53 protein-coding genes (1 of these 53 running past the window's edge) are annotated in these 57,671 nt (G+C 32.3%); 27 read left to right on the top strand and 26 right to left on the bottom strand.

The window, feature by feature from the left end; all coding sequences use genetic code 11:
* A protein-coding gene (locus BOW57_RS16075; RefSeq protein ID WP_129055711.1) for a ThuA domain-containing protein crosses the window boundary here: on the bottom strand, positions 1-101 show its 5' end (the start). Its footprint begins 700 nt before the window's first position; only the first 101 of its 801 coding nucleotides appear in the window; the start codon lies at positions 99-101; its stop codon lies beyond the left edge, outside the window.
* A gap of 66 nt (positions 102-167) precedes the next feature.
* Positions 168-557 (bottom strand): DUF1398 domain-containing protein, encoded by a 390-nt coding sequence (locus BOW57_RS16070; RefSeq protein WP_129055709.1) that lies wholly within the window; start codon positions 555-557, stop codon positions 168-170.
* Positions 558-915: 358 nt separating this feature from the next.
* On the opposite strand from BOW57_RS16070, the gene BOW57_RS16065 reads away from it, so the two are divergent.
* On the top strand, positions 916-1,608 hold the full coding sequence (locus tag BOW57_RS16065) for a hypothetical protein (RefSeq protein ID WP_089058179.1): 693 nt from the start codon (positions 916-918) through the stop codon (positions 1,606-1,608).
* A gap of 81 nt (positions 1,609-1,689) precedes the next feature.
* Here the strand turns inward: BOW57_RS16065 and BOW57_RS16060 are convergent, their stop codons facing one another.
* Positions 1,690-2,127 carry a thioesterase family protein gene (locus tag BOW57_RS16060; RefSeq protein WP_089052291.1) on the bottom strand — a complete coding sequence of 146 codons (438 nt, stop codon included), beginning with the start codon at positions 2,125-2,127 and terminating at the stop codon, positions 1,690-1,692.
* Positions 2,128-2,512: 385 nt separating this feature from the next.
* Between BOW57_RS16060 and dnaK the strand changes: the two genes are divergently transcribed.
* From dnaK to BOW57_RS15995, 13 genes are all read left to right on the top strand, one after another.
* Positions 2,513-4,396, top strand: coding sequence for a molecular chaperone DnaK (dnaK, locus tag BOW57_RS16055; protein WP_089052288.1), 1,884 nt, complete (start codon positions 2,513-2,515; stop codon positions 4,394-4,396).
* Between the two features lie 229 nt (positions 4,397-4,625).
* The gene (gene corA / locus BOW57_RS16050; protein WP_129024601.1) at positions 4,626-5,696 is read left to right on the top strand and encodes a magnesium/cobalt transporter CorA; all 1,071 of its coding nucleotides are present in this window, start codon (positions 4,626-4,628) and stop codon (positions 5,694-5,696) included.
* Positions 5,697-5,753: 57 nt separating this feature from the next.
* Positions 5,754-7,847: a phosphate acetyltransferase gene (gene pta, locus BOW57_RS16045; RefSeq protein WP_089052286.1), complete on the top strand. Its 2,094-nt coding sequence runs from the start codon at positions 5,754-5,756 to the stop codon at positions 7,845-7,847.
* A gap of 59 nt (positions 7,848-7,906) precedes the next feature.
* Entirely contained in the window at positions 7,907-9,091 is a 1,185-nt protein-coding gene (locus tag BOW57_RS16040; protein ID WP_129055707.1) for an acetate/propionate family kinase, read from the top strand.
* A 105-nt stretch (positions 9,092-9,196) separates the two neighbouring features.
* Entirely contained in the window at positions 9,197-11,941 is a 2,745-nt protein-coding gene (locus tag BOW57_RS16035; RefSeq protein ID WP_129055705.1) for a histidine kinase, read from the top strand.
* Between the two features lie 244 nt (positions 11,942-12,185).
* Complete coding sequence (locus BOW57_RS16030; protein ID WP_129055703.1) at positions 12,186-15,194, top strand: SusC/RagA family TonB-linked outer membrane protein; 3,009 nt, start codon at positions 12,186-12,188, stop codon at positions 15,192-15,194.
* 4 nt (positions 15,195-15,198) lie between these two features.
* Positions 15,199-16,662 carry a RagB/SusD family nutrient uptake outer membrane protein gene (locus BOW57_RS16025; protein WP_129055701.1) on the top strand — a complete coding sequence of 488 codons (1,464 nt, stop codon included), beginning with the start codon at positions 15,199-15,201 and terminating at the stop codon, positions 16,660-16,662.
* A 73-nt stretch (positions 16,663-16,735) separates the two neighbouring features.
* Entirely contained in the window at positions 16,736-18,109 is a 1,374-nt protein-coding gene (locus tag BOW57_RS16020) for a glucoamylase family protein (RefSeq protein ID WP_129055699.1), read from the top strand.
* Positions 18,110-18,115: 6 nt separating this feature from the next.
* Entirely contained in the window at positions 18,116-18,829 is a 714-nt protein-coding gene (locus BOW57_RS16015) for a prolyl oligopeptidase family serine peptidase (RefSeq protein ID WP_129055696.1), read from the top strand.
* Positions 18,830-18,839: 10 nt separating this feature from the next.
* Entirely contained in the window at positions 18,840-21,140 is a 2,301-nt protein-coding gene (gene bglX, locus BOW57_RS16010; RefSeq protein WP_089052444.1) for a beta-glucosidase BglX, read from the top strand.
* 93 nt (positions 21,141-21,233) lie between these two features.
* Positions 21,234-22,019, top strand: coding sequence for a glycerophosphodiester phosphodiesterase family protein (locus tag BOW57_RS16005; protein WP_129055694.1), 786 nt, complete (start codon positions 21,234-21,236; stop codon positions 22,017-22,019).
* 66 nt (positions 22,020-22,085) lie between these two features.
* Positions 22,086-24,014 (top strand): family 43 glycosylhydrolase, encoded by a 1,929-nt coding sequence (locus BOW57_RS16000; protein ID WP_129055692.1) that lies wholly within the window; start codon positions 22,086-22,088, stop codon positions 24,012-24,014.
* Between the two features lie 173 nt (positions 24,015-24,187).
* Positions 24,188-25,579, top strand: a complete 1,392-nt coding sequence (locus BOW57_RS15995) for a M20/M25/M40 family metallo-hydrolase (protein ID WP_129055690.1) — start codon at positions 24,188-24,190, stop codon at positions 25,577-25,579.
* Between the two features lie 357 nt (positions 25,580-25,936).
* On the opposite strand, the gene BOW57_RS15990 is transcribed toward BOW57_RS15995, so the two are convergent.
* From BOW57_RS15990 to prmA, 10 genes are all read right to left on the bottom strand, one after another.
* A complete protein-coding gene (locus tag BOW57_RS15990; RefSeq protein ID WP_129055688.1) occupies positions 25,937-26,242 on the bottom strand; it encodes a hypothetical protein in 306 nt (101 codons plus the stop codon).
* A 3-nt stretch (positions 26,243-26,245) separates the two neighbouring features.
* Positions 26,246-26,698, bottom strand: a complete 453-nt coding sequence (locus BOW57_RS15985; RefSeq protein WP_129055686.1) for a hypothetical protein — start codon at positions 26,696-26,698, stop codon at positions 26,246-26,248.
* 89 nt (positions 26,699-26,787) lie between these two features.
* Entirely contained in the window at positions 26,788-27,465 is a 678-nt protein-coding gene (locus BOW57_RS15980) for a YiiX family permuted papain-like enzyme (protein WP_129055684.1), read from the bottom strand.
* Positions 27,466-27,631: 166 nt separating this feature from the next.
* Positions 27,632-28,528, bottom strand: coding sequence for a hypothetical protein (locus BOW57_RS15975; RefSeq protein ID WP_129055682.1), 897 nt, complete (start codon positions 28,526-28,528; stop codon positions 27,632-27,634).
* 19 nt (positions 28,529-28,547) lie between these two features.
* A complete protein-coding gene (gene kdsA / locus BOW57_RS15970) occupies positions 28,548-29,366 on the bottom strand; it encodes a 3-deoxy-8-phosphooctulonate synthase (RefSeq protein WP_129024589.1) in 819 nt (272 codons plus the stop codon).
* 628 nt (positions 29,367-29,994) lie between these two features.
* Positions 29,995-30,447, bottom strand: coding sequence for a 2-dehydro-3-deoxyphosphooctonate aldolase (locus BOW57_RS15960; RefSeq protein WP_129055678.1), 453 nt, complete (start codon positions 30,445-30,447; stop codon positions 29,995-29,997).
* An 89-nt stretch (positions 30,448-30,536) separates the two neighbouring features.
* Entirely contained in the window at positions 30,537-31,214 is a 678-nt protein-coding gene (locus BOW57_RS15955) for a lysoplasmalogenase (protein ID WP_129055676.1), read from the bottom strand.
* The gene (locus tag BOW57_RS15950; protein ID WP_129055674.1) at positions 31,211-32,494 is read right to left on the bottom strand and encodes a sterol desaturase family protein; all 1,284 of its coding nucleotides are present in this window, start codon (positions 32,492-32,494) and stop codon (positions 31,211-31,213) included. Before BOW57_RS15950 ends, BOW57_RS15955 begins: the two co-directional genes overlap by 4 nt.
* 64 nt (positions 32,495-32,558) lie before the next feature.
* A complete protein-coding gene (locus BOW57_RS15945; RefSeq protein ID WP_089052270.1) occupies positions 32,559-32,834 on the bottom strand; it encodes an ATP-dependent Clp protease adaptor ClpS in 276 nt (91 codons plus the stop codon).
* A 30-nt stretch (positions 32,835-32,864) separates the two neighbouring features.
* Positions 32,865-33,698, bottom strand: coding sequence for a 50S ribosomal protein L11 methyltransferase (gene prmA / locus BOW57_RS15940; RefSeq protein ID WP_129055672.1), 834 nt, complete (start codon positions 33,696-33,698; stop codon positions 32,865-32,867).
* 114 nt (positions 33,699-33,812) lie between these two features.
* Here prmA and BOW57_RS15935 point away from each other — a divergent pair, with 114 nt between their 5' ends.
* Positions 33,813-34,949 (top strand): hypothetical protein, encoded by a 1,137-nt coding sequence (locus BOW57_RS15935; protein WP_129055670.1) that lies wholly within the window; start codon positions 33,813-33,815, stop codon positions 34,947-34,949.
* The gene (locus BOW57_RS15930) at positions 34,909-37,245 is read left to right on the top strand and encodes a hypothetical protein (RefSeq protein WP_129055668.1); all 2,337 of its coding nucleotides are present in this window, start codon (positions 34,909-34,911) and stop codon (positions 37,243-37,245) included. The genes BOW57_RS15935 and BOW57_RS15930 overlap by 41 nt, the downstream gene beginning before the upstream one ends.
* Positions 37,246-37,342: 97 nt before the next feature.
* Here the strand turns inward: BOW57_RS15930 and tpiA are convergent, their stop codons facing one another.
* From tpiA to BOW57_RS15905, 5 genes are all read right to left on the bottom strand, one after another.
* Positions 37,343-38,095 (bottom strand): triose-phosphate isomerase, encoded by a 753-nt coding sequence (gene tpiA, locus BOW57_RS15925; protein ID WP_129055666.1) that lies wholly within the window; start codon positions 38,093-38,095, stop codon positions 37,343-37,345.
* A gap of 82 nt (positions 38,096-38,177) precedes the next feature.
* The gene (locus BOW57_RS15920; protein WP_089052265.1) at positions 38,178-38,672 is read right to left on the bottom strand and encodes a TlpA disulfide reductase family protein; all 495 of its coding nucleotides are present in this window, start codon (positions 38,670-38,672) and stop codon (positions 38,178-38,180) included.
* 369 nt (positions 38,673-39,041) lie between these two features.
* Complete coding sequence (locus BOW57_RS15915; protein ID WP_129055664.1) at positions 39,042-39,704, bottom strand: Mbeg1-like protein; 663 nt, start codon at positions 39,702-39,704, stop codon at positions 39,042-39,044.
* Positions 39,705-39,856: 152 nt separating this feature from the next.
* Positions 39,857-40,957, bottom strand: a complete 1,101-nt coding sequence (locus tag BOW57_RS15910) for a BT_3928 family protein (protein ID WP_129055662.1) — start codon at positions 40,955-40,957, stop codon at positions 39,857-39,859.
* Between the two features lie 99 nt (positions 40,958-41,056).
* Complete coding sequence (locus BOW57_RS15905; RefSeq protein WP_089052262.1) at positions 41,057-41,599, bottom strand: DUF1599 domain-containing protein; 543 nt, start codon at positions 41,597-41,599, stop codon at positions 41,057-41,059.
* A gap of 147 nt (positions 41,600-41,746) precedes the next feature.
* Here BOW57_RS15905 and folP point away from each other — a divergent pair, with 147 nt between their 5' ends.
* Complete coding sequence (gene folP, locus BOW57_RS15900; RefSeq protein WP_129055660.1) at positions 41,747-42,571, top strand: dihydropteroate synthase; 825 nt, start codon at positions 41,747-41,749, stop codon at positions 42,569-42,571.
* A 146-nt stretch (positions 42,572-42,717) separates the two neighbouring features.
* Entirely contained in the window at positions 42,718-43,365 is a 648-nt protein-coding gene (locus tag BOW57_RS15895) for a hypothetical protein (protein WP_129055658.1), read from the top strand.
* Positions 43,366-43,405: 40 nt separating this feature from the next.
* Here BOW57_RS15895 and rlmH read toward each other — a convergent pair whose 3' ends face one another.
* The 7 genes from rlmH to BOW57_RS15860 all read right to left on the bottom strand — a co-directional run bounded on the left by rlmH (position 43,406) and on the right by BOW57_RS15860 (position 48,930).
* Positions 43,406-43,879, bottom strand: coding sequence for a 23S rRNA (pseudouridine(1915)-N(3))-methyltransferase RlmH (gene rlmH, locus BOW57_RS15890; RefSeq protein WP_071637326.1), 474 nt, complete (start codon positions 43,877-43,879; stop codon positions 43,406-43,408).
* A gap of 135 nt (positions 43,880-44,014) precedes the next feature.
* Positions 44,015-44,317, bottom strand: a complete 303-nt coding sequence (locus tag BOW57_RS15885; protein WP_129055656.1) for an antibiotic biosynthesis monooxygenase — start codon at positions 44,315-44,317, stop codon at positions 44,015-44,017.
* A gap of 53 nt (positions 44,318-44,370) precedes the next feature.
* A complete protein-coding gene (locus BOW57_RS15880; protein WP_129055654.1) occupies positions 44,371-45,786 on the bottom strand; it encodes an adenosine deaminase in 1,416 nt (471 codons plus the stop codon).
* Between the two features lie 190 nt (positions 45,787-45,976).
* Positions 45,977-46,261: a GNAT family N-acetyltransferase gene (locus tag BOW57_RS15875; protein WP_129055652.1), complete on the bottom strand. Its 285-nt coding sequence runs from the start codon at positions 46,259-46,261 to the stop codon at positions 45,977-45,979.
* A gap of 5 nt (positions 46,262-46,266) precedes the next feature.
* Entirely contained in the window at positions 46,267-46,662 is a 396-nt protein-coding gene (locus BOW57_RS15870; RefSeq protein WP_089052257.1) for an OsmC family protein, read from the bottom strand.
* Between the two features lie 3 nt (positions 46,663-46,665).
* The gene (locus BOW57_RS15865; RefSeq protein WP_129055650.1) at positions 46,666-47,547 is read right to left on the bottom strand and encodes a pirin family protein; all 882 of its coding nucleotides are present in this window, start codon (positions 47,545-47,547) and stop codon (positions 46,666-46,668) included.
* A gap of 282 nt (positions 47,548-47,829) precedes the next feature.
* Positions 47,830-48,930, bottom strand: a complete 1,101-nt coding sequence (locus tag BOW57_RS15860; protein ID WP_129055648.1) for a DNA alkylation repair protein — start codon at positions 48,928-48,930, stop codon at positions 47,830-47,832.
* A 263-nt stretch (positions 48,931-49,193) separates the two neighbouring features.
* On the opposite strand from BOW57_RS15860, the gene nadC reads away from it, so the two are divergent.
* The 5 genes from nadC (at position 49,194) to priA (ending at position 54,711) form a co-directional block, all read left to right on the top strand.
* Positions 49,194-50,051: a carboxylating nicotinate-nucleotide diphosphorylase gene (gene nadC, locus BOW57_RS15855; protein ID WP_129055645.1), complete on the top strand. Its 858-nt coding sequence runs from the start codon at positions 49,194-49,196 to the stop codon at positions 50,049-50,051.
* 72 nt (positions 50,052-50,123) lie between these two features.
* Positions 50,124-51,140 (top strand): YihY/virulence factor BrkB family protein, encoded by a 1,017-nt coding sequence (locus BOW57_RS15850; protein ID WP_241687459.1) that lies wholly within the window; start codon positions 50,124-50,126, stop codon positions 51,138-51,140.
* Positions 51,049-51,480 (top strand): DUF2147 domain-containing protein, encoded by a 432-nt coding sequence (locus BOW57_RS15845; RefSeq protein WP_129055643.1) that lies wholly within the window; start codon positions 51,049-51,051, stop codon positions 51,478-51,480. Before BOW57_RS15850 ends, BOW57_RS15845 begins: the two co-directional genes overlap by 92 nt.
* A 10-nt stretch (positions 51,481-51,490) precedes the next feature.
* Complete coding sequence (gene bla-B1-FLAV, locus BOW57_RS15840) at positions 51,491-52,231, top strand: subclass B1 metallo-beta-lactamase (RefSeq protein WP_129055641.1); 741 nt, start codon at positions 51,491-51,493, stop codon at positions 52,229-52,231.
* Positions 52,232-52,260: 29 nt separating this feature from the next.
* A complete protein-coding gene (priA, locus tag BOW57_RS15835) occupies positions 52,261-54,711 on the top strand; it encodes a primosomal protein N' (RefSeq protein WP_129055639.1) in 2,451 nt (816 codons plus the stop codon).
* Positions 54,712-54,714: 3 nt separating this feature from the next.
* On the opposite strand, the gene BOW57_RS15830 is transcribed toward priA, so the two are convergent.
* The gene (locus BOW57_RS15830) at positions 54,715-55,410 is read right to left on the bottom strand and encodes a LytTR family DNA-binding domain-containing protein (RefSeq protein ID WP_071637338.1); all 696 of its coding nucleotides are present in this window, start codon (positions 55,408-55,410) and stop codon (positions 54,715-54,717) included.
* Positions 55,411-55,586: 176 nt separating this feature from the next.
* On the opposite strand from BOW57_RS15830, the gene rpsF reads away from it, so the two are divergent.
* From rpsF to BOW57_RS15810, 4 genes are all read left to right on the top strand, one after another.
* A complete protein-coding gene (rpsF, locus tag BOW57_RS15825; protein ID WP_007810575.1) occupies positions 55,587-55,928 on the top strand; it encodes a 30S ribosomal protein S6 in 342 nt (113 codons plus the stop codon).
* A gap of 5 nt (positions 55,929-55,933) precedes the next feature.
* Positions 55,934-56,230 (top strand): 30S ribosomal protein S18, encoded by a 297-nt coding sequence (gene rpsR, locus BOW57_RS15820; RefSeq protein WP_002987043.1) that lies wholly within the window; start codon positions 55,934-55,936, stop codon positions 56,228-56,230.
* Between the two features lie 68 nt (positions 56,231-56,298).
* Complete coding sequence (gene rplI, locus BOW57_RS15815) at positions 56,299-56,739, top strand: 50S ribosomal protein L9 (protein WP_089052249.1); 441 nt, start codon at positions 56,299-56,301, stop codon at positions 56,737-56,739.
* Positions 56,740-56,884: 145 nt separating this feature from the next.
* Positions 56,885-57,358, top strand: coding sequence for a DUF6495 family protein (locus BOW57_RS15810; RefSeq protein WP_089052248.1), 474 nt, complete (start codon positions 56,885-56,887; stop codon positions 57,356-57,358).
* The last annotated feature ends 313 nt before the right edge of the window (positions 57,359-57,671 follow it).

The raw sequence follows: 57,671 nt of genomic DNA, 5'->3' as shown, positions 1-57,671 counted from the left end.
TGAGCTTGATCATTTTTTGCCGTATAAAAAGCAATAACCTTAAATTTAGGTTTTTCTTTTTTTTGCTGTGAAAATCCTGTAAAGCAAACTAAAAAAAGCATCAAAAGGATACTTTTTTTAGTTGTAAAATATTTTGTGTTATTGAAAATAAGCATTTCTAAGGCAGCTTAACTTGGAATTTTCTCAATTAGAATTTCGTTTTCTGCGCTATCAAAATAAGTGCAGGTCATTTCTATAATATCAACTCTCCATTTTGCTATGCCGCATTGACCAGAATGGTTACAAAAAGTAATATAATCTGTTTCGCCGTGTTGATGTTTTACTAAAAATTCTATAAAAAGCTCTTTATTAACCGTTGGAGCAATTGCAATTGGTCTGTATTTTTCATCAGAAGTAACAGTATAATTGTTTACACCGTAATATTCGACATGACCATCGTGTACAAATGTGTCATAGCCTTTTACGCCCAGAATAATCAGGTCTTGTATATAATTTGGAAAGTCGGCACCGCTTTGTACTTTGGCGTGAGCCTCTTTGATTTGCTCTATAGTAAACATATGTTTCGTTTTTAATTAATTACTTTTTCAAAAATACGATTATTGATTTTATTAATGAATCAAATTAAGTAATGTATCCTTAATAAGGTTGAAAAATTGCAAAGTATAAAATTACTGTTAAGCATTTTGAAATACAAAGAACAGTGTCATAAAGTTATCAGAAAAAGGGTATTCTAAGTTATTTTGTAGTTTTTAAAGCCATTTATCGATTATTTTTTGTGTTTTTATCGATTAAATGATCTTGATTGTGAAAATAATGTATTTAAACGAGTAATGTGGTACTTGGAGGGACTTCTTTTATTAACAGGAAAATTGTCTTTAAATTAGTGTAAGAATGTTGTCAGCTAAAATTAGTATTATGAAAAAAACAATACTTATACTCTTGCTTTCCGTCTCTGCATTTGCTCAGGAAATCAATACTTTTGATTTCGCCGTTATAAACTCTACTTTGATATCTGCTAATATTGATCTTGATAAAGGAAGAAGTGTTGTTGCGGCTAATAAAGATCAATATTCGGCCTATTTTCAGTATGCTCTTGCGATGTGTCAGGAAGATATTATTTTTGGTGCCGGGATTGATAAATCTGAGATTGACAGGACTTATATTGGTTATATTGGGAAAATATGCGATAAATTTAGAGCTACAATCGGCATAGGTTATGTTGATTCTCGAAGCGGTTATCAAGGAACATTTACAGGATTTAGTATTTCGTATCATTTTGGAGAAAATACTTATGTAGGAGGAAATTTAGAGAATGTACATTCTGTAAGTATGGATTATGAAACGGATGAAAGTTTTGATTATTATCAAAAAATGGTTCCGAAGGTTTTTGCCAGTTATGAGTTTGTTCCAAATTTTATTGTTTTCGGGCAATTAAGCAGTAGGGTTAATGATATTGCCTTAAAATATCAGGTTAACCGATTCTCTGCAGGTGGATTTTACTCGGGACATGGTGTTGAAGGAATTTTTGGAACTGTAAATATTGGCCGATTTGCTATTTCTTGCAGTACTACTTTTGACAGGGTAAATTTTGGATTGAAGTTTGAATAGGTTTGATTTAAAAGGAAATAAAAAAACCGAAAAGTGATTGCTTTTCGGATTTTAATGTTTTGTACATAGTCAGATTTAATTTTATAATCCAACAAAATCATCGCTTTTAGGAAAAATACTCAATGCTTGAATTGCAATTTCAGGTGTTGGAGAAGCTAGCTTTCTTAGTTTAGTGTCCATCCATGCACCATCAACAGTAATAACGGCACAAAGTGTATCGTCTTCACGTCTAAATTCATGAATAATAGACCAGCGTGAAGCGTCGGCTTTCATTTTTGATGTTTTGGTATGAATAAATATTTTGTCTGAGAGTTTTAATTCTTTTCTAAAAACACATTCTTCTCTAAACAAAACAGGACCAAAACCTTGTGTCTGCATTACTCTTAAAGTTAAACCTAATTCTTCAAGAATTTCGATACGATGCTGCGCGCCAAAATCGTAATAAGCACTATGACGAACGTGAAAGTTTGGGTCTAGATCTGACCAGCGAAAAGATATTTCTTTTGTAAATGATGCCATTTTGTAATTGTAATTTTAATGAGAAATCGAAATTACGAATAAATATGAAATGGGAGTTTTTCTTAGTAGTTAAATATTTTTAATTGCGCGGGGAATAAATCGATTTTGGTACAGTTGAGTTTTGAAGTTTTTTATGTAAATAGATTTGAGACAGGGTTTTATTTAAGAAACTTGGAAGGAAAGTAATAATTAAGTATGCTAAAATAATGACATGAATTATTGGAGTATGCCATGCATGTCAGGTTTAAAAAATGTCATGTTGTCAGCCGATTATTGTCGTGCCAATAATAAAACTGACAATTTTATTTAGTTTTTTATATTGGCACAAAGATTGACTTATGCCACCTGAGTTATAAAATTAAATCAAAAATTAAATATATAAAAAATGGGTAAAATAATCGGAATTGACTTAGGTACGACGAACTCTTGTGTTTCTGTAATGGAAGGTAACGAAGCAGTTGTTATTCCTAACGCAGAAGGAAAAAGAACAACTCCATCTATCATCGCTTTTGTTGAAGGTGGCGAAATTAAAGTAGGTGATCCTGCAAAAAGACAAGCAGTAACGAATCCTACAAAAACGATTGCTTCTATTAAACGTTTTATGGGACACACTTTTGCTGAAACTACAGAAGAGGCAAAAAGAGTTCCTTACAGTGTTGTAAAAGGTGACAACAATACGCCACGTGTGGATATTGACGGTCGTTTATACACTGCTCAAGAATTGTCAGCAATGACACTTCAAAAAATGAAAAAAACTGCTGAAGACTATTTAGGTCAAACTGTAACTGAAGCGGTTATTACTGTTCCTGCTTACTTTAACGATGCACAACGTCAAGCTACTAAAGAAGCTGGAGAAATTGCTGGTCTTAAAGTTATGCGTATCATCAATGAGCCAACTGCAGCTGCACTTGCTTACGGATTAGATAAAAAAGGAACTGATCAAAAAATTGCTGTTTACGATTTAGGTGGAGGTACTTTTGATATCTCTGTTCTTGAATTAGGAGACGGTGTATTCGAAGTATTATCTACAAATGGTGATACTCACTTAGGTGGTGATGATTTTGACCAAGTTATTATTGACTGGTTAGCTGACGAATTCAAAACTGAAGAAGGTATTGATTTACGTTTAGATCCAATGTCATTACAACGTTTGAAAGAAGCTGCTGAGAAAGCTAAGATTGAATTATCATCTTCTGCTGAAACAGAAATCAACTTACCTTACGTAACTGCGACTGCTTCTGGACCAAAACACTTAGTGAAAAAATTATCTAGAGCTAAATTTGAGCAATTATCTGATACTTTAGTAAAACGTTCTATGGAGCCAGTTGCTAAAGCATTAAAAGATGCAGGTTTATCTACATCTGATATCGACGAAGTTATCCTTGTAGGAGGTTCTACTCGTATGCCAAGAATCGCTGACGAAGTTGAAAAATTCTTCGGTAAAAAAGCATCTAAAGGTGTTAACCCTGATGAGGTTGTTGCTATTGGAGCTGCTATTCAAGGTGGAGTTTTATCTGGAGATGTAAAAGATGTATTGTTACTTGACGTAACACCTCTTTCTTTAGGTATCGAAACTATGGGTGGTGTATTGACTAAATTAATTGAGTCTAACACAACTATCCCAACTAAAAAATCTCAAGTATTCTCTACTGCTGCTGATTCTCAACCATCTGTTGAAATCCACGTATTGCAAGGAGAAAGAGCTATGGCTGCTGATAACAAAACTATCGGTCGTTTCCACTTAGATGGTATTCCGCCAGCACCAAGAGGAGTTCCTCAAATCGAAGTAACTTTCGATATCGATGCTAATGGTATCATCAAAGTTTCTGCAACTGATAAAGGAACTGGAAAATCTCACGATATCCGTATCGAAGCTTCTTCTGGATTAACAGCTGAAGAAATCGAAAAAATGAAAAAAGATGCTGAAGCTAACGCTGATGCTGACAGAATTGCAAAAGAAAGAGCTGAGAAATTGAACGAAGCTGATAGTACTATTTTCCAAACTGAAAGTCAATTGAAAGAATTGGGAGATAAAATTACAGATGAGCACAAAACAGCTATCGAATATGCTTTAACTGAATTGAGAATGGCTCACCAATCTCAAGATCTTGATGCAATCCAAAAAGGATTAGACAATGTTAATGCAGCTTGGAAAACAGCTACAGAAGCAATGTACGCTCAAGGTGATGCAGGACAACAAGCTGCTCCACAACAAGAGCAATCTCAAGGAGACAACGTTGAAGACGTTGAATTCGAAGAGGTAAAATAATTTACTCCGTAGAGACGCATTATTATGTGCCTTTACAATTGAATATGAAAACCGAGTCAGAAATGGCTCGGTTTTTTTTATGGATATAATTCACGTTTAAGTAGTGGAAACAATAAAAAGAATACTTTTTAAAAGCAATGTGATTTCTTAAATCTTTCTGAGCAAAATGATAAATGTCATTTCTCATTCGGATTCTTTTTCGTAATATTACTATTGTAAATTTTTTTGAATGAGAAAGATCAAATACAAGAAAGGGAGAAAGCTGCAACATATTACTTTAGAGTATACAGGCTCGCATAAAGAGCATGAAACCGAGATGCAGCTTTTTGTATATAACGATACAGATGTTGTTGAATATGATAAGTTTACCGTTCTGGCTCTAAATTCTTGTTTTGATTATACTAAAAATAATTGGCTTAATATTCACGGTTTAAATGACATTGGTTTACTTAAAACTATAGGTGCACATTTTAAATTTGATGATTATTTATTGGCTGATATTTTAAACACTACCAAAAGAACCAAATTAGAAGAACAGCCTGATATTTTGTTTTTCAACATAAAATCACTTTTACCTTCGGAATATTCAGATAATATAAGTGTTGAACAGCTTAGCTTTATTTTAAAAGACGGAATTTTGATTTCTTTTCAAGAAAAGCGAAGCGATTTTTTTACCCATATTCGCGAACGACTTCGAACGCATTCAGGAATTGTAAGAACTAAAAAAGTAGATTATCTTCTTTATTTGTTATTAGATGCTGTAATCGAAAACTTCTATATTACAATTGAAGATGAAGAAGATAAAATAGAAGAACTTATCAATTTGACTAAAAAAGGTGCTGATCCTGTTATTTTAGAAAAGATTGAAAATCACCGTGATAATTTTAATTTTTTAAAGCGTTCAATTGTTCCTCTTCGAGATTCGCTTTATTACTTAAAAACGATTAAAGATGATGATACCAACAGTTTGATACAAAAGGAAACTTTTAATTTTTTTATCAGACTGCATCAAAAAAGTTTAGAGCTTTTAGAGCAAATAGAATCAGATATGAGCTCTCTTGAAAGTGCTTCTAACTTTTATTTTTCGGAACAAAGCCGAAAGATGAACGAAATTATGAAAACCCTTACTATAATTTCTGCCATATTTATACCGCTTACTTTTATTGTTGGGGTTTACGGTATGAACTTTGAAAACATGCCAGAGCTAAAATACCGTTATGGTTATTATAGCGTAATGGTGGCAATGGTTTTACTGGTAATAGCCTTGATTGTTTACTTCAAGAAAAGGCGTTGGTTTTAATCTTCTAAATATTAAAATAGAATTCAAATAGATACGTTAAGTTTCAAAATATAAATTATGAGTAAAGCAATATATATAGCAACGAGCGATCACAATAGCGGAAAATCGATTATTACACTCGGTTTGATGAGTATTTTGATTGGAAAAACAGCCAAAGTAGGGTATTTTAGACCTATTGTAGAAGATTTTGTCGATGGCGAATTAGATAATCATATTGAAACCGTTTTATCGCATTTTAACCTCGATATTAAGTTTGAAGATGCTTATGCCATCACAAAAAGTAAACTGATTAAGAAAAAGAACAAAGGAAAAATAGGAGAGGTTTTAGATTTAATTATCGAAAAATATAAAAAACTCGAAGAACGTTTTGATTTTGTTTTGGTAGAAGGAACAAGCTTTACCGGCGAAGGAACTTCAATCGAATTAGATTTGAATGTTTTAATTGCTAAAAACTTAGGAATTCCAACAATAATTATTGGTTCAGGAGTAGGGAAAACATTGGAGGAATTGGTTGACAGTTTATATTTAGTTTACGATTCTTTCAAAGTAAAAGAGGTTGAGGTTTTATCTGTTTTTGCCAATAAAGTACAACCCGAAAATATTGAATTAGTAACTAAAAGCCTTCAAAAAAGCTTACCAGAGAATGTTTTGGTCAATACAATTCCGCTAATTTCAAGTTTGAACAACCCGACAATGCAGGAAATTGTTAATGAACTTGATGCTAAAGTTTTGTTTGGAGGAAACTATTTAAATAATGAAATTGGCCACTTTAGCGTTGGAGCTATGCAATTGCATAATTATTTGGTTCATTTACACGATAATGCTCTTGTAATCACTCCAGGAGATCGCTCTGATATTATTTTAGGAGCTTTGCAAGCTAATGAATCGGCAAATTATCCAACAATATCGGGGATTATATTAACTGGAAATATCGTTCCAGAAGAAAGTATTTTAAAGCTTATAGAAGGACTTTCGGCTATTGTTCCAATTATAGCAGTTGACGGAGGAACATATCATATTACAAACAGAATTGGTGCGATTAAGTCTGAAATCTATGCTAACAACACGCATAAAATTGAAACGTCGATAACCACATTTGAAAAATATGTTGATAACGAAGCTTTATCCGAAAGATTAATCACTTTTGAAGCTGAAGGCATGACGCCAAAAATGTTTCAATACAATATGGTTAAAAGAGCCAGACAGCATCGTAAACATATCGTTCTGCCTGAAGGAAATGATGAAAGAATTATTATTGCAGCTTCGAGACTTTTGGCGATGGATGTTGTTGATATTTCGATTATTGGAGAAAGAAAACAAATTGAAAATAAAATTGCAGAACTTGGAATAGCATTTGATTTTTCTAAAGTAAATATCATCAATCCAAAAGAATCAGAATTGTATGAAGATTATGCTAATACTTATTATGAGCTTAGAAAAGCAAAGAATGTAAGTATTACAATGGCTAGAGATTTAATGGAAGATGTTTCGTATTTTGGAACTATGATGGTGTATAAAGGCCACGCAGACGGAATGGTTTCTGGTGCGGCACATACTACGCAACATACTATTCTGCCAGCTTTACAATTCATAAAAACCAAACCTAATTCGTCTGTAGTTTCATCCGTATTTTTTATGTGTTTAGAAGATCGAGTTTCTGTTTTTGGAGATTGTGCCATCAATCCGAATCCAACTGCAGAACAATTGGCAGAAATTGCAATTTCATCGGCAGAATCAAGTTCAGCTTTTGGAATTGAACCAAAAATTGCCATGCTTTCTTATTCTTCTGGATCATCAGGAAAAGGGGATGAAGTAGATAAAGTAAGAGCAGCAACCGAAATTGTAAAACAAAAACGTCCTGATTTAAAAATTGAAGGTCCAATTCAGTATGACGCTGCAGTTGACCGCGCTGTTGGTAAAAGTAAAATGCCAGATTCTGAAGTGGCAGGGCAGGCGAGTGTACTAATTTTTCCAGATTTGAACACAGGAAACAATACTTATAAAGCAGTACAAAGAGAAACAGGAGCATTGGCAATTGGTCCGATGCTGCAAGGGCTAAATAAACCAGTAAACGATTTAAGCCGTGGTTGTACTGTAGACGATATTATCAACACAGTTGTAATTACAGCAATTCAGGCACAGGGAATGTAAATTTAATTAAAAATTAAAAAATAAACTAAGAGCTTTAGAACCTTAGCAACTTAAAAAGAATGAAAATACTAATAATAAACTCAGGAAGTTCATCAATAAAATATCAATTAATGGTTATGCCGGCAAACGAAGTAATTTGCAGTGGTATGATTGATAGAATTGGTCTAGAAACATCAAATATTACTTTTAAAACACCTTCAAATTCGCGTGAAGAAATATTGCCTATTCCAACTCATAAAGTAGGATTGCAAAAAGTAGCAGATATGCTTTTGGATGCAGACAAAGGAGTAATTAAAACAACTTCAGAAATTGCAGCTGTAGGACATAGAGTTGTGCACGGTGGAAGTTATTTCTCTGATACAACTATCATTACAGAAGAAGTAAAAGAAAAAATTAAAGAACTTTCAGAATTAGCGCCTCTTCATAATCCAGCGCATTTGGTAGGAATAAATGTTGCAGAAGAAATATTTTCCGAAGCAAAACAAGTTGCTGTTTTTGATACTGCGTTTCATCAAACAATTCCAGTTCAAGCTTATAAATATGCAATACCAAATTATCTTTTAACTGAGAATAAAGTCCGTGTGTATGGATTTCATGGAACAAGCCATAAATACGTGTCTGAAAAGGCAATAGACTATTTAGAAAATAAATCTAAAATTATCACAATCCATTTAGGAAACGGGTGCAGTATGACAGCTATAAAAGACGGGAAAAGTATTGACACAACAATGGGATTTTCGCCTGCAAATGGTCTAATAATGGGCACAAGAGCAGGAGATATTGATCAATCTGTAATATTTTATATGGTCAAAAATTTAGGATATACACCAGATGAAGTAAATTCTATTTTGTTGAAACAAAGCGGAATGCTTGGTCTTACAGGTTACAGTGATTTGCGTGATATTGAATCGGAAGCAGAAAAAGGAAATAAAGACTGTCAGCTGGCTTTGTTAATGAATGCTTATAGAATTAGAAAAACTATCGGAGCTTATGCAGCTTCTTTAAACGGATTAGATGCTATAATTTTTACAGCTGGAATTGGTGAAAATTCATCGTATATGCGAAAGTTAGTTTGTACCGATATGGAATATTTTGGAATTGAAATTGACGATGATAAAAATCAAATTCGTTCGAAAGAAATTAGAGAAATCAATAAGCCAAGTTCAAGAGCAAAAATACTTGTAGTGCCAACTGACGAAGAGTATGAAATTGCAAATCAGGTTTATCAATTACTGAATAACTAAAGATTTTAAATTGAAGACTATAAGAAAGCTCCTTGATCAGGAGCTTTTTTTTATGGCTTCAGATTAAATATTTGTGAGTATCTTTGAGGTATAAATCCGAATATTTTGAAATCGAAACTTTTTAAATTACTATTCTTCTTTTTCATTGCTTTTCAAATCCAAGCACAAGAATTACTTCCCTTCGTTGAAAATTACAATAAATCAGATTATCAGGGTGATAATCAAATCTGGAACGTTGCTCAAGGTAAAGATAAGGCAATGTATTTTGCTAACAATCATTATCTATTACGTTATGATGGTGTCATTTGGGAAAAGTACTCTTTGCCAAACAAAACGATAATTCGCTCGATTTTGATTGAAGGTGATCGAATTTATTCAGGATCTTATAAAGAATTTGGATATTGGTACAGGGAAAATGGAAAAATGCACTACGTTTCTATTACTAAAAATCTTCGATTATTTGATGAAAAAGACAATGAAGAAATCTGGAAGATATTCAGGTTTAATGGATCACTGTATTTTCAATCTTTCAATGATGTTTTTATTTATGATGGAAAACATATTCAAAGAATTAAATTTCCATTTTTAGTTTCCTATTGTTTTGTCGTAGATAAGAACCTTTATGTTGCTTCTGTCGAGAAAGGTCTTTTTAGAATGAATGGAACAAAAATCGCAATTCCAAAAGGCTGGGAAATTCTGAAAAATACTGTTGTGCATGCGATTGAAAAATATAATGGTAAAACTTATATTTTTACGCAAAAACGAGGGATTTTTGTTGCTGATAAAGAGGGACTAAAACCTTGGAACAATCCATTGAATGAAACATTAAAGTCTAACGGAATTAATGTTGCGAAGTTTATTAAAAATAATAAACTTGTTGTCGGTACTGGTAATAAAGGTGTGTTTATCTACGATTTTAATACCAATACATTTAAAAACATTGACCGAAACAATGTTTTGATGAATAATTCCGTGCTAAGCATTGGTTTTGACAAAGAAGAAGATTTGTGGCTTGGTCTAGATAATGGAATTGCTCATGTTGAGGTAAATTCACCAATTTCGTTTTTTTACGATAATTCTGGAATCTTGGGCTCTGTTTACTCCGTTGCCACTATTGATAAAGGATATTTAATTGCTTCAAATCATGGTATTTTTGAGTTTGATTCTGGAAACTTCAAAATGATGCCTAATACACAGGGGCAGGGATGGAATATCACCAAAATTGGAAGTAAATATGTTATAGGTCATAATGATGGTACATTTTGTTATGAAAATGGTGCTTTAACAAAGATTAATAATGTAAATGGAGGTTGGAACTTATCAAAAAGTATTATTAATGATACTTATTTTCAATCAACTTACAGCGGAATCTTATTATATAACAATGCTTCGGATCTTAGCCAAAGCAAAAAAATTGACGGATTATCAAAACCTATAAAGTACGTTGCCCAAAATAAGAAAAATGAAATTTGGGCGGCAGATAATTATCGTGGTTTATATAGAGTTTTCTTAGATGATAATTTCAAGACCAAGAAAGTTGAGAATATTACACAGCTAAGTAAAATCAAAAATGATTTTGGAGTTAAGATTTTTGAATTTAGAGGCGAAATCCTTTTTCTAATAAATAACGTTTGGTATACGTTTAATTCGATCACAAATAAATTAGAAGAGAATGAATTATTCAATACTAATTTTAAAAATATCTCTGATGTAGTTGCCATAGATAAAAATCATTTTATTGTTCTGCAAGAAGGTGTTCTTTATCATATTTATGCAAATGAAAATAAATTTGTTTGGAATATTATTCAAGAGAAATACTATAAAGGAAAGTTGATTAATGAAAATCTAAGAATTTTTAGAAGTAATAATCATTATTTACTAAATCTTGATGATGGATTTATTTCGCTTCAATTAGAATATGAAAATAAGCAGAACAAAGGCGTTAGAATTGAAGCTTATAATAATGGTGAACTTCTTCCGGACGAAAGTAAAATAAAGCACAATACGGAACTTAGAATAAATGTGATTTCTGGAATTTATGGAGCCAGTAAGCCAAATTTATTTTATCAGATAAATAATGATAAGAAGTACATACCAATTTCAAATGGTGCAGTTGTTTTAAATAACTTAAGCAGCGGATCACATTCTGTCGCGATTTTTAAACATGATGGTGCTAATTATGATAAAGTTTCAAGTTTTGAGTTTAAAGTTTCGCAGCCTTGGTATTTTTCATTTTGGATGGTGCTGCTTTATTTGCTGGTAATAGCCGCAGTTTTATTTTTCTATTATAAATGGAATAAACTTCGTTATACACAAAAATTAAAATTGCAGGCAGAAGAATTAAAACATCAGCGCGAAATTCTTGAAATGGAACTTAAGAAAGAGAATGAGCTGAATATTCAAGAATTTGAGAAACATATTCTAGAGCTTGAATTGCAGACAAAATCATCTGAAGTTGCAGGTAAATCTTTGTCGATTGCTAAACAAAGCGAAATGATCGACAATATTCAAAGTATTCTTGATTCTGAAAAAGATTTCAATAAACTAAAAAGCGAAATCAAAAAAGCAATAAAAATAAATGAGGTTAATAAACACGAATGGGAGACTTTTGAAACAAATTTGAACCAAATTCACAATGAGTTTATTATAAACCTTTCTAAAAAGTATCCGCATCTAACTCCAAAAGATATAAAACTCTGTGTTTATCTTAAAATGAATCTCTCTTCAAAAGAAATTGCGCCATTGATGAACATTTCTTTTAGAGGTGTAGAATTGCATAGATATCGTCTAAGAAAGAAGCTGAGTCTTACTCAAGATGAAAACCTGTCAAAGTTTTTATTAAGTCTGTAAGATTTGGTTTTAAAATTTATAGATCTTATATTTTTCCATCTCATTTTTTATATAATTCTAATACATCAATACTACATCATAACGTTATGTTAATGAATTGTATTTAACATTTATATGTTTGATAATCATTTGTATAACTTAAAATTTTAACACAATGATGTAGTTATGTTGTAGTGGTATCTGATGTACTACAACGTTGTAATTGTTTAATTTGGCTCTACTAACTTAAACGATTACATACTGTATGAAAAATTTTATTTTTAGCTTTTTAGCGCTCTTATTGTTACCATCTTATATGATGGGGCAAGCGCAAGCAATTAAAGGAAAAGTAGTAGACAGCAGCGGAATGGGAATTCCTGGAGCAATAATCGCTTCATCTGATGCTCGTGCTACTGCTGATGCAGATTTCGACGGAAACTTTACTATTAATGCAAAACCAGGAGATATATTAAAAGTCTCTATGTTGGGTTTTAATTCAGTTTCTGTACCGGCAACTGCCGCACCAATGACAATTACCTTAAAAGAAGCAGAAGATACTGCATTAAAAGAAGTAGTTGTAATTGGATACGGTACAAGAAAAAAGATTGATAATACATCTGCTGTAAGTTCAATCAAATCTGAGGAAATTACCAAAATGAAGGTAATAAATGCTTCTCAGGCTATCCAAGGTAAAGCAGCTGGTGTTCAGGTATCTACTTCAGATGCGCCAGGAAGTACTCCTTCAGTATTGATAAGAGGGGCTGGTACTGCATTAGGAGGAAGAAATCCACTGTATGTAGTAGATGGTATGCCTACTGAGAACATCAACAACATTAATACTAATGATATTACATCTTATGAGATCTTGAAAGATGCTTCTTCATTAGCTATTTATGGAACTAGAGGTGCAAATGGTGTAATTATGATTACAACCAAAGCAGGTAAAGGAAAAATGACTGTAGACGTAGAAAGCTTTGCAGGGGTTAGAACGCCGCTTAAAACGGTAAAAATGGCAAATGCTGACGAGTACGTTCGTTATAGTAACGCTGCTTATAGCAACGATTTTCCTCAAGGCAGATTTTCTGCAAATCAACCTTATAACACAGATTGGCTTGATGCGATTACAAGAACTGGGTCTTACACTCAAAATAATATCGCAATCTCAGGATCTTCAGAAAATGTGAAATACTTTTTTAGTGTTGGAAATTATGAAGAAAAAGGAATTTTAAACGGCTCTGATTACGGACGTACAACTATTAGAAATAATAATGAGTTTAAACTTTCTGATAAAGTTAAATTAACTCAAAACTTTAGTGTAAGTACTATTAAGAATACGCCGATGCCTTTGAGTGCATTTACAAATGCTTACAGACAATCTCCACTTGTTCCTGTGCGTTACGCTGATGGGAAATATGGTGTACCATTTATTTCTAATGGAGTTGTAGCTGAAACAGGTGCTTCTTTCAATAATGTTGGAAATCCAGTAGCTCAATTAGATTATACAAACGAGCAGCAGCAAACTGTTATGCTGCAAGGTGGACTAAAATTAGATTATGACATTATTAAATCTTTAAAATTTACTTCACAATTCAACGGGGAATTTTATACATACAAACAGTATAATTATGTAGACAATCAAGCTCTTTGGTTATCTGCAGATCCTACTCGTGTAGCATCAAAGTATCCTGGTGATTTGAATGTGAACACTTTGACAAGAAATAGAGATCAGTATTTTAATTGGAATCTATCTAATTATTTAACTTATAATAAAGTTTTTGCTGAAATTCATGACGTTGAAGTTACAGCAGGTATCGAGGCGAATGTACAAGGTACTAGAGAAAAGTTAACTATTGACAGAAAGAATGTAAATGCAAACTCGAATTACTGGTCTTTAAAAGATGTTAATGTAGCAGGGACTGTTACAGGTTTGAAAGATGAAGCTTTAAATCAAAGAAGATTAGCCTCTTATTTTGCTCGTTTCCAATATAAATTGTTAGACAGATATTTACTTACAGGTACTGTAAGACGTGATGGATCTTCACAATTTGCTGAAGACAAACGTTGGGGAACATTCCCATCTGTTGGTTTAGGATGGGTAGTTTCAAAAGAAAGCTTTTTAAGTAATGTAGAGCAAATTAATTTATTAAAAATTAGAGGTTCTTGGGGTAGATTAGGAAATCAAAATGTACCGCTTAATACACAATTATTAACTTCTGGATTAGATAATTCAGGTTTAGGTTCAGGTACTACAATTAATTCGCAAGTAGATCCAAATTTATCTTGGGAAATTGTTGAAGAACTTTCAGGAGGTTTTGATTTTGAAGTATTAAACAACAGATTAAAAGGGTCATTTGACGTGTATGATAAAAACACAACAAATACAATTTTGAATGTTAAACCATATTCAACTTCTGGAATTACAGTTGCTACACCAGCACATGTTGGGGAAGTATCTAACAAAGGTTATGAAATTTCTTTACGTTGGGATGATAGAATAAACGATAATTTAAGTTACTGGGTAGGAGGAAATTTTTCTCATAATAAAAATGAACTTACAAGTCTTAAAAATGTTCAGTTAAATCCAATTATTGGAGGAAGTTTAGGAAATGGTCAAAATACTAAAATTCTTGATAATACTTCAGTAGGACAACCATTAGGTAGTTTCTTTATGTATGAGTATGCAGGAGTTGATCAAGCAAATGGTCAAATGCTGTACTACAAAGCAGATGGTTCTAAAGTTGCGCAATCAGGCTTAGATGAGCTTAAAGACAAAAAATATGTAGGTTCTCTTTTACCAACTTCTAATTATGGAGTTACATTAGGTTTAAACTACAAAAACTTTGATTTTTCTGTTGATGGTTACGGAACAGGAGGAGCAAAAGTATATAACGGAAAGAAAGCACAAAGATTTGGAGGAGAAAATGTAGAAGCTTCTATGGCTAATGGTTTTTGGACACCTACAAATACAACATCTTCAATTCCGGCACCTTCTAATTTAACTCCTTTTGCTTCAACTTATTATTTAGAGTCAGCAGATTTCTTTAGAATTAATAACATCACTTTCGGGTACAAACTTCCTCTTAAAGAAGATAAATTTATTAACTATTGCCGAATTTATGTAAATGCGATTAACCCATTTATTACACAAAAATTCTCTGGATTTTCACCAGATGTTGTGTCTGATGGTAAGTTAGTTGAAGGTACTCAAGGGGTTGAGCTAGATGCTTACCCATCATTGAGATCATTTGTTATGGGAGTTAATTTAAAATTTTAATATTATGAAAAGATTATATATATCAATGTTTGTTCTTTCTGGATTGCTATTATCCGGATGTTCAAATGACTTTTTGGATGTAGATCCAACAGAAGCTATTCCTGCAGATCCTGCTTTGGTTAATAGTGATGAAGGAGCTAAAGGTTTTGTAACTGCAATTTACAATCAATTTTTAGGATGGGAAATGTCATCTTTTGGATGGAATGCAGTTTCAAGTATCATCACTGATGACGCAGATAAAGGTTCTGATCCAGGAGATGCAGGTGGAGACAAAGACATTGTTGACGCTTTAACTTATAACGCTTCAACGCCATCATTTCAATCTACTTGGAATGCAAATTATGCTGGAATTAACAGATGTAACCAAGCATTAGCCATGTTTCCTAAATTGGATAAAGCATCTCCTGATTTAAAAGCAAGATTAGTAGGGGAAACAAAATTCATGAGAGCATTTATGTATTTTACTTTAGTAAAAGGATATGGAGGAGTTCCAATTATTGATCATTTAGCTACAGTGCCAATATCTGAAGAAGACAGAAAAATGCAATTGACACGTAAGTCAGTAGAAGAAGTTTATGCTTTTATTGAGCAAGATTTAAATGACGCTATCGAAGCGTTGCCTTTAAAATCAGCTTACACAGGTGCTGATGTTGTTAGAGCTTCTAAAGGAGCTGCATACGCTTTACTAGCAAAAGTAAATCTGTATCAAAAGAAGTGGCAAAAAGTAATTGACAATTGTGATAAAGTAACAGGTTATTCTTTAGTTTCTGATTATGCTCTACAATATAAAAAAGAAGGAGAATTTGGTCAAGAATCTATTTTCGAAATCAATGGAGTAGGTTCTACTTCAAGCCCTGGATTTGGAATTGGAAATTATACTGTTTCTCAAGCGCCTCGTGGAGCTGGAGGCTGGGGTTGGGGATTCAATACGCCAACTAAAGGTTTAGCAGATGCTTATGAGCCGGGAGATGTTAGACGAGCTGCTACAATTATTTTCAAAGGATCAGTTTTGTATGACGGTAGAGAAGTAGCATCAACTGTTGCAAATGAAAGATATAATTATAAAGCATATTCATCATCTTTTTACAATCAAGAATTTACAGATACAAATCTTAGATATTTAAGATATGCTGAAGTTATATTAATGAAAGCCGAAGCATTAAACGAATTAGGACAAACTTCTGAAGCTATTCCTTTAGTGAATCAAATTCGTAAAAGAGCAGGTCTAGGAAACACTCCTTTTACTTCTCAATCAGATATCAGAAAAGCAATCTATAAAGAAAGAAGATTTGAATTTGCATTTGAGCACGACAGATGGTTTGATATTGTTAGAACAGGACAAGCTGAAGCAGCTATGGCAGCAGATGGTAAGACTTTTATTGTTGGAAAACATGAGTTATGGCCTATACCAACTTCATTCTTAAGAGAAGCAAATGGACTTTCTCAACAAAATCCAGGTGGTTATTAATTAACATCTTAAAATCACTTCCTCTAAAAGTTTAGAGGAAGTGATTATTTATTCAATATTTTAAATTTTTATAATGATTAGAATTTCAGTTTTATTTTTAGCTTTTACTTTTTTTGGATGTGGATCCTCTGCTGTTAAATCTAAAGGAAATACAGAAGAAAAAACTTCTAGTGTTACCCTGACAGATGAACAGCTTATTGAAATGGTTCAAAAACAAACCTTCAAATATTTCTGGGATTATGCAGAACCAAATTCTGGATTAGCAAGAGAACGTTATCATCCTGACGGAAATTATCCGGAGAATGATTCAAATATTGTTACAACGGGCGGTTCTGGTTTTGGTTTAATGGCACTTGTATCAGGAATGTCTCAAGGATATATTACAAAAGCACAAGGAGTAGAAAGACTGAACAAAATTGCTGATTTTTTAGGCAAAGCAGATCGTTTTCACGGAGCGTGGTCACATTGGATTGACGGAAATACAGGAAAAGTAAAAGCTTTTGGAACCAAGGATAATGGCGGCGACTTAGTCGAAACTTCATTTTTGGTTGCAGGGATGATTACAGTTCGTGAATATCTTAAAACAGGTTCAGAAAAAGAGAAAGCTGTTGCAGCAAAATATGACGCACTTTGGAAAGGTGTTGACTGGCAATGGTATACAAACAACAAAAATGTGCTGTACTGGCACTGGTCGCCTAATTACGACTGGCAGATGAATTTTCCGCTTGAAGGATATAACGAATGTTTAATTACTTATGTCTTGGCTGCATCTTCACCAACACATACAATTGATGCGAAAGCATATCATGAAGGCTGGGCTAGAAGCGGTGGAATTGTTACTTCAAAAACAAAATACAATATTCCTTTAATTCTAAAACATAATGGAGCTGAAGAGTTTGGTGGACCATTATTTTGGGCACATTATTCATACGTTGGCTTAGATCCAAATCAATTAACCGATAAATATGCAAACTACTGGGATTTAAATGTAAATCAGGTTAAAATAGATTATGAATATTGTGTTGAGAATCCTAAAAAATATGGCAGTTATGGTGCTGATTATTGGGGATTAACAGCTTCTTATTCTAGAAATCCTGACGGATCAATAGGGTATAATGCACATTTTCCAACTAATGATGTTGGAGTTATATCACCAACAGCAGCAATAAGTTCAATTGTATATACACCAAAAGAATCTATTGCTTTAATGAGAAACCTTTATCAAAATCATAAAAAAGAAACTTGGGGAGAAGCTGGTTTTTATGATGCACTGAGTTTAGAAAACAATTGGGTGGCAAAACGATATCTAGCCATAGATCAAGGTCCAGAAGTAGTAATGCTTGAAAATTATCGTACAGGATTATTGTGGAAGTTATTTATGAATGCTCCAGAAGTAAAACAAGGTTTAACAAAACTTGGATTTAAATCCGGAAAATACGGAATCTAATTTTTTATGAAATATAAAGCAGGTTTACTCTTAATGCTTTTTTCTCTAGTTGGTTTTGCACAGAGTGAGACAACAGGAAAAATAAAAACGGTTGTTGTAACCAATTATGAATTGGGATATGTTTTGCATAAACCGATAAATACAAAAGAGAAAAAGCCATTAATAGTTTTTATTTCAGGAGATGGAGAAAAAGGTACAGACCTTGAAAAAGTCAAAATAAACGGGCCTTTAAAGTATTTAAAAAAACATCAGCTGGATGCTTATGTTTTGGCGCCGCAATGTAAAGAAAACGAAAATTGGGATATAGAATCAATTTATCAGCTGATTTTGAAAATTCAGAAAGAAAACAAAATTGATTCAGAAAGAATATATGTTACTGGTTTAAGCTCAGGAGGCTGGGCTTCATGGAATTTGGCTTTTGCACATGCTGATCTATTTGCCGCAAATGTACCTGTCGCTGGTTTTGTAGATTTAATTCAGTTAGAAAAAGCCTGTGAAATAGCCAATATTCCAACCAGAATTTACCACGGTTTGTTAGATGATGTGGTCAATGTAAATTATGCGATTACGATTTACAAAGAGTTAAAAAAATGTAATGCGAAAGATGTTCAATTGACCATTTTTGATGATGCAGGTCACGACAGCTGGACAAGAGTTTACGACAATCCTGAAATTTATGACTGGATGTTTAAACAGAAAAGAACGAATACGAACAAATAAATATAATAGAATGAAAAACAAATTAGTCTTACTATTTTTAGGATGTGCTGTTTTGGGTTATGCCCAAAAAAAGAATACTAAAAATACAGTAAAAATTAAACCAAAGTCAGAGTTTGTAGCTGAGCTTTTGTCAAAAATGACATTAGACGAAAAATTAGGTCAGCTTAATTTACCAACTTCTGGAGATATTACAACAGGACAAGCAAATAGTTCTGATGTGGCTAAAAAAATTGCTGAAGGTAAAGTTGGAGGTTTATTCAATATTAAATCTGTTCAAAAAATTAAAGAAGTACAAAGAATTGCAGTTGAAGAAAGCCGATTAAAAATTCCGTTGATTTTTGGTATGGATGTTATTCACGGTTATGAAACAACATTTCCAATTCCGTTGGGATTATCTTGTACATGGGATATGGGCTTGATCGAAAGAAGTGCACAAATTGCAGCGCAAGAAGCTAGCGCAGACGGTATCAATTGGACATTCTCACCAATGGTTGATGTTTCTCGCGATCCGCGTTGGGGAAGAGTTTCAGAAGGTTCAGGTGAAGATCCATATTTGGGAAGTGAAATTGCAAAAGCAATGGTTAATGGATACCAACAACATGATCTTTCTAAAAACAATTCAATTATGGCATGCGTAAAGCACTTCGCTTTATATGGTGCGCCAGAAGGTGGTCGTGATTACAATACTGTAGACATGAGTCATATCAGAATGTTCAACGATTATTTCCCTCCTTACAAAGCTGCTATTGACGCAGGTGTAGGTTCAGTTATGGCTTCTTTTAACGAAGTTGACGGAATTCCTGCAACTGGAAATAAATGGTTAATGACAGATGTTTTAAGAAAACAATGGGGTTTTAAAGGTTTCGTAGTAACTGATTTTACTGGAATTCCTGAAATGATCGAGCACGGAATGGGAGATTTACAAGCAGTTTCTGCTCAGTCTCTAAATGCTGGTGTTGAAATGGATATGGTTGGAGAAGGTTTTTTAACTACTTTGAAAAAATCTTTAGACGAGAAAAAAGTTACAATGGCAACAATCGACAATGCTGTTAAACTTATTCTTGAAGCAAAATACGATTTAGGATTATTTAGTGATCCTTATAAGTATTGTGACGAAAAAAGAGCAAAAACAGAAATCTTTACTTCAAGCAGCAGAAAAGAAGCAAGATCAATCTCTGCACAATCATTGGTATTGTTAAAAAATCAAAACCAAGTATTGCCACTTAAAAAATCTGGAACAATTGCTTTGATCGGGCCATTGGCAGATGCTAAAGAAAACATGCCGGGAACTTGGAGTGTAGCGACAAAAATGGAAAATGCTATCTCATTATTAGCAGGAATCAAAGAAGTAGCAGGAAAATCAACTAAAGTATTATATGCAAAAGGAAGCAACTTAGATTACGATGAAACTTTTGAAACTAACGCAACAATGTTTGGAAAAACATTACACCGTGATTCTCGTTCAAAAGAAGAGTTATTGGCAGAAGCTTTAAAAGTAGCAAATCAGTCAGATGTAATTGTTGCAGCTCTTGGAGAATCTGCAGAAATGAGTGGAGAATCTAGCAGCCGTACGAATTTAGAAATTCCACAAGCACAAAAAGATTTATTAAACGCATTATTGAAAACAGGAAAACCAGTTGTTTTAGTTTTATTCGACGGTCGTCCGTTAGTTATTAAAGAAGAAAACGAAACCGTACCAGCTATTTTAAATGTTTGGTTCGCAGGTTCAGAAGCAGGTTATGCAATTGCTGATGTTTTATTTGGAGATGTAAATCCTTCAGGAAAATTGACTTCAACTTTCCCAAGAAGCGTTGGACAATTGCCAATTTATTATGCACACAAAAATACAGGAAGACCACTTTCTAACACAGAAGGAAAATTTGAAAAATTCAGATCTAACTATATCGACGAAAGAAACGAACCATTATTTCCATTTGGTTTTGGTTTAAGTTATACCACTTTTGATTATTCAAACTTGAAAATTTCATCAGATAAAATGAATGCTTCTGGAAAATTAAAAGTAACAGTTGATGTAACTAATACTGGAAATTATGACGGAAAAGAAACAGTTCAATTATACATTAGAGATTTAGTTGGTTCAGTAACAAGACCGGTTAGAGAATTGAAAGGTTTCCAAAAAATTACACTTAAAAAAGGTGAAAAACAAACCGTGACTTTTGATATCACAGTTGAAGATTTAAAATTTTATAATTCTGATTTACAATTTGTAGCAGAACCTGGACAGTTTGATATTTTCGTTGGAGGAAATTCAACTGCCGACAAGAAAGTTAGTTTTGAGTTAACTAAATAGTTGGTTTATTGGTTAGTTAAAAGCCCTTCGTTTGGTTGACGGAGGGCTTTTTTTCTAAAAAGACATTTTTATTCAATTATAATTTCAAAAAAAATGAATACTAGTAAAATATTTCGAGCCCTTCTTTTTTTCGCAGTAATAATAGCTTTCCATTCTTGCAGTGTACAAAATAATGGAATTGTAGCACATCGCGGCGCATGGAAAAAGAATAATCTTCCAGAGAATTCTATAGCAGCTTTAAGACACGCTATCGATTTGAAAAATGCAGGTTCTGAATTTGATGTTTGGAGAACTGCCGATGATTCTCTTGTAATCAATCACGATGCACATTATAACAAATTACTTATTGAAGAAACGAATTACGCAGATCTGATAAAGTTCAAACTTTCCAACGGAGAGAAACTGCCAACTCTGCATGAATATATTTCAGAAGGGATTAAAAACAACAAACAAACTCTTTTAGTCTGTGAAATAAAACCATCAGAAATAAGTAAAGAACGAGGAAAAAAGACTGCTTTGAAAGTGGTAGAAACCATCAAAGAGCTAAAAGCTGATAAAATTACCTGTTACATTAGTTTTGATTATGAAATATTAAAACAAATTAGAGCAGTTGATCATAAAACCGTTTTGCAATATTTAGAAGGAAATAAATCACCAAAAGAAGTAAAAGCGGACAATATTAATGGCATTGATTATCATTATTCAGTTTTCAAAAAACATCCAGAATGGATTAAAGAAGCCAAAGAAAACAATATTATTCTAAATGCTTGGACCGTTAACGAAGCTTCTGATATGGATTGGATTATCGAGAGCAAGTTTAATTATATAACGACAAATGAGCCAGAGCTTTTGGCACAAAGAATAAAAGTGAAAAAGTAGTTTTCAAGTAAAGCTTAATTCAAAACAAGGCAAATCTTCTTGTTTTTAAACTTTAAAAATCAAAAAATGAAAAATAGATATACACTACACTTAAAAGTGCTTTCGTTGCTTTTAATAGTTAGTTCAATCGGTTGGGCACAAAACACTAATATTCCTGGTAAAACAGAATGGTTTGATCCAAATAAACCCGCAACAACCTATTGCAATCCTATAAACATTGGATACAATTATACAACCGAAAATCATAATGGTATTCCAGTATCTCGACGTTCAAGCGCAGATCCTGTTATTATTACCTTTAAAGGCGAATACTATTTGTTTGCCACAAATCAGGCTGGCTTTTTCTGGAGTAAAGATATGTCTGATTGGAAATTTGTTTACGGAAGTTTTCAAAGAAAACCTGCAGATGATGATCAATGTGCACCAGCAGCTTGGGTTGTAAACGACACCTTATTTTATGTAGGTTCTACTTGGAAAAGAGATCATCCAATCTGGAAAACCGATGACCCAAAATCGGGTCAATGGCTGCGACATGTTGATAAAGCAATGCTGCCAACATGGGATCCTGCCATTTTTCAAGACGATGATAAAAAAGTATATATGTACTACGGCTCAAGCGGAAAATTGCCGCTTGTAGGTGTAGAGGTAGATTACGATACGTGGCTTCCGAAAGGGAATCAAGCTGATTATGCAGAATTGTACAAAGCTACTGAAGTAGAAGATATTCAAAAAGTGTACGGTCAAGTAAAAGAAGTTGCAATTTTAGATCCTGCAAATCATGGATGGGAGCGTTTTGGACCAAACAATGATATGGAACCAGCGCCTTGGGGTAATTTTATTGAAGGTGCTTGGATGACAAAACACAACGGAAAATACTATATGCAATATGGTGCACCAGCAACAGAATTTAAAGGTTATGCAAACGGAGTTCATGTTGGCGATAATCCGTTAGGACCTTTTACTTACCAAAAACACAATCCGATGTCATACAAACCAGGCGGATTTGTAATTGGTGCAGGTCACGGAAATACATTTGCAGATAATTATGGAAATTATTGGAACACAGGAACATGTAAAATATCTATTAAAGACCGTTTTGAGCGTCGTATTGATATGTTTCCTGCAGGATTTGATAAAGATGATGTAATGTATTCAATAACTTCTTATGGAGATTTCCCAATTGTACTTCCAACAAGTCAGCGCGATCAAACAAAAGGAGCCTCATCAGGATGGATGCTGCTTTCGTACAAAAAGCCAGTAACCGTTTCTTCATCTGAAGAATGTATGGAAGTCGAAACACACAGAATGGATAACGGAGGTAAAAAAGTATATGAAAAGTTCTGTTATGGTCCTGAAAATTTAACCGATGAAAATATCCAAACCTATTGGTCAGCCAAAACAAGTGATTCTGGCGAATGGCTTCAAATGGATTTGGGAAGACCAATGGAGATAAAGGCGCTGCAGATTAATTATGCAGACCATAAAGCAACACAATACAACAAGGCAATGGATATTTATTATCAGTATAAAATATTCATGTCTGATGATGCTCAAAATTGGACATTAGTTGTAGATAAATCTAAAAATGCAAAAGACGTTCCACATGATTATGTTGAGCTTACAAAGTCAATAAAAGCGAGATATATTAAGATGGTTAATATTCATAATGCATCAGGTTTATTTGCAGTTTCAGATTTCAGAGTATTTGGAAACGGATTACAGGCAAAACCTAAAGCTGTTGCATCTTTTAAAGTAGATAGAAAAGCAGCTGATTCACGTAATGCAATGATTTCGTGGAAAAAACAAACAGATGCAATAGGATATAATATTTACTACGGAATTACTCCAGATAAATTGTACAACAGCATCATGGTTTACGGTGAAAATACATATGACTTTAGAGGTTTAGATAAAGGTACAAAGTACTATTTTACAATTGAAGCTTTTAATGAAAATGGAATAGGAGATAAAGCTAAGCTTATAGAAGTAAAATAGGTTTATTATAATAAAAATAGAGGAACTCCAATTGCAAACAAAATAGGTTTGCGATTGGAGTTTTTTTTTGAGAAAGGTTTAAGGAAAAACGCGAACAGTTCTAAAAGAATTTTGTTCCTTTGTGATCTAAGCTAAAAAAAACTCAAACAAAAGACCAAAACGCTATAAAAACTATGAAAAAAACGATTCTTTTAACTGCTTTAATTTTAAACGGATTGACATTATTTGCCCAATCAAATGACGAGAAAAACATCAAATTATTCTATAAAAAAGCTTTAACCGAAGCAAAATGCTATTCTTGGTTAGAATATTTGTCTAATGATATTGGAGCGCGATTATCAGGCTCGGCTACCGCAGAAGAAGCAGTTCAATATACCAAAAGACAATTAGAAAGTCTTGGACTTGATAAAGTATATTTACAGGAGGTTATGGTGCCTCACTGGGTGCGCGGCGAAAAAGAAACTGCTTTTATTCTTGACGGAAAAGTGAAAACTGCTGTTCCAATTTGTGCTTTAGGAGGATCTGTAGCAACAGCAAAAACAGGACTTACTGCAGAAATTATAGAAGTGCAAGGTATTAAAGAATTAAGTGAATTGGGAGCTGATAAAGTAAAAGGGAAAATTGTGTTTTACAATAGACCAATGAATCCTGAAAATATCGAAACATTTACTTCGTACGGAGCTTGTGTAGATCAAAGATATGCTGGCGCAAAAGAAGCTGCTAAATTAGGAGCTGTAGGAACCATTGTTCGTTCGATGAATTTACGTTTAGACGATTTCCCGCACACAGGAGCGCAAAGTTACGGAGATTTGAAAAAAGAAGAATATATTCCAACAGCAGCAATTAGTACAAATGGTGCCGAATTGTTGAGTAAATCTTTAAAAAGGAATCCAGCTTTAAAATTCTATTTTAAACAATCATGCGAAACTTTGCCAGATGCATTATCTTATAATGTTATTGGAGAATTAACAGGAACAGTAACTCCAGAAAACATTATGGTTGTAGGCGGACACCTAGATTCTTGGGATTTAGCAGACGGTTCTCACGATGACGGAGCAGGAGTAGTACAAAGTATGGAAGTCCTTCGTATACTTAAAAACTTAAATTATAAGCCAAAAAATACAATTCGTGTTGTATTGTTTATGAATGAAGAGAATGGCGGAAGAGGCGGAGCGAAATATGAAGAAGTTTCAAAACAGAAAAAAGAAAACCACATTTTTGCATTAGAAAGCGATTCAGGAGGATTTTCTCCAAGAGGTTTTTCTATAGAAGCTGATGATGCTAATTTGAAAAAAATTCAAGGATACAAAGATCTTTTTGAACCTTATTTGGTACACAGTTTTACAATTGGTCATGCAGGTTCAGATATTGGACATTTAACGTCTAAAGCTATCGTTAAAGCAGGTTTAAAACCAGATTCACAACGTTATTTTGATTATCATCATGCTGCAAATGATAAATTTGATGCTATCAATAAAAGAGAATTAGAACTTGGAGCGGCAACAATGACGTCTTTGATGTATCTATTAGATCAAAACGGAATTGAATTACCGAAAGCGAATTAAGATTTAAAATCTATAATATATAAAAAAGACTGTCATTTTTGACAGTTTTTTTTTGATATAAATAATCCTAGAGAGATAATGTATTTATAGAAGGAATAATTGTGTTGTTTAAAAGCTCCAGCGGTGTGGCATATATAAACAGAAAATAATTATGTCGCTCCGCTTGAGCTTTTTGACTTTGTGTAATTGTTATTCTAAAAATATTATGCTTCTCTGAAGCAAAGATAACTTTAAGAACCAAGTGAGAATCCCAGAGGGATGAAACATTTATAGAATAGAAGAATCGTGTTTTTAAGAAAGCCCTAGACGGGCGACATATGTTTTGGGATAATTAAATGAATGATTTATAATTTGTATTTAAAGTTTCATCACAATCAAATAATACAAAAAGGTTACTGGAATATTAGAAAGCAGTATTAAAATCTTAAGTGCAATCTCTTTTCGATATTCCGGTAAATGAATAAATCGATCCGTTAGATTCACTAACATTATAATATTTACTATTATCGCAGAAGATGCAAACGGCCATGCAATAACTAATACATTCGGACTTTCATTCGAAATAATATAAAGTACAAACAAGATCGTACTAATAATAAAAGTGCCAACAGCTAATTCAGTTGATTGCTTTTCTTCAAAAGGTTTGCGATGAGTTGTTTTCATAAATTAAATTTTAAATGATTGCTGAATAATATAAATTGGTTTTAAAAGCATTTTTGAAAAATCAAGATAATGGAATGGAAGTGCTCGTTTTCCTCTTTTGTACTGCTTTATAAAGTACTGTAGTTTGTTTGGGTAAAAAAACGTTCCAGAGAGTATAACCATAAACAAATACAGACTTCGCTTCCCGTTTCCTAAAAGATAATACTGCATTCCAATTTCTTCATATACAGAAATACCCGTATTTGTCAAGACATGAATAATGTCATGATCTTCCAGTTTTTCTTGTATGTCGAAATGGTTCTTATAAAGAAAATTTCCCAATCCAAGACCTAGACTTCCTTCTGGATAATCCATTAATTGTGTTTTATCAATTTCCCAAGGTTCATTCTTTTTAAAATATTTTTGATAGGGCTTTTTACTGCATTCATAAAGTTTTTCAATTAGATAATCTCTCATGAATATATTTTTTAAAGTTCTTTGAAATTCAAAGTGAAATAGTAAATAAAAAAGCCAATTGATTTCTCGAATTAGCTTTTTGCTGTTTTTTAATAATTATCAACTACAGTTTTTAGCAAACTCGAATCTGAAAGGTCAGAAGGAGCAACTACTTTTTCTTGAAGTGGAATTTCATTACCATATCGTTCTTTTAATATTTTTTGAACCCTGACATCAGTTAAATTAAAATCTTTTAGTTCTCTTAATTTCGAAAGCTCAATGTCTGCAGCATTTTTGTAAATTTTCCAAACCAGTTCTGAACAATAAATTCTATTATCCGTCCATTCAAAATAAGAATCATATTCTTTGCCGTCAAATTGCTGACTGTAGTCTTTCATTTTTTGAAGAACAGCAGGAGTTAAAACAGCATTGTCTTTTAATCTTTTTACCACATATTTATTGTCTTTTCCGTGCTGAATCCAATCCTCAAACGGAGTCAATTTTACAGGTTGAACCGCTTCAAAGACAAACCATTTTCCGTTTATATCGTAGATAATACCACAATGCGAGAATTTTGAGTTTGTGGCAATTCGCACCGCTTCGCATTGAGGAGATTGTGATGTTTGAAAAATAATATCACCATCCTGAATTTTACTCACAGCCTTATTTTCTGTTTTCGCTTTAGAAGAAAAGGGATTATTCGGAAAAACAGACATTGCTACAAATAAAGCAAGACCAAAGCTTAGTAGAAATGTAATGCCGAGAAATATATATTTTTGTTTTTTCATTGGTTTTATAATTGAAAGCTAAAAGTACTTTTTTAGATGTTATATCTAATTTGTTTTGATAAAAAATTAACACAACTAAAAAGAACTTTGAATTACAAAGTAAATAATAAAAAAAATAGTTACCAAATAAATGATAACTATTTTTAATTCTTTTTCTTACGAAATATTAGATTCTGAAAATACCGCCAACAGCAATAATTCTTTGAAAAAAGAAAAAGTCTTGTGAAGCCTTATCTTCATTACTTACTGTAGTTCTAATATCCTGCATATTGATGTAACCGCCTTTTAACTCTCCTTGAATATAGAAGTGTTTGAAAAAAGTAACATTGATACCCGCTTTTGCCGAAACACCGTAACCAGAAATATGAAAATCATCGTGACGATCTTTTCCTAATAAAGTTGTATTTGTTTTAGGATATAAAAGTCCAACACCTAAACCTTCAGTCAAGTTAATTTGTACCTTATCTATATTTGGCAGACCAAACCATTTAGAAACATCATCAAATCTTGAAACCTCAGTATTAATGTAGTTTAAACCGTCAGTATGCTCATAAATTAAGAAAGGAGTATCAGTGCTTCCCGGAGGCATACCACCTTCTTGTGCGCCGCCTATAGACATATCTACAGGTCTGTTATTGTAAACTCCATTGTAAATAGAGCCAGCTTGATCAGTAGGTAGATCGATGTATCCGTTAACGTTTGCAATTTGATTCTGAGACATTACATATTTCATATGATCAACACCAATTGTTACGCTGTAATGATCACTAAAAAAGTAACCCAATCTCAAGTTTGTCTGAGGGATAGTCATGTTTACAGGATTAACATAATCAACATGCCAGCCTTTCGGTTTATCATGAGCCTTCATATTTTCAACTGTAAAGTTGTAATCTTTACCTCTGAAATTTACATCAGAGTTAGAGTAACTTTCTCTGTTTCCGCCCCACATAACAAAGAATTTCCCTTTGTTATGAGCTGCGTATTTTTGTACCGGAATTTCCTCTTGGGCAAATGTGCTTAAAGAAACACAAATCAAGAAGAAAAATAGAAATTTTGTTTTCAAAGAACTTAGTATTATAAATTTAGAATGAGTTAACTGTTTTTCTGATAGCAACTAATTTTGTCATTAAACCTTCAAAATAGTCTAAATGAAGCATATTAGCACCATCACTTTTTGCATTTGCAGGATCAAAATGAGTTTCGATAAAAATACCATCAACACCTACGGCAATACCAGCTTTAGCAACCGTTTCGATCATATCAGGTCTTCCGCCTGTAACTCCTGCTGTTTGATTTGGCTGTTGCAGCGAATGTGTAACATCTAGAACAGTAGTTGCATATTGCTGCATAGTAGGGATTCCTCTATAATCAACAATCATGTCTTGGTAGCCAAACATAGTACCGCGATCAGTAACCATAACATTTTCATTATTACAGTCTAATACCTTTTGTACTGCATGTTTCATACTTTCAGGACTCATAAATTGTCCTTTTTTCAAGTTTACTGTTCTTCCAGTATTTGCAGCTGCCACAACTAAATCAGTTTGGCGAACTAAGAATGCTGGAATTTGTAAAACATCAACGTATTGTGCTGCCATATCAGCATCTTCATTAGTATGAATGTCTGTAACTGTTGGAACGTGAAAAGTTTCAGAAACTTTTCTTAAAATTTTTAAAGCTTTTTCGTCTCCAATTCCAGAAAAACTGTCAATTCTAGAACGATTTGCTTTTTTAAAAGATCCTTTAAATACATAAGGAATTTGAAGATTGTCGGTAATACCAACTAATTTTTCAGCAATTCTAAGAGCCATTTCCTCTCCTTCAATAGCGCAAGGGCCCGCCAATAAAAAGAAATTTCCGCTGTCAGTATGCTTAATTTGTGGAATATGTTGTAAGTTCATAAAATTATTTTTTTGCAATGCAAAGGTAGTCATGATTTATGAATAGCAGATGAAGATTTAAGATTATTTTAAGAACGCGAATAACTGGCTAAGAGCTTAGTAGAATTAAACGAATTTCAAAAAAAACTTTTGAATAATTATATGCTTTTTTCATGACAATATTAAAGCATGAAAAGAAACTAATAAATGACATTTATCATGTTCTAAAGTTTTGCAGTTTGCATATGTTTTCCAAGATTATGAGCAATCTTAGTTAGAAAATATTCCTGCTATTTTTTACTAAGGAATATTGTGTTATATCATGTTCCTTTTTGTTCTCCATCTTTTAACTACAAATTGAATTACAATAATTAAAATTAGAATGAAAAGTAGAAAGAAACAGGCTGCAGCTATTCCAACGAGCGGCATACCGCATCTCACAGGATATGGTTCATATTGTTTTCTAAGATTATAATCTGCAATATTAAAAGCTGTAAAAGAGAATACAATTTGTAATATAAAATTTATCCAAGAAACAATTTTGAATTTTAAAGAAACAGGTTTATAGATAGAAAATGTTCCCAGTATTAATTGAGAAAGTACTGGAAAAATTATGAGAAGTAAAGGTAATATATTGAGCATTTTACTTTTACTCCTTTTTTAAAGTCAATCCCAGCGGAACCATCAAAATACCTTTTTCGTAAATGTTCAAATACAGTGTTATAGGTTTTTTTTGCCCTTCCCAGGTCAATTCGTAGACATTTAAAAATCCAGCACCCATATCACTTCTTTTGGTAGGAAACGGGCAGCATGTTTCTAAACGTTTATAAGTTATTTTTTCACCATTTGGCCCCGCTAAAGCATTTAGAAAACGAATTTCGTTTGTAGCTTCATCTTTTGTGTTTCTAAAAAAAATATTTACAGGATAATCAGGATCATAACCGTACTTTTTGTCTTTGCTGAATAGCGAAATGACAAAAGTATTGTTTTTACCTAATACCAAATCAGGTGCATTATCATCTACATTTTTTAATGTTGATTTTGTGCTGATACAGGATGATACAGTAATTAGTAAAATAATGAAAAGAGCTGTTTTTTTCATGATGAGATCTATTTTGGTCGTACAAATGTAAAAGGTTTTTTTGCTGAATAACTTGATTTAAAGAAGAAATAAGTATCTGGATCAAAATACTATTCAACCTTCTTCGGATTCAGTTTTAATATACCAATTACAATCAGATATTGTGCCACAAGATAAGTGAGCATGATAAAAAAGGAACTTTTCTCAATTGGGTTGTAAAATTTGTTAATTGCCAAAATGCTGTCAGAAATAACAAAAACAACCGCACCAGAAAAAACTAGTTTGTTGCCTGGTTCATTCCAATTTAAAAGTCCGTTGTAAGCAAACAAAAGCATAATCGAAATTACGCTGGCGTAAACAATTACAGGTATTTTCAAATCGCCCAAAGAAGGCAATAATACAGATAACATTCCAATTAAATAACAAGCAATTAATATGGTGCCAATTCCTATCGCAATACTGTTCTTTTTTAAATTTCGTTTAGTCTGACGATTAAAAAGTATACAATAAACGATGTGAGAAATTAAGAAAGAAACTAATCCGAGAATAAAATAAATTTCGGATATATCTGAAAAAAGCAATATTACATCACCAATCCACGAGAATATTAAGGCAGTTAAAAGAATATTTTTAGTTGGAAAATTTTTATAAAAATAAACCCCAAAAATTAAAATCGGTATCAATATCGGCTTTAAAAAAAAGTTTAAATTTTCATGTCCTAAAAATAGAATAAGCAGATAAACAGTGCTAAAAGCAACATATATTTTAAATAAAGTAGAATTTTTCATTTTGTGGTTAATGTATTTATGGGTTGGTTTTGGATCGTTTTAAAATCAATTGTTATAAAGTATATCGATACTAAAAAGGATAAACTTAGGTAACCTAGAATGATATAATTACTTAGATAAAAAACTTGATTTAAACCAAACCAATCACCATAATAAGTAATAATTGCTGCTGCAACGGCTAAGCGCAAACCTTCCCAAAAAACAGCGTACTTACTCTTGTCCATTAATTCACAGTAACTGTAAATAGTTATTAAAATGAAAAAACCGTAGATAAAAATGTTTGGAAGTCCAATTTTAGCAATATTATCAAACAAATAACTCACAAACAAAAGTGTTACTAAAAGTTGTGCAACTGACCAGTAAATTAGTTTTTGAGAGTTTTGTGTACCGTATTTCTCAAAATCAAAAACATTTTCGATTTTATTTACAGGATATTTTTCCTCAAAATTCTCTGGACGCCATCCAGTTGGTTTGAACCAAATGGTAAGTTTGTCTTTCCAATTCTCGGCGCGCCATGCATCCTTAATTAGTAACGTTAGATGCTGAAAGTTTATTTTTATTGGATTCCACGTATTAGCAGGTCTTGTGATTCCAAAAACTGGTGGAACATCATCTAATTCAGCCTGAAAAGTACCAAAAAGTTTATCCCAAAAAATAAATATCTGTGAATGGTTTTTATCTAAATATTCTGGATTTATGGCATGATGTACTCTATGATGCGATGGTGTAACAAGAATATGTTCAATAATTCCCATTTTTTTGATGTGTTTAGTATGATACCAAAACTGCAGGAATAAATGAAGCGGAAGTGTAATGGCAATTACTGAAGCGGGAACTCCTAACAATGCGGCAGGAATTAATAAAAATGTAAATAAGTTAGCTAAACTTGCTATAGGCTGGCGCAATGCACAGGCAAGATTAAACTCTTCACTGCTGTGGTGAATAGCATGTTTATTCCAGAAAAGATTAATTTGATGTGCCCAGCGATGGCTCCAATAACCATAAAAGTCGATAACAAAAAAGGCTATGATATAAGAGAAAACAGTAGCTTCTTGATGAAAAAGAGCGATTTTAGAAACCATCCATTCATAAGAAATAAAAGTCAGGCTTAGTCCTAAAACATCTTTTACAGAATTTGTTATACCAGAACTAATACTAGACACGCTGTCTATCAAAGGTGCAGTATCGTTTTTTTTGTAAATGCCGTATATTTTTTCAATTACTATTAAAGCTAAAAAAACAGGCATCGCAATAATCAATATTTTTCCGTATTCTTCCATAAAAAAACATTCTATTTTATTTCAAATATAAAATAAAATAGAATGTTTTTTAAATTATTTGCAATTAAACAATTTCAGCGCTCAATCCAGCTTCTAAAAGTTGTGTGCATTGTGGTTTTAATTTGTCAATTGGGCCTGTTTTTACGGTGCATTTTCCGTTATAATGTACAATTAGAGAACATTGTTCGGCCTGCTCTGCCGTGTGACTGCAAACTCGCATTAAAGTATCAATTACATGATCAAAAGTGTTTACATCGTCATTGTAGACAATAATTTCGTTATTGAAATTTACTGCTTCCTTTTCACGGACTCTTTCTCTTACTTTTTCTTTAGTACTCATTGTTTTTAGGTTTTTGTACTGTTGCAATTACTAATTTACGTATTTTAATGAAACCCAGTTGTTTCTTTGAAATTTTTTAACATATGTCAGCCCTTTTTCAGTGCATGAAGCGTCGATAAATGGAACATCTTCTTCATAAAAGCCGCTAAACAAAATAATTCCTTTAGGATTTAAACTATCTACATAAGCCTGCATGTCGTTTAAAAGAATATTTCTGTTGATATTAGCGATAATCAAATCATATTTTTTGCCTGCTAATAAAGCCGCATCGCCTTCGTAAACGGTAATATGTTTACAATTGTTGCGTTCAGCATTTTCGATTGAATTTAAATAACACCAATTGTCAATATCAATAGCATCGATAGGTTCAGCACCTTTCATTTCAGCAAGAATCGCTAAAATTGCAGTTCCGCAGCCCATATCAAGAGTTTTTAGACCTTTTACATCCATTTCTAGTAAATGCTGAATCATCATGTGCGTCGTTTCATGATGACCAGTTCCAAAACTCATTTTTGGTTCAATTACAATATCAAATTCGGCATCAGTTTTTTCGTGAAAAGGAGCGCGAACATGGCATTTTCCATCAACATCTATCGCTTCAAAATTCTTTTCCCATTCTTCATTCCAATTTACCTGATCGATTTCTTCAATTGTATATTCAATTTTAAACTCTTCAGATTGTAAAATATAAATATCATCTAGAATATTCTCATCCCATAAATCTTTCTTCACAAAAGCCGAAATTCCGTTGTCCGTTTCTGTAAAACTTTCAAATGCTTTTTCACCTAATTCAGCTACTAAAATTTCTGATCCAAGCTCTTTTGGTTCAATCGTAAAATGATACCCTAAATATATATTTGACATAAATAAATTTTTTGCAAAGGTAAGAATACAAAGCAGAATTTGTTCATAAATAAATCATATTCTTTGAATTATTAATGTTAATTTTGAGTTTTATTCTGTAAGTTTTTTAGTACCATGAAAAATATTGTTTTTATCTTACTTTTTGTTGTTTTATGCTCTGGCAGCTGCAAAAAAGAGCACGAAGTAATTCGCTCATTTTGTTATTGGAAAACAGATCTATTTTTTTGGGAAGAGGATGATTCTCTAATTAAAAAATTAGATGTAAAACATATGTACGTTCGTTTTTTTGATGTTGATTATAATCCATATTCAAAAGAACCTTTGCCAGTGGCAACAATTGGTGATATCGTACTTCAAAAAAGTAATCCCGAAATTACGCCCAGTATTTTTATTACGAATGAAGTTGTTTTAAAATCAGATAAAAAGCAGCTGGATAGTTTAGCGGTTAGAATAGCAAAAAGAGTAGAACAGATTGGTAAAAGAATGAATGACAGAAAAGCAGAAAATATTGCTTCAAGCATTGTTTATCCAAAAGATTATTACAAACAAGAAAATTTCAAACGGTTAAATTATGATTCGGTAAAATCTATTGAAGCGGCGAAACTAAAAGTTGATTTTAAAGAAATCTTGATTGATTGTGATTGGACTGAAAAATCGCAGAAAAACTATTTCTATTTGTTAAAGCAGATTAAAAATCAGTTTCCGTCAGCAAAAATAGCTTCAACAATAAGGCTTTGGCAGTATAAATATGCATCAAAAGCAGGAATTCCGCCGGTAGACAAAGGTTTATTAATGTGTTATAATATGACAAAACCAGATGATCAGCAGACTAAAAATTCGATTGGAACAAGTGAAGAATTAGCACAATATATTACGCACAGCGAATATAAACTCAAATTAGATATTGCACTTCCATTGTACAGCTGGGCTGTGGTATTTAGAGGAAATCAGTTTAAAGGAATTTTATCAGATTACGATCAATTAATAAAAGATACAATCAAATTAAAGAAAGTATCAGATACTAAATATCTTTTGCAAGATGATGTGTTAGCGGGGCAGACTTATTTGCGAAATGGCGATGAAATAAGAATCGAAAAAATTTCAGATAACGAACTTGAAAAAATGATTTCAATAGTAAAAAGTAAAATTCAAATAGATAGTCAAACCAAAGTGACTTTTTTCTCATTTGATAAAAAATACATAAACGATTATGGAACCCAAAATATATCTAAATATTATGAGAGTTTTTAGCAGTTTACTTTTGGTTTTAAGCTTTCAGGTTTCTTTTGCCTGCGGTTGGAGCGTATCGCCGGAAACTAGTCGTTTGGCTTTGTTTAAAGCACAGCGCGAAGGCTTTTTTAAACTGACACCGTTTTATTATTCGGCAGATAATTATTATTCTGTGAATACAATTTCTGATGCTGATAAGCAATTAAATTGTTTTGAGTGGAAGAAAAAGTTAGGAAATCAAATTACTACTGATGATGTCTATTCTATTTTATATGAAACAGATTCAGAACAGTTTGAAACTGCCTATGAAAATAAAACACTCGATAAAGTATTTGCAAAAAACACTTTTATAAAAACTTTATTGTTACCAAAAAACAAAGCTTTTTTGAGTTATATACTATTTGCTAAAAAACTGGAATATAATAGTAATACTGATGTAAAATGGGAATCCTGGGGAAAGATTGGTTATGATAATCAGAATCATCAGCTTGCAGATTTAGATAATTTTGAAAAGAGAATTAAAACCGCAAAAGATGTTTTTTTAAAACAACGTTATGCCTTTTTAATTTTAAGATATAGTTTTTATAGTCAGGATAAAAATGAAGTAATCAAATTATATGATACTTATTTTGCAGCTAATAAGAATACGATTTTAGAGTCTTGGGCTTTGTATTATAAGGCTTTATGTATTGATGATCTGGTTTTGCAGAATTATTTATTAAGTAAAGTTTTTACTAGCTGCGAGGAAAAATCATTTGCAGTTTTACAGCATTATAACAGAAAACTTACTGCTGAAACTTTGGCTTTGGCACAAAATGATGAAGAACGAAGTGTTATTCTAGCAATTGAAAGTCTTAGAAATCCTGCACCTGATTTAAAATCGATTAAAGAAATGTATGAGCTAAGTCCGAACAGCTTGTTTTTGAGTTTTTTAATTGGAAGAGAAGTTAACAAACTGGAAGATTGGATTTTTACACCGCAATATACTAACAATGGCACTCCGTCCGTAACTTTTAGCAATACAAATTGGTATGAAGATTATGCTAAAGCAAAAGCAGAGAATTTTAATAAAGATATTTTATACTTGCGAGAATTAGAATATTTCTTGATTTCGATTCGTGAGCAAACCTCAGGAGAACAAAAAGATTATATTATTGCTGCAATTGCTCAGCTTTGTTTTATTGACGATCAAATCGATGAAGGGAAAAAGTACACCAATATGATTTCTGGCAAAGCCAATGCTTCAATACAAATGCAGAAAAATATTCAGCTGGCTTTAGTTTCTTTAAAACAAGATGATTTGAATAATGTAAAGGTTCAAAATCAGCTTTATAATTATTTCAATTCAGTCGAAGATCTAGTAGAAACCGATCACGGATTGTTTAAAAATTTGTACAGTTTGTATAGAATTGCCAGCGATGAATTTCATAAAAAAGGAGATACGGCTGCGGCAGGTTTATTATCTATGAAAGCCGATATTAAAAACGAAGGCGAATACACATCTTATAACAATCCGTATTTTTATAGTTATATTGGTTATTTTGACCGAAAAGCAACTATTGAAGATGTTGATCGTTTGATTGCTTTGCAGCAAAAGACAGATAAAACCCCTTTTGAAAAGTATATTTGCTCAGGAACAATCGCTCCAAATATTAATTATTATAAAGATTTAAAAGGAACAATCGCTTTTAGAAATAATAATTTGGAGTTAGCTTATGAAACGTTTTCAAGTATGCCTAAGGATTTTTGGGAAAAGAACTATGAGTATAAAAATTATTTAAATGAAAATCCATTTTTGCCTAAAATTCTTCAAAGTGATAAAGAACGCAAATTTGATTATCATTTCAATAAAACAGACTTTGTTGCCAAATTAATTCAGCTGAAAAAACAAAATACAGCAAGCAGTAATTTACAACTCGCACATGCTTATTTTAACGTATCGTATTTAGGTAATTCCTGGATGATGACGGCTTATGATTGGACTTCTGGAGAATCTTACGTAGATTATGTTTATGGCGATAATACCGAGAACGAAAAGAAATACCAAAACGGTAATTATTACAATCTAAAAATGGCTAAAATCTACTATGAAAAAGCTTTAAAAATGTCTAAAAACAGTAACGAAAAAGCAATGGCAAGCTTAATGATTTTTGAATGTAATTATTATAATCATTATGCCGATTTGGTTTCTACAGAAGAAGAGGAAAAAAATCCATTTAAGGCAGGGAAGGAGCTTGTCAATTTTTATTCAATTTATAAAACTACGTCAGCATTTAAAAAGTACAATTGCCCGCTTTTGAAATCGTTTATAAATTAAATTTAGTTAAAAAGTCGAAAGTCAAAAGTCGAAAGAAAATAAAAAAGCGTTCGCTGTGCGAACGCTTTTTTTATATAGCAGATTTCAAAATCTAAAATTAGATAGCTGTTACAATAGCTAAGAAATCATCTGCTTTTAAAGCAGCACCTCCAATTAAACCACCATCTACGTCTGGTTTAGAGAAGATTTCTTTTGCATTATCAGGTTTTACAGAACCACCGTATAAAATAGAAACTTCGTCAGCGATTTCAGCTCCAAAAGCTTTACGGATAGTTTCTCTGATAAATTCGTGCATTTCTTGAGCTTGTTCTGGCGAAGCAGTTTCTCCAGTTCCGATAGCCCAAACCGGCTCATAAGCTAAAACAACTTTTGACCAAGATTCTTTTGCAATATGGAATAATCCGTCACGCAATTGATTTTCAACAATGTTAAAATGATTTCCAGTTTGACGGTCTTTTAATTCTTCTCCAAAACAGAAAATTACTGTCATGTCGTGTTTTAGTGCTGTGTCAACTTTATTTGCAATTAAAGCGTCAGTTTCGTGAAAAATAGCTCTACGCTCAGAGTGACCTAAAATTACAGTATTAACTCCAACGCTTGTTAGCATATCTGCAGAAATTTCTCCTGTAAAAGCACCGCCTTCAGCTTGGTGAACATTTTGAGCAGAAACGCCGATAGTTGTGTTTTTTAGTTTTGCAGCAGCAGCTTGTAAGTTTACAAATGTTGGTGCAACAATTACTTGTGCAGTTGTTTGTGCTGGTATTTTTGCAATTAATTCATTTAATAATTCTTCAGTTTGCTCTGCATTTTTATGCATTTTCCAGTTTCCTGCAACAATTTTTTTTCTCATTGTGGTAGTTTTTATTTTTTTGTTTTATTGAAGTAAAGTCAAAAATGAAATTGATTTTTGACATTGATATTTTTATTGAAAATTATTTTAAACCTTTTAAAGTTTCATTGATTTTATCAAAATCAGTTTCAATTGCGCGGTATAAAACAATTTTTCCTGTTTTGTCAACGATAATATATCTCGGAATCCAATCTAGATCGATTGCTTTTCCAAAAACACCTTTCATGCCGTCATTCATCATATAATGATCTCCTTTTATTTCGTGTTTTTCGATTCCAGCTTTCCATTTCTCGGCAGTTTTGTCAGCCGAAAGGAATAAATAAGAAACATCTGGATTATTAGCCTGCAGCTCTTTTACTTTTGGCATTGCTTTTACACAGTCACCGCACCATGAAGCCCAAACTTCGATAACTAAAGTTTTTCCTTTATATTTTTTTAAAATGCTTTTAAAAGCAGCTTGACCTCCATCAGTAGTTAATAATTTTTCAGACAAAGCTTCTTTAGAAAAACTTGTTTTTTGTGCTTGCGAGCAAGAGAACGTAATAAATGCAATAACGACAAGAGCTAATTGTTTCATATAAGATTTATATTTTTTAATGTAATTGACATATCGTTCTTCAAACTTTGAATTCCGATAATTTCATAAATTAATGTTTCCGAACAAAGTTAAACAAACAATTTGAAAGCCAAATGCAGATTAACAAAATTTGAATACTCGCTTATTTTGTAACAAAACGATGATTTTAGGTTAAAAAAATGCGAATGAAATCGTAATAGTTGGCTCCAGAATTCACTATTTTTTTGAAAAGCCTTTCCAAAAGATCACTGAATTGTTAAAACTTTATTTTATAGAATAATTTTTGAAGTAAAAAAACGTCAGATTTCAATGAAAAAGCCTTCAATAAAAATGTATTATTGAAGGCTTTGAGGCTATTTTTTTGAGTGATTAATTATAATCTCCGTTTGCCCATTTTTTACTTGGAGCAATCCAGTTATCTGAAGCTTTATATAAAAAACCATGCTTTAAATTGGTATTTAGTTCAATTTCCTTAAAATGGTTTATTTTGAGTTTCGAAGTTTCTTTTCGTTTAATTGCTGAAACTCCATAAGCATCTGATTTTTCATAAATCGTTAAAATGTTTCCACAGAAATTAATATCTGGAATTTCTTCTATATCTGAATCTCTAAAACATCCAATAAAAACAAAATTTACATCAGGATTTGCCAAAAAAGTCGAAACGTATTGTGCAATATATCCCCCTTTTGAAGTTCCAATAACTGTTATTTTATTTGGAGGAATTCCTTTTTTTAGTAAGCCTTTGATTTGTTTTACAACTTTTTTTGCATATTCGGCAGCATTGGTGTTTTTACTTCTAATTTCACTATACACTATAAAGTTGTCTTTTCTAAATGATGCTAAAATTTCATTGTATTCTGCTTTTCCATATTCGGGATGGGCGACACTTAAATCATTTTGTTCAACAAAAGCATTATGCAAAAAGAAAATATAATGTTGTTCTTTTTTTGATGTTTCAGTTTGGCTGAAACTTGTAAGGCTAAAAAGAAGAGTTAATAAAAAAGTAAACAATAACTTTTGGAATGGTTTCATAGATTGGTTTGTTTTTTTTGAAAAGTTTTAAAACAAATATAAAAAACAAAATAGCTTATTTATTTACTTTTCTTGCGTACTGTTTTAGTAAAAAAAACGCCAATTGACTTAATAGAAAATTGGCGTTTTAAAATTTATTTTAATTGAAAGTATTACAATTTCAAATCATCAACATCATTATAATGTACTTTTTGAATAATTGTTCCGTTTTGTAAAACCACAATACTAGGATTTGCTCTTTCAACCGTTTTTAAAGTTGTAGCATCACAGAAGTAGAAATCAACATCTAAGTTGTATTGTTTTTTAGTTTTTGCAATTTCATCAGCTCCAGATGCGGTCATGGCAATTACTTTGTAGCCTTTTGCTTTAGCATCTGCAGTAACTTTAGCTAATTTTTTCATTCCTGATGGTTCAGATAAAGTCAAATCATAAGTTACAAAAATTACTAATTTCGGTTCTTTTAAGAATTCATCTTTATAATCAGAATCGTCTTTTGACATTGTAAAATCATGAATTGGCGGCACATAACCTTCAGAAATTACTTTGTCTTTACGGTCAACAAATGTTGCTCCTTCTGGGATATTCATTAAATCTTTCTCTGTGAATTCTTTGTCAACTCCATTTACTTTGTAGATAAAAATCATTTCAACTACAGACTTTGGAGCTCCTTCTGGAATTTCCATTCCTTTTTCGATGTTAGTTCCCACTTTGTACGGACGGAAATCTTTTATAGGATTGTGGTTTAAAACCCAAACAGCCATTAATGAACATAAAAGAACACTTGCATAAACGGCAAAATTGGTTTTTGGAGTTGCAAATAATGGTTTTATTAATTTTTGATTGATGAATAAAATCAAAATAAAGAACAATAAAACTACATCTTTTGTAAAGGATTGCCAAGGCGTTAAATGCAAAGCATCACCAAAGCAGCCGCAATCTTTTACTACATTAAAATAGGCAGAGTAGAAGGTAAGGAATGTAAAGAATACAATTAGAAGCAGTAATGCCCAAATCGTCAATGCTGCTCTATAACCAACTAATAACATTACACCTAAAACTACTTCTAAAATCACTAGAAAAATAGCTAAACCTAAAGCAAAAGGCTCTAAGAATGGCATGTTGAAAACAGGTTCGCTAAAATATTCTGCCAGTTTATAAGAGAAACCAACTGGGTCATTTAGTTTTATTAATCCTGAAATGATAAATAATACACCTACAAATATGCGGGAGAACTGAGTAATAATGTTTTTCATGGCAAATATTTAAAATTTAAATTTCAATAAGAAAATCCCAAATTCCAATTCTTTATTTGGATTTTGGTTCCGATAGCTATCGGGATAAAAATTGGAAATTTATTTGTTTATTGGATTTAAGATTAAAGCAAAAACAGCGTAATTAATCATATCCTGATAATTAGCGTCAATGCCTTCAGAAACTAAAGTTGCACCTTTGTTATCTTCAATTTGTTTTACGCGAAGCAGTTTTTGAAGAATTAAATCAGTTAAAGAGCTCACACGCATATCACGCCATGCTTCTCCGTAATCATGATTTTTGGCTTCCATTAGATCTTTAGTAAGTTTTACTTTAGCATCATATAATTCAGTTGCTTTTTCAACATCAAGATCAGGCTGGTCAACAACTCCTAATTCCAACTGAATTAAAGCCATAATAGAATAATTGATGATCCCGATAAATTCTCCTTTTTCATCTTCATCAACTTTGCGAACATCGTTTTCTTGTAAGCTTCTGATTCTTTGTGCTTTTATGAAAATTTGATCCGTCAACGATGGAAGTCTTAAAATTCTCCACGCACTGCCGTAATCTTTCATTTTATTGATAAATAAGGTTCGGCAAACCGTGATTACATTATCAAATTCTTGAGAAGTATTCTTCATTTATTGCTGTATATTTGCTAAAATTTTTCCAAAAATAAGGATTAAATTAAAGAGTTTCAAGTTTAGTGTTTTCTTTGTTTCAAGTTTTTTCTAAACAAAGTGTTAACGGTGATAACTTGAAACCTGAAACTTGAAACAAAACAAACGATGACGATTAACTGCAAAGGCGAACTTATAGATTTATCGATTCCTAAAGTAATGGGAATTTTGAATGTTACGCCGAATTCTTTCTTTGATGGAGGAAAATATAAAAATGAAGACGATATTATTTCGCAGGTTGGTAAAATGCTTTCTGAAGGCGCAACTTTTATAGATATTGGTGCTTATTCAAGTAAACCAAGTGCTGAATTTGTTTCTGAGCAAGAAGAAATCGACCGAATTGTTCCAGCTATCGAATTAATTTTAAAGCATTTTCCACAAGCATTATTATCAATTGATACTTTTAGAGCCGAAGTTGCAAAAGCAAGTATAGAAAGCGGCGCAGCGATTATAAACGATATTGCTGCGGGAGAATTAGACAACAAAATGTTTGATGTAATAGCAAAGTATAATGTTCCGTACATTATGATGCATATGCGCGGTAATCCGCAAACGATGCAGAGTTTGACGCAGTACGATGATATTGTAAAAGAAATGCTTTTTTATTTTTCTGAAAAAGTGCAAAAAGCGAGAAGTTTAGGAATTAATGATTTGATTTTAGATCCAGGTTTTGGTTTTGCCAAAACAACGGATCAGAATTATGAAGTGATGCAAAAAATGGAGCTTTTTAATCTTCTGGAATTACCTGTTTTAGCTGGGATTTCAAGAAAATCAATGATTTATAAAACGCTTGATATTACACCGCAAGAAGCTTTAAACGGAACAACATTCTTAAATACAATTGCTTTGACAAAAGGTGCTAAAATTCTTCGTGTGCATGATGTGAAAGAAGCGGTTGAATGTGTTACTTTGTTTAATAAATTAGATTTATAATTGATATAATCGCCTGGTTTGCCATTTCGACGAAGGAGAAATCTTCGTTGTAGGATCGACAAAGATTGGCGAATTTCTCTCAGGAAATACTAGTGTGATTTCTCCTTCGTCGAAATGACATACTTTGAGTTTAAAAACAAACAAATATGAAATACGTTACTATAATTATAGCTTTTCTATTTTTATCCTGCGGGAAAAAAGAAGACGTTTTACTTCCAAAATCAAATGTTTCAATTGTAAAAGACGTACAAGATCATTCGCCAATTTACATTTTTTTTAAAATCAAAGGAAAAGATACGATTGCTGATTTAAACAGAAAAAGTGCTATTATTTCGACCAATTGGATTTTTAACATCGATAAGCGTTTGCCTTTGAAAATGGTAATTCCGCAGGTTATGAAAATGCAGGAAAAGAAAAGAGCAGACAGTGCCCACAAAAATGAAAATGCTGAAAATTATTATTCATACGCAGATTCAATCGGGAAGAATCTCGCTTTTCTGCCTTTTACGAAAGTGTATTATAAAATGGAAATTGCCAATAATAGAAGTCAGTTGTATTTTAAGAAGAACGGAATGATACAATACAGCGGAAGAAAAACGTATGATTTTCCTAAAAGTAATTTAAAGCCATTTTTGGATAGTTTGGTTATAAATCCAAAAGCTCAAATCACATTTTCATATGATAAAAATATGAGTTATGGAGATTATATTCAGTCTAAAATTCTTGTAAAATCTATTATAGATAAAAAGATTCCATTTGTTTTTATAAACGAAGATGAAGAGTTTGTTTTCTAGAAATTGCGATTAAACGATTAAACGAATCAACGATCAACCTTTATTGATGATGATAAGGTTCATTTCGTAAAATCGTAAATCCGCGATACAATTGTTCGATAAAAAATAAGCGAACCATTTGGTGTGAAAACGTCATTAGCGAAAGTGAAACTTTTCCTTGTGCTTTTTTATAAACCGTTTCCGAAAATCCGTAAGGACCTCCAATTACGAAAACTAGTGTTTTTACGCCAGAATTCATTTTCTTTTGCAATTCTTCAGAAAAACCAACGCTGGAGAAGTTTTTTCCGTTTTCATCCAATAAAATCAATTGATCGGTTGGCGAAAGTTTCGACAGAATCAATTCGCCTTCTTTTTCTTTTTGCTGACTTTCAGATAAGTTTTTTACGTTTTTGATATCGGGAATAATTTCCAAATCAAATTTGATGTAAAACGACAAACGTTTGGTATAATCGTCAATCAAAGTTTGAAGCGATTTATTGTCTGTTTTGCCTATTGCGATGAGTTTGATGTTCATTGTGTCTGTTTTTTTGCCACGAATTTCGCGAATTAGCACGAATTTTATTTTTTAGCCACAGATTTCACAGATTAAAATGATTTTTTATTAAATCTAATTGGTGTTAATCTGTGAAAGCTGTGGCAAAAGAAATCTCTATTTTTTATTTTCAAAAACGGTTTCAAAATATTCTACAATAGGAAACGGTTCGTAATAATGATGTAGAATCTTTTTCCATTCCAAATACGCTTCAGAAGTTCTAAAACCTATTGTATGATCTTCAAGCGTATTCCAATCGACTAATAAAAGATATTTGTTATCTACTTCAATACATTTTTCTAAGCGATGACCTAAATAACCGTTGATCGATGAAATGTATTGACTTGCTTTTGCAAAATCGGCTTCAAATTGATTTGCTAATTCTGGTTTTATGAAAAGAAATACGGCTTCTAGAATCATAATTTTAATAGTGACAAACCTAACGGGTTTTTAAAACCTGTTAGGTTTATAATTTAGTTTTTAGAGAACTTCGCTTCAAAAGTTTTAAAACGAGAATCTAAATCTTTGATTAATTGTTTTTTTACTGATGCATCTTGAATGAAACTGTAATTGATGCTGTTGTAAACGTATTTTTTAATCGTTTCGTAATTCACATCAGGATATCTTTTGGCTAATAAAACATATTGCTCTGTCATATTAGTTCTTAAAATCCCTGCATCGTCTGTACTGATTACTATTGGCACATTGAATTCTTTGTAAAGTGTAAATGGATGTCTGTTTTCTTTTACTTTTAATATAAACTCATTACTGGCTAAATTGATCTCAATTGGAATATTGTTTTTAGACATATATTTCAATAAATCATATGAATTTGCTTCGTAAGCAATGTCAACTCCGTGACCAATTCTGTTGGCACCAGCAATATAAATCGCATCATTTATATGCCAAGTTAAATCTTCTGGCTGAACCAAACCTAAAGTTAATTCGCCTGCGTGAAGTGTATATTTTACGTCAGGAAATTTTGAATGACAATATTTAAACATCACCATGTGAAGCCAGTAATCTTCCATAGAATTTTGTCCGTGTTCTGGAGAAACTATGTTTACACCCGCAGTCAGCTTGCTTTCGTTAGAAGAAATAAAAGCAATAACTAAGTTTTTAAACAAGTCTACAGGATCCATAAAACGCAGCACAAAGTTTTGATAACGCATTGTGAATTTTTCATCATCCATTTTTAAGTCCTTATGCAGTTTTGCAATAAAATTGTTGTTGAAATCTAAAGCATATTTTTTGGCATCTTTTTGTTGAAGTGCTTTATACAATTCATCTAAAAGTTTTAAAACTGCTTTTTCATCTTTTTGCGTTGCAGCCTGACGTAATTTTGTATTGAAATCTGCTAAATCAGAAACATTCATGTCAGACGGAATCGTTGATAATTGAGTTTCAATATAACTTACATTTTCTGAAATAGCACGCTTTTTTAATTCAAGCATTCCTTCTGCAAAATGACCTGCGATAGTTGGTTCGAATTTCATAAAAGAATCAAAAAACTGATCGTCAGATGGTACAGAACCATTATAATCCTTGATAGACCAAGTCTGCATAATTTGCTGTTCGTAATAGTCTAGTTTTCCTTTTTCTTTAAGAGAGGAGAAGCTTTCCCAGTTTCCATTAGCAGGTTTTGTTTTAGAAACTGCCATAGTTTCTACATCCAAATAAAAGTTTTCTGCAATTGCTCTTTCTAAAAGAGGTTCTGCATAAATTGATCCTGAAAAATGGTGGTGTAAATCGCCTCCTTTTGGCATTTGTTGAAAGAAAGCTGTTAAGAGAGCTTCATTATTTCTGATTTTTTCTAAATAACTTTCAGCTGTTTGAGAAAAGCCGATTTGTGCTATAAAAATACAGAAAAGCGTAATTATCCTTGTCATACTCTAAGTTTAAATTACGCGCAAATATACGAGTTTTCGCGGAAATTTGAAAATTTTGTTTTTAAGGGACAAAGGCTCAAAGGTTCAAAGGGACAAAGTTTTTAAAGAAATGATCAAATAAAAAAAGACGCACTGTTGTGCGTCTCTATACTAAAACCTCTGAACCTTTGTCACTTTGAACCTTTGTAACTCAAGAAAAAAGTACATCACGAATTTCCTCAACCTTATCAAAAACACTTTTTGCAAAAGGACAAAGCGGAATAATTTTTAAATTATTAGTTCTGGCATATTCTACAGCAGCCATAACTAGTTTTTTACCAACACCTTTTCCGTTAAAATCTGGGTTTACTTCGGTATGATCAATAATAAATTTTGTGTCTCCTGCCCAAGTATAAGTCATTTTTCCAGCTTCTTTTCCGTCTTCTACAGCTTCAAAGTAACCTCTTCTTGTATCGTTTGTTTGTTGAATTTCCATGATGATTATATTAAGGTGGTTTTAATTTCGATTGAGTTTGTTAATGTTTTGTGTATCGGACAGCTGTTTGCAATTGTCTCTAATCGTTGTCGTTGTTTTTCATCGACTTCGCCTGTAACTTCAATTTTTCTTGTAAATAGTGAAATGTTTTGATGGCTGTCTCTTTCAAAATCTACTTTTACATTGATTTCAGAAACATCCCATTGTTTGCGATTTATGTACATTCGCAATGTAATCAAAGTACAAGACGCTAATGCAGATGCTAAAAGCTCTGATGGACTAAAACCAAGATTTTTTCCTCCAACTTCTTGAGGTTCGTCGGCGATTACAATATTTCCGCTGGATGATGTTATTTCGGTGCGATACAAACGAGTATCTATTTGTGCTGATATTGTTTTCATAATTTATTTGATTCTTGGTTCAGGTAACGGAACGAATTCGGTTTCGTCTGGAACTTTTGGAAAAGTCTGTGCTGTCCAGTCTTGTTTGGCTTTTTCGATGAGGTTTTTATCTGATGAAACGAAGTTCCAAAAGATAAAATGTTCTTCAGGAAACGGTTGTCCGCCAAAGATATAAACAGTTGAATTTTCGGCAATTTCAAACTCACAAAGCGTACTGTCGTTTGTAATTAAGATTTGTTTTGGATCGTAAGTATGTTCTCCGCTTTTGATGCTTCCTTCTAAGATATATAAACCACTTTCGCCAAATAAATGACTTCCAATATTGATTTTTTGGGCTTCTTTACTTTTAATTTCAATAAAATAAAGCGGACTATAAACCGGAACGGGTGATTTTTTTCCAAAAGCTTCTCCGGCAATTAATTTGTATGAAATGCCATCTTCTTCCCAAGCTGGAATATCATCTGCTTCAACATGTGTGAAATTCGGATCCATTTGTTCCAATTCTTTTGGAAGCGCCACCCAAATCTGTAATCCGTGGAGCATTTTGTCTGAATGTCTTAAATATTCTGGCGTTCTTTCAGAGTGAACGATTCCTTTTCCTGCTGTCATCCAGTTTACGGCGCCGGGTTTTATTTCCAATTCGGTTCCTAAGCTGTCACGATGCATAATGCTTCCTTCAAACAAGAATGTCAAAGTCGAAAGTCCGATATGCGGATGCGGAGGAACATCCATATTTTCATGATCACTTAAATGTGCAGGTCCCATATGATCGATAAATACAAATGGACCAACAGCTCTTTTTTCACGGAAAGGGAGTAAACGACCGACCATGAAGTTGCCAATATTGGCAGCACGTTCTTCGATAATTAAACTGATATTTGACATGTGGTATTTTTTATTTGATTTGAAAACAAAATTAAAGCGACGGCGCTTGTCTGTAACTTAATTTAGATTAAGAAAAGTTTGTTTTTTGTATTATCTATAAAAGTAGTGAAAATGTATGTTTTTTCAAATTTATCTATTTGTCACATTTTTTTGTCATTTCGACGAAGGAGAAAGCTTCACAAGAAACTCTACAAAGATTGGGTTTTCGTTGCGGAGCTACTCGTGGAGATTTCTCCTTCGTCTAAATGACAAACTAGCCCATTAAACTGGGGTAATTTGTGTTTAATCAATCAATTCAAATTCCAAAACTTCACTTTCCGTTCCATTAATAATAATCGACAATTGATGCGTTCCTGTATGAAAAACTCTTGTTGTAATTAATTTAAAAGATTGGTTTCTTTCAATTTTGGTTAATTGATTCGGATGGTAAACTTTCTCGCTTATTTTGAAAACTTTTTTAGCCAAATGTCCTTTTGCTTTTTTGTAATGAACAGCATATTCTAAACGAATGGTTTTGGGGTCTTCATTTTTGTTATTTAAATGAAAGTGAAACTGCAGATAATCGCCAATTTTTACAATAGGTGTTTTAACTGTAAATGACGAAAGTTCAATATTTGTGCTTTCTAAACCATAATGACTTAAAATTTCAGGATGTCCTTGTTTTAATAAAGTTCGGCAGCCATGTTTGATGATTCCGTCGGTTTCTTTGTTTTGACCTTTCCATCTAGAAGCGATTTCTAATACAATTTGCGGATTATCTTTTGCAATATCATTTAAGTTATTAGCAACACTTCTTCGCACATATTCGGAAGGATCGTTTTTTAGGTTTTCTAAAATAGGCAGGATAGAAGAAGGATCATTTTTCAAGAACGGAATTGCCATTGCCCACGGTAATCTTGGGCGCGAGCCTTCGCTGGCTAAACGACGTACGTGGTGATTTTCGTGCTGTGACCATTTTACCATTTCGTCGATCATTTGCTCTTTGTATTTTAGAATAAAAGGACGAACAGCAAATTCGCAGCTTATAAATTGTGTTATAGAAACAAAGGCTTTCGTCGAAGTTTTAAAATCGTCTAAACCGTAAATTTCGATATAATCGGCAAAGAAGATAAAAGCCAGATTGCTGTCTGTGAAATTATTTTTCTTTAAATTCTCAATGATTTTGTCAATTAGAGAAACAGCTTCTGGGAAATTTTGCGGCATAAATTGATGAAATACAACTGTGGTATGTTTCATTCTTTCTTTCCATTCTTTTTGAGCAAAATCACCTTCATAAATTGCTTCAATAAATTTTTGTTTGTTGAATGTTGGATGCACTTCGGCTACAGCCTGACTAAATTTTTCGTAGAAAGAAACTGAGTAAATATCTTTAATTAATCCCATAAATTTTGTTTGCTTGAACCTCAAAGATATTTAATGTTTTTAATTGTGGATGCGGATTTTAGTTGAAAAAAAATATAAACTTTAAATATTCCGCTAAAGATTTATGTGATAGATTAAAAAGATTAGCACAGATTTTTTGAAATCATTTTAATTTTAATAATCCGCAGCTGATAAAAAAAAGTTAATAAGAAACTTTTCGTACAATGGAAACTTTTAATTCCATAAAATAAGTCATAATTTAGCCTATTATAAAAAATATAAAAATGATAAGTGAAGCTCAATTTCAATCAGAATTAGAACTTTTGATTCGTAATGCGATTAGAGAAGATGTAGGATCAGGCGATTATAGTTCTCTTGCTTGTATTCCTGATACTGCTCATGGTCAAGCAAGATTATTGGTAAAAGATCAGGGAATTATTGCTGGTGTTGCGCTTGCGAAAATGATATTTGATTATGTTGATCCGAAATTAAAGGTGAAAACTTTTATTGAAGATGGAACGCATGTAGAATATGGTGAAATTGTTTTTGAAGTTTCTGGAAGTTCTCAATCTATTTTGAAGGCCGAAAGAGTAGTTTTAAATACTATGCAGAGAATGTCTGCAATTGCAACCAAAACAAATCATTGTGTACAGCTTTTAGAAGGAACGGGAGCTAAAATATTAGATACTCGCAAAACGACTCCAAATTTTAGAGCAGCAGAAAAATGGGCGGTGAAAATTGGAGGCGGAGAAAACCATCGTTATGCTTTATATGATATGGTAATGTTGAAGGATAATCATATTGATTTTGCCGGTGGTATTACACTTGCTATAAAAAAAACGAAAGAGTATTTGAAAGAGAATGATCTAGATTTAAAAATTATTGTTGAGGCTAGAAATCTTGATGAAATTCGTGAAATTTTGTTGAGTGACGGTGTTCACAGAATTTTAATTGATAATTTTAATTATGAAGATACTAAAACTGCTGTAGCTTTGATTGGTTCAAAATGTCAGACAGAATCTTCAGGAAATATCAGTGAAAAAACCATTCGTGAATATGGGCTTTGCGGTGTAAATTATATTTCGTCTGGAGCATTAACTCATTCCGTTTACAATATGGATTTGAGTTTAAAAGCTTTTTAATTGAGTAAAGTGTTTTAAATTGTAACTTTTTTAATCTAAAATCCAACTCAACAATCTAAAATCTAAAATAGTATGTCTCAAGAAATAGAAGATCGGATTGAAAAAGTACCTGTAATACGTTCTATAGCCCGATTTTTTAAGAAAATAAAATTGCCTTGGCTGGAGGGTTTTTCACTGTATGATTTGCTTGAAATGTATACTTTAGGAATTATTGAAGGCGCATTTTCTTATCATGCCAGCGCTGTTTCTTTCAGCTTTTTTATGGCTTTATTTCCTTTTGCATTATTTATTTTAAACTTAATTCCTTTTATTCCGATAGAAGGTTTTCAGGCCGATTTTTTACAGTTTGTGCAGCAGGGAGTTCCTCCAAATACTTACGATGCTATTAGTAAAATCATTAGTGATATTTTAAATAATAGTCATTCTGGATTGTTATCGTCGGGATTTTTGCTTTCGATTTTTTTAATGGCAAATGGTATTAACGGAATTTTAAGCGGCTTCGAGTCTTCTAAACATGTTTTTGATAAGCGTGGTTTTTTAAAACAATATTTGGTTGCATTGGCCATTTCGCTTGTCATGACTATTATATTGTTTGTAACGGTGGCTACGATTGTTGTTTTTGAGGTTTTTATTCAAAAAACAATTATTCAGGATGTTTTGAGTGATCGTATTCCGTTGATCATTTTAAGTAGATATTTATTTATTATGCTGATGATTTTGATAACATCTTCAATATTATTGCGTTATGGTACAAAGCAGTATAATAAAGTCCCTTTTATAAGTATTGGATCAGTTTTTACAACAATCTTAATTGTTATATCTTCGTTCTTTTTTGGGATTTGGGTTATAAAATTCTCAAAATATAACGAACTTTATGGTTCAATTGGAACATTATTAATTCTAATGTTTTACATTTGGATAAACTGTATGATTCTGCTTTTGGGTTTTGAATTGAATGCCTCAATCAGAAAATTAAAACAAAAAAAAATAAATAGGTATGAAAAATTGGATTTTAACAATTGGTGTTTTTTTCTTCGCATTAAGTACAATGCAATCTCAAAGTGTTATCGGAAAATGGAAAACTATTGATGACGAAACTGGTGAGGCAAAATCTGTAGTAGAGGTTTATGAAAAATCTGGAAAAATTTATGGTAAAATAGTTGAGATTCTTCGTGCTGATCATAAAAAGGATGTTTGTACTAAATGTGACGGTACTGAGAAGAATAAACCTATTTTAGGAATGGTTATTATGAATGGTCTTAAAAAAGATGGTTCTGAATATAATGGAGGAACTATTTTAGATCCTACAAATGGTAAAAAATACAAATGTTATATTTCATTAGAATCTGCAGATAAATTGAAACTTCGTGGTTATGTTGGAATTTCTTTAATGGGAAGAACACAATACTGGACACGAGTGAAAAATTAATTATTAAAATATGCGAAAATTAGCTTCGATAATTTTATTCTTAGTCTTAGCTTCAAATAGTTTTGGACAATCTAAGAACTCGCCATTACAAATAAGTCATCTTACGGGTGACTTTTATGTTTATAAAACATTTCATGATTATAAAGGAACAAAGATTTCTGCCAATGCTTTGTATTTAGTTACAAGTAAAGGCGTGGTCTTGTTTGATGCGCCTTGGGATAAAACGCAGTTTCAGCCTTTATTGGATACGATAAAAGCAAGGCATAATAAAAAGGTTATAATGCATTTTGCGACACACTCTCACGAAGATCGTGCTGGAGGATTAGATTTTTATAGAAAAAAAGGAATTAAAACCTATACAATCAAATTAACAGATGAGATTCTTAAAAAAAATAAAGAAGGCAGGGCAGAATTTATAATTCCGAATGACACAACATTTACAGTCGGTCAGCATACTTTTGAGGTTTATTATCCAGGAAAAGGTCATGCTTCTGATAATGTTGTTGTATGGTTTGATAAAGAGAAAATACTTTACGGAGGTTGTTTTGTAAAAAGCATATCCGCTGTTGATCTTGGTTATTTAGGAGATGCTGACGTAAAAGAATGGCAGAAATCGATGAATAAAGTGCAGACAAAATTCAAGAAACCGGTATATGTTATTCCTGGTCATGACGATGGAACTAACACAGAATCTTTAAATCATACTTTGAAATTGGTTAATGATTATTTAGCTAAACCTTCAGGAAAATAATGAGTTTCCGAATCCTATAAAATTAGTACATGTTTTTTATCGAAGTTGTTTTACCGCTTTCCTTAGCTAAAACTTTTACATATCGTGTTTCTGAATCTGAATATCATTTTATAAAAAAGGGTATGCGGGTGGCAGTGCCATTTGGTAAAAGTAAAATTTATACGGCGCTGGTGATCGATATACACGAAAACGCACCAACATTATATGAGGCTAAAGAAATTCATCAGATTTTAGATGAAAAACCTATTGCGACCGAAACGCAGATCAAACATTGGCTTTGGGTTGCTAATTATTATATGTGCGGCATTGGCGATGTTTATCGCGGTGCTTTTCCAACTGGATTATTATTAGAAAGTGAAACTATTATTTCGCACAAACCAGAAGTTGTTGTAAATGATTCAGAACTTTCAGATGATGAGTTTTTAGTTTATGAAGCGCTGCAGCATCAAAGTTCACTTAAAGTTCAGGAGATTGTTTCGATTTTAAATAAGAAAAATATTCTGCCAATTCTTCAAAAATTAATTGCAAAGGATATTATTGTTTTAGAGGAAGAAATAAAAGAAAGTTATAAACCAAAGCTGATTCGTTATGTAAAATTACATTCACAATATGAATCAGATAATGGTTTAGGAGAACTGCTTGAGGTTTTAAAAAGTGCTAATAAGCAAAAAGAAATTGTATTGGCTTATTTTCAGATAAGCGCTTCAGAAAAGAAACCAATTACGGTAAAGAAATTGATTGAAGTTTCAAATTCTACTTCGGCTGTTGTAAAAGTTTTAATCGAGAAAGAAATTTTTGAAGAGTATTATTTACAGCACGATCGTGTTTCATTTAATGGAGAAAAATCGGAAAAAGAACTTCAATTAAGCGAAGCTCAGGAAAACGCTTTTACAGCAATTAAAAATAGTTTTTTAGAAAAAGAAGTTTGTCTTCTGCATGGTGTTACATCAAGTGGAAAGACAGAAATTTACATTAAGCTGATTGAAGAATATTTAGAAACGGGTAAACAGATTTTGTACTTGCTGCCAGAAATTGCACTTACAACACAATTAGTTTCTCGATTGAGGCTTCATTTTGGAGATAAAGTTGCCGTTTTTCATTCAAAATACAGCAATAATGAACGAGTTGAGGTTTGGAAACAAACGCTTGAAAATTCTGAAAAAGCACAGATTGTAATAGGAGCGAGGTCTGCCTTGTTTCTGCCTTTTAATAGTTTGGGTTTGCTTATTGTTGATGAAGAACATGAGCAGACTTTTAAGCAAACTGATCCTGCACCAAGATATCATGCACGCGACTCTGCAATTGTTTTGGCAAATTTTCATAATGCCAAAGTACTATTAGGATCTGCGACCCCGAGTATCGAAACTTATTTTAATACTCAAACAGATAAATATGGCTTGGTCACTTTAACCGAACGCTACAAAAATGTTCGAATGCCTGAAGTGGTTTTGGTTGATTTAAAAGACAAACATTTCAGAAAAAGAATGACGGGGCATTTTAGTGATCTTTTAATTGAAGAAATTGCCGAAGCTTTGTCTTTAGGTGAACAGGTAATTTTATTTCAAAACAGAAGAGGTTATTCACCTATAATAGAATGTATGACTTGTGGTCATGTACCGCATTGTCAGCAATGTGATGTTAGTTTGACATTTCATAAATTTAAAAATCAATTGCGTTGTCATTATTGTGGTTATTCAATTGCAAAGCCAACACATTGTCATAGCTGTTCGAGTATAGATTTGACAACTAAAGGTTTTGGGACGGAACAAATTGAACAGGAATTGATTTCTCTTTTTCCAAAAGCTAAAACAGCCAGAATGGATCAAGATACAACGCGAGGTAAATTTGGCTTTGAAAAAATTATCGATACTTTCAAAAATAGAGAAGTAGATATTTTGGTTGGAACACAAATGCTGGCTAAAGGTCTTGATTTTGATAATGTGAGTTTGGTTGGAATTATGAATGCTGATAATATGCTGCATCATCCAGATTTTAGAGCTTTTGAACGCAGTTTTCAAATGATGACGCAGGTTGCAGGAAGAGCAGGGAGATCTGAAAAGCAGGGCAAAGTGGTGATTCAAACATACAATCCAAATCATAACACAATTCAACAAGTTACAAACCATAATTATATGGGTATGTATAAGGAGCAATTGTATGATAGGATGATTTATAAATACCCGCCTTATTTCAGGATTATTAAACTTACTTTAAAACATCGTGAGTTTGAAAAGCTAAAAGAGGGTTCTATGTGGTTGTATCAGGTTTTAAGTCAGAACTTAAAAATGCCGGTTCTGGGTCCTGAAGAGCCTGCAATAAATAGAATCCGAAACGAGTATATTCGAACTATTTTGATTAAAATTCCACAGGAAATTCCATTAGGGAGTACAAAAAAAACTATCCAAAAAATATTGAATAGTTTTGAGGCTGTTGCTCAGTACAGAGCTGTAAAGGTTGTTGTTAATGTCGATTTTTATTAAAAATTACGACGTTGACAATGCTTTTACTAAGTCTTCTTTTTTGTTGCGGCTAAGCGGAATTTTAGTAATCCCTATTTCGGCAAACTTGCTGTTAAAACGTTCTACTTTATCTATATTAATGATGTACGATTTGTGTACACGAATAAATTTATCTTTTGATAAGTCATTTTCAAAAGACTTCATAGTTGAAAGTACCAAATTACTGTCGTCCTCAGTAACCACTCTTACATAGTCTCCAAAAGCTTCGATCCATTTGATTTTTGCGGTGAAGATTTTAAGTTTTTTAAGGTTGCTTTTGATAAAAATATGTTCGCCTTCTTCTTCTTTAACTTCTTTTTTAAGCAAATGCATATCTATAGCTCTTTTTACAGAAGCATTAAAACGGTCAACGGCAATAGGTTTTTGCAAATAATCGGTCGCATCATAATCAAAAGCTTTCAAAGCGTATTCAGCTTTAGAAGTAATGAATATAATCTGCGGTTTAGACTTTAGTCCATCAAGGAAGTCAAAGCCGTTTATAACAGGCATTTCTATATCAAGAAATATTAGGTCGATATTATTTAAAGAGATACAACTCTTCGCTTCAATTGCATTAGAAAAATCACCGATTAAATGCAAACCTGGGTGATTATTGACTAATTTTGCAATAATTGTCCTTTGTATAGAACTATCATCTACAACAACACAGTTTAGTTTCATAACAATAAATTTAGAATAAATTCAGGATAGCAATAGTAAATGTATTATTTTTTTGTAAAAAAAACTAAAGTTAAGCTCTGTTTTTTACATTACAACGAATAAAAGTAAAAAAGTGTTGTATATTTAAAAATTATGATTACTTTTGCACCCAATTTTAACAAATAAATATTGTATTTATGAATCATTATGAAACTGTTTTCATTTTAAATCCCGTTTTATCTGAGGTTCAGGTGAAGGAAACAGTAACGAAATTTGAAGAATTTCTTACTAGTAGAGGAGCTGAAATGGTATCGAAAGAGGATTGGGGTCTTAAAAAAATGGCTTACGAAATCCAAAACAAAAAAAGTGGTTTTTACCATTTATTCGAATTCAAAGTAGCTGGAGAAGTTCTAATTGCTTTTGAAACTGAATTCAGACGTGACGAAAGAGTTATGCGTTTCTTAACTGTAAGTTTAGACAAACATGCTATTTCATGGGCGGAAAGAAGAAGAGCAAAATTAAAATCTACTAAAGCGTAATTATTATGTCTACAATCGAACAATCTGCAAAAGGAAAAAAAGACGGAGATATCAGATATTTAACGCCTTTAAACATTGAAACTAACAAAACTAAAAAGTATTGTCGTTTCAAAAAATCAGGAATCAAATACATCGATTACAAAGATGCTGATTTCTTATTGAAATTCGTAAATGAGCAAGGAAAAATTCTTCCTCGTCGTTTAACTGGAACTTCATTAAAATACCAAAGAAAAGTTTCTGTAGCTGTAAAAAGAGCTCGTCACTTAGCTTTAATGCCATACGTGGCCGATTTATTAAAATAGTATAAAAAAAATCTAGTCGCTGGTTTCTGTTAGATCAGAACCTAACTTCTAAAAATAAGGACAACAACATGGAAATTATTTTAAAACAAGACGTACAAAACCTAGGATTTAAAGATGATGTAGTATCTGTAAAACCTGGTTACGGTCGTAACTTTTTAATTCCTCAAGGTTTTGCTACATTGGCAACTCCTTCTGCTAAAAAAGTTTTAGCTGAAAACCTAAAACAAAGAGCACATAAAGAAGCTAAAGTTGTTGCTGATGCTAAAGCATTAGCTGAAACTTTAAAAGCTCTTGAAATTAAACTTACAGCAAAAGCTGGTGGAGAGAAACTTTTTGGTTCTATCACGAATATTGATATCGCTGAAGCTTTAGAGAAATCTGGAAATGCTATCGATAGAAAATTCATCACTAGTGGAATCGTTAAACGTACTGGAAAATACAATGCTTCAGTTCGTCTACACAGAGATGTAATCGTTGAGTTAGCTTACGAAATTGTTGCTGAAAAGTAATAGTTTTAAAGATTATATGAAAATCCCGATGTAAATCGGGATTTTTTTGTTTAATACAGATCAATAGTAATAATTAGACTTATGGTTGGTAGCTTATAGCGTATTGCTTAAAGCTTACAACGTAAAGCATAAAGCCTAAAATAAAATGAAATACGCAAGATTAACAAAAGAACAATTTGATGAATTACATGCTGAATTTGCTAGCTTTTTAGCGACACAAGCTATTGATAAAGCAGAGTGGGATGCTCTGAAAGTAAACAAACCTGAAGTTGCTGAGCAGGAATTAGATGTTTTCTCAGATTTAATTTGGGAAGGGGTATTGTCAAGAGCTGAATATTTAGAGCATTTCTCGAGAAATCATATTTTCTTGTTTCAGTGTTTTGAAACTCATGTACAATCAATAGTTTTGAAATCATTAGTTGAAGAAACTGATTTTTTAACTACGGAAGGTTTACAATGGTTGTCTGATAATATGTTTACTGAAAACATTGAAATGAAGGTTGGAAAGAAGGTATTTACTGAAGATAGAAATGCATCTATATTTGAGTTGATTCAGCAAGGTGCTTTTTTAAGTGATGGACAATTATTTTCTCAGATTAATTCGATAATTGAATCTTAGTTTTTAAATTAATAAGGAAATAAAAGGTAAATAGTTGCTTATTGCAATTGTTTGCCTTTTTTTAATTTTTTAACTTTTGTTTAAGCTTTGTTGTTTTTTTTACCCCGTATTTCTACGCTTTTTTTCTTAATACTGCAATAAATTGAAATTTCCAGGTGTAAATGTAAGATTTGTTCCTTGTTTGATTAGTTTTGGTGTTTTTTTGATTGATTTTTTCCTTTTTATTGTAGTACATGTACTACAATAAAAAGTTTAACACAAAAAAGTAAAGAATTTTGATTGATGCTTGACGATAAAAAGATGCAGTTTAACT

This window comes from Flavobacterium sp. YO64 (assembly GCF_004119505.1).
In the GTDB taxonomy this organism is placed as follows: domain Bacteria; phylum Bacteroidota; class Bacteroidia; order Flavobacteriales; family Flavobacteriaceae; genus Flavobacterium; species Flavobacterium oncorhynchi.
This window is presented reverse-complemented; position numbering and strand designations above follow the sequence as displayed.

Coding starts and splice junctions, on each gene's coding strand:
- BOW57_RS15910 (WP_129055662.1), bottom strand. CDS start 40,957: ATGAAAAACATTATTACTCAGTTCTCCCGCATATTTGTAGGTGTATTA.
- pta (WP_089052286.1), top strand. CDS start 5,754: ATGAGTAAAGCAATATATATAGCAACGAGCGATCACAATAGCGGAAAA.
- BOW57_RS16000 (WP_129055692.1), top strand. CDS start 22,086: ATGAAAAATAGATATACACTACACTTAAAAGTGCTTTCGTTGCTTTTA.
- prmA (WP_129055672.1), bottom strand. CDS start 33,698: ATGTCAAATATATATTTAGGGTATCATTTTACGATTGAACCAAAAGAG.
- BOW57_RS15885 (WP_129055656.1), bottom strand. CDS start 44,317: ATGATTCTAGAAGCCGTATTTCTTTTCATAAAACCAGAATTAGCAAAT.
- kdsA (WP_129024589.1), bottom strand. CDS start 29,366: ATGAACTTACAACATATTCCACAAATTAAGCATACTGACAGCGGAAAT.
- rlmH (WP_071637326.1), bottom strand. CDS start 43,879: ATGAACATCAAACTCATCGCAATAGGCAAAACAGACAATAAATCGCTT.
- rplI (WP_089052249.1), top strand. CDS start 56,299: ATGGAAATTATTTTAAAACAAGACGTACAAAACCTAGGATTTAAAGAT.
- BOW57_RS15875 (WP_129055652.1), bottom strand. CDS start 46,261: ATGGAAATTCAACAAACAAACGATACAAGAAGAGGTTACTTTGAAGCT.
- BOW57_RS16025 (WP_129055701.1), top strand. CDS start 15,199: ATGAAAAGATTATATATATCAATGTTTGTTCTTTCTGGATTGCTATTA.
- rpsR (WP_002987043.1), top strand. CDS start 55,934: ATGTCTACAATCGAACAATCTGCAAAAGGAAAAAAAGACGGAGATATC.
- BOW57_RS16065 (WP_089058179.1), top strand. CDS start 916: ATGAAAAAAACAATACTTATACTCTTGCTTTCCGTCTCTGCATTTGCT.
- corA (WP_129024601.1), top strand. CDS start 4,626: ATGAGAAAGATCAAATACAAGAAAGGGAGAAAGCTGCAACATATTACT.
- BOW57_RS15880 (WP_129055654.1), bottom strand. CDS start 45,786: ATGACAAGGATAATTACGCTTTTCTGTATTTTTATAGCACAAATCGGC.
- BOW57_RS15995 (WP_129055690.1), top strand. CDS start 24,188: ATGAAAAAAACGATTCTTTTAACTGCTTTAATTTTAAACGGATTGACA.
- BOW57_RS15930 (WP_129055668.1), top strand. CDS start 34,909: ATGGAACCCAAAATATATCTAAATATTATGAGAGTTTTTAGCAGTTTA.
- BOW57_RS15830 (WP_071637338.1), bottom strand. CDS start 55,410: ATGAAACTAAACTGTGTTGTTGTAGATGATAGTTCTATACAAAGGACA.
- BOW57_RS15935 (WP_129055670.1), top strand. CDS start 33,813: ATGAAAAATATTGTTTTTATCTTACTTTTTGTTGTTTTATGCTCTGGC.
- BOW57_RS16030 (WP_129055703.1), top strand. CDS start 12,186: ATGAAAAATTTTATTTTTAGCTTTTTAGCGCTCTTATTGTTACCATCT.
- tpiA (WP_129055666.1), bottom strand. CDS start 38,095: ATGAGAAAAAAAATTGTTGCAGGAAACTGGAAAATGCATAAAAATGCA.
- BOW57_RS16070 (WP_129055709.1), bottom strand. CDS start 557: ATGTTTACTATAGAGCAAATCAAAGAGGCTCACGCCAAAGTACAAAGC.
- BOW57_RS15845 (WP_129055643.1), top strand. CDS start 51,049: ATGAAAAATTGGATTTTAACAATTGGTGTTTTTTTCTTCGCATTAAGT.
- BOW57_RS15920 (WP_089052265.1), bottom strand. CDS start 38,672: ATGAAACAATTAGCTCTTGTCGTTATTGCATTTATTACGTTCTCTTGC.
- rpsF (WP_007810575.1), top strand. CDS start 55,587: ATGAATCATTATGAAACTGTTTTCATTTTAAATCCCGTTTTATCTGAG.
- BOW57_RS15915 (WP_129055664.1), bottom strand. CDS start 39,704: ATGAAACCATTCCAAAAGTTATTGTTTACTTTTTTATTAACTCTTCTT.
- BOW57_RS15895 (WP_129055658.1), top strand. CDS start 42,718: ATGAAATACGTTACTATAATTATAGCTTTTCTATTTTTATCCTGCGGG.
- BOW57_RS15865 (WP_129055650.1), bottom strand. CDS start 47,547: ATGTCAAATATCAGTTTAATTATCGAAGAACGTGCTGCCAATATTGGC.
- dnaK (WP_089052288.1), top strand. CDS start 2,513: ATGGGTAAAATAATCGGAATTGACTTAGGTACGACGAACTCTTGTGTT.
- BOW57_RS16060 (WP_089052291.1), bottom strand. CDS start 2,127: ATGGCATCATTTACAAAAGAAATATCTTTTCGCTGGTCAGATCTAGAC.
- bla-B1-FLAV (WP_129055641.1), top strand. CDS start 51,491: ATGCGAAAATTAGCTTCGATAATTTTATTCTTAGTCTTAGCTTCAAAT.
- BOW57_RS15850 (WP_241687459.1), top strand. CDS start 50,124: ATGTCTCAAGAAATAGAAGATCGGATTGAAAAAGTACCTGTAATACGT.
- BOW57_RS15960 (WP_129055678.1), bottom strand. CDS start 30,447: ATGAAAAAAACAGCTCTTTTCATTATTTTACTAATTACTGTATCATCC.
- nadC (WP_129055645.1), top strand. CDS start 49,194: ATGATAAGTGAAGCTCAATTTCAATCAGAATTAGAACTTTTGATTCGT.
- BOW57_RS15985 (WP_129055686.1), bottom strand. CDS start 26,698: ATGAGAGATTATCTAATTGAAAAACTTTATGAATGCAGTAAAAAGCCC.
- BOW57_RS15905 (WP_089052262.1), bottom strand. CDS start 41,599: ATGAAGAATACTTCTCAAGAATTTGATAATGTAATCACGGTTTGCCGA.
- priA (WP_129055639.1), top strand. CDS start 52,261: ATGTTTTTTATCGAAGTTGTTTTACCGCTTTCCTTAGCTAAAACTTTT.
- BOW57_RS15810 (WP_089052248.1), top strand. CDS start 56,885: ATGAAATACGCAAGATTAACAAAAGAACAATTTGATGAATTACATGCT.
- BOW57_RS15860 (WP_129055648.1), bottom strand. CDS start 48,930: ATGGGATTAATTAAAGATATTTACTCAGTTTCTTTCTACGAAAAATTT.
- BOW57_RS16015 (WP_129055696.1), top strand. CDS start 18,116: ATGAAATATAAAGCAGGTTTACTCTTAATGCTTTTTTCTCTAGTTGGT.
- folP (WP_129055660.1), top strand. CDS start 41,747: ATGACGATTAACTGCAAAGGCGAACTTATAGATTTATCGATTCCTAAA.
- BOW57_RS16020 (WP_129055699.1), top strand. CDS start 16,736: ATGATTAGAATTTCAGTTTTATTTTTAGCTTTTACTTTTTTTGGATGT.
- BOW57_RS15945 (WP_089052270.1), bottom strand. CDS start 32,834: ATGAGTACTAAAGAAAAAGTAAGAGAAAGAGTCCGTGAAAAGGAAGCA.
- BOW57_RS15980 (WP_129055684.1), bottom strand. CDS start 27,465: ATGAAAAAACAAAAATATATATTTCTCGGCATTACATTTCTACTAAGC.
- BOW57_RS15870 (WP_089052257.1), bottom strand. CDS start 46,662: ATGAAAACAATATCAGCACAAATAGATACTCGTTTGTATCGCACCGAA.
- BOW57_RS15950 (WP_129055674.1), bottom strand. CDS start 32,494: ATGGAAGAATACGGAAAAATATTGATTATTGCGATGCCTGTTTTTTTA.
- BOW57_RS15955 (WP_129055676.1), bottom strand. CDS start 31,214: ATGAAAAATTCTACTTTATTTAAAATATATGTTGCTTTTAGCACTGTT.
- bglX (WP_089052444.1), top strand. CDS start 18,840: ATGAAAAACAAATTAGTCTTACTATTTTTAGGATGTGCTGTTTTGGGT.
- BOW57_RS16040 (WP_129055707.1), top strand. CDS start 7,907: ATGAAAATACTAATAATAAACTCAGGAAGTTCATCAATAAAATATCAA.
- BOW57_RS16005 (WP_129055694.1), top strand. CDS start 21,234: ATGAATACTAGTAAAATATTTCGAGCCCTTCTTTTTTTCGCAGTAATA.
- BOW57_RS15990 (WP_129055688.1), bottom strand. CDS start 26,242: ATGAAAACAACTCATCGCAAACCTTTTGAAGAAAAGCAATCAACTGAA.